Raw genomic sequence first — 57,671 nt, forward strand, 5'->3', positions numbered from 1 at the left:
CGCCGTAGCGACCGCCGAGCCCTCGCTGATCCGCACCAACTGCTCTCTCCCGGTTTAGCTCAATCGCCCGCACACCGGGCGCGCGATGATCGCGCGCGGCGGTAGGCATACAACGGACACAGCTGAATCCCTATCACAACCGGCCGTTTCACCGGAATTCACCGAACACCCCCGCGCGCGTGTCCCGCCCCTGGTCCGCGCCGCGGATCCCCCGCTCGCCACCGGCATCCGGGAGTCATCCGGTTGACAAGTGCGTGGGTCGTCACAACAGTGGATGCGGCGTTCGGACTCAGAGCGCCAATTCCACCGCAGCAGAACATAGAGGAATACATGAACGTTCGCCGGCTCACCGTCAGCGTCGCCGCCGCGGGACTGACCCTCCTCGCGGCCCCCACCGCGCTGGCCGTCCCCGCCCCCTCCGGTTCCGCAGGCACCGGTTCGTCCGCCGTCGACACCGGTTCGGCAGCCACCGGCTCGGCCGGAACCTCGCAGACCGGCTCGGCCGGTGGCGCCTTCGCCAACTGCGAGGACGTCAAGGCCGCGGGCCGGGCGCCGATCTTCCGTGGCGAACCCGGTTTCGGCCCGCACCTGGATCCGGATGGTGACGGATTCGCGTGCCCGACGGTCTGACACTCTCCACACAGACGAACACCCGGTGCGGCTGCTGCCGACCGGGTGTTCGTCTGTTCGCGGGCCCCGCGCTCAGCGGAAGATCTTGACCAGCACCAGTCCGGCGAGCAGCACCCCGGCACCGATGAGGGTGTACTTCACCTTGGGCTCGTTGACCTTGGCCACCACCAGCTGCTTGGTGTCGTCGGCGATCCGCTGCGGATCGGCCCGCACCGCGATCTCGTCCAGCGTGCTGGCCAGTCGCGTCCGCGCGGCCTCGATCTCCTGCTCGATCCGCTCGGTATCCCTTGCCACTTGGCGCCTCCTGTAGACAATTGCCGGGTTCGCGGGCTCCCGGGCCCGGCCGTCGTGCGCGGGCCGGTCCAGGGCTCGCCGACGAGTGTATCCGCGCTCGCTGTCGGCGCCTTCGGTTACGGTTCGGTGATGACCGACAACCGTCTCTCCCCCGGCGATCCCGCCCCCGATTTCACCCTGCCCGACGCCGACGGCAAGGACGTCTCCCTCGCCGACTACCGCGGCCGCAAGGTGATCGTGTACTTCTACCCGGCCGCGAGCACCCCCGGCTGCACCAAGCAGGCCTGCGATTTCCGCGACAACCTCGGCGAGCTGTCCGGTGCCGGCATCGATGTCATCGGCATCTCCCCCGACAAGCCGGCCAAGCTGGCGAAGTTCCGCGACAACGAGGGCCTGAACTTCCCGCTGCTGTCGGATCCCGAACGCAGTGTGCTCACCGCATGGGGCGCCTTCGGCGAGAAGACGATGTACGGCAAGAAGGTCACCGGCGTGATCCGCTCGACCTTCCTCGTCGACGAGGAAGGCAAGATCGAGGTGGCCCAGTACAACGTGCGCGCCACCGGCCATGTGGCGAAGCTGCGCCGCGATCTGTCGGTGTGAGGTGAGCTGTCGGTGTGATCAGCTGCCGTAGGCGTTGACGAAGCATTCGTAGCCGTCGAGCAGCCGCTCCATGCCGAACTCGAAATCGCCTTGCTCCCAATCGATGTCGTCGTCGTCGAAGGCGCGGTTGCTCAGCGCGGACAGCAGCGCCGGGAACTGCTGCGGATCGAGTAGCTGCCGCAGCGGTTCGGTGAAGTCGGCCTCGGACTCGAGGCTCGGGGCGATATCGCGGGCCGCGCGGCGGCGCCCGATCACATACAGCGACAGGTTCATCACGAGCTGGAGCTTGACCGCGTCGGGCACCGGCACCTCGCGCAAGGTGCCGAGTCCGGCCTCGAGCCAGGCCATATTGTTCGGGCCGAGCGGCGGTGAGCCGCCGAACGAAATGTCCAGCGCCCAGGGATGCCTGCCCAGCACCTCGTATTCGCTGCGCGCCCACTGCGCCAGGCCGGCGCGCCAGGAGGTGCCGGGCTCGATCTCCGGCGGCAGCCCGATGACGTGATCGAGCATCATCTCCATCAGGGTCGCCTTGCTGTCCACATAGCGGTACAGCGACATCGCCGTGAACCCGAGTTCGCGGGCGACGCGGTTCATCGACAGCGCCGCGAATCCCTCGGCATCACCGATCGCGATGGCGGCCTCGATGATCTGCTCGAGGCTGAGCCCGCGTTTGGGGCCGCGACCGCCCGGCTGTTCGAGCCCCCACATCAGCGCTACCGCCTTCGGTAGCTCGCCGGTACCGGACGTCATCGTCTGCCATCCTCCTTTGCTCGCGTCGACTCTATCCGTGTCCGCGACCGCCTTCCCTTGCGCCCATAAACTGTTTACTCTATAAACGCAGTATAGGTTATAAACAGTTTTGGATCGGAGATCCTGATGAGTTCCTCTCGCCCACCCGCGCTCACCCTCGCCCACTTGGGCAAGTCATTCGGAGAGCGCGTGGTGCTCGACGGCATCGACCTGAACATCGCTGCCGGAACAGTTTTCTCGCTGCTCGGACCCAACGGTGCGGGCAAGACGACGATGGTGCGCATCCTCGCCACGCTGAGCACGCCGGACCAGGGCCGGGCCCTGGTGTTCGGCCACGACGTCGTCGACGAGCCCGCGATCGTGCGCAGGCTCATCGGCGTCACCGGCCAGTACTCGGCCGTGGACGAGGTGCTGACCGGGGTGGAGAACCTGCACCTCACCGGCAAACTGCTGCACCTGGGCCGTGCCGAAACACGCCGCCGCACCGCCGAATTGCTCGAGCGGTTCGATCTGACCGAGGCCGCGAGCCGTCGGGCGGGCACCTACTCCGGCGGTATGCGCCGCCGCCTCGATCTGGCCATGAGCCTGATGAGCAGACCACGCATCCTGTTCCTCGATGAACCGACCACCGGTCTCGACCCGCGCAGCCGGCGCGATCTGTGGCAGGTGATCCAGGAGCTGGCCAACGACGGCACCACGGTCTTCCTGACCACGCAATACCTAGAGGAAGCCAACCAGCTCGCCGACCGGGTGGCCGTGCTCGACGGTGGCAAGCTGGTCGCCGACGGGACGCCCGAGGAACTCAAGCAGCTGGCCCCCGGCGGCCACATCAGGCTGCGCTTCGCCGACAGTGCTCTGCTGTCGGCCGCCGCCCGGGCGATCGATACACGAGTGGTGCCCGCGGGCGATCGCGTCCTCGCCGATACCGAGCAACTCACCTTGCAGGTGCCCTCCGACGGCAATGCCGGCGATGTGAAGCGGCTGTTGAACCGCTTCGACGAGCTCGATATCGCCGTCGACCAGCTGACCGTGCACCTGCCGGATCTCGACGACGTGTTCTTCGCCCTGACCGGCCACCCCACCTCCGCCGACACCGCAGCCTGACACCGCACCCCGAAACGAGATGACGATGACCACCCTGTCCCCCGCCGCGCGCACCGCGCGCGCCGCCGTCGATTCCGGCACCATGCTGGACCGCAATATCCGCCACACCCTGCGCAGTCCCGACACCATGATCATGACGATCGCGCTGCCGGTGATGATCCTGCTGATGTTCGTCTACGTCTTCGGTGGCGCGATGGATGTGGGTCCGGGCGCCTACATCGACTACGTGGTCCCCGGGATCATCTTGCTGTGCGCCGGTTTCGGCGCCGCGATGACGGCGCCGGCGCTGGCCACCGATATGCACAACGGCATCATCGACCGGTTCCGCACGATGGACATCGCCCGGTCGGCGGTGCTCACCGGGCATGTCGCCGAGAGCGTGATCCGCAATCTGATCACCACGGGCATCGTTATCGGTGTCGCGGTGGCGCTGGGCTTCCGGCCCACCACCGATCCGCTGCGCTGGCTGGGCGCCATCGCGGTGATCGCGATGTTCGTCCTCGCCCTGTCCTGGGTCGCGGCGGCGCTCGGCTTGCTGGCCCGCAACCCCGAGGCCGCCAATGGTTTCACCTTCGTGTTCATGTTCCTGCCGTACGTGAGCAGCGCTTTCGTGCCGACCGAGTCGATGCCGACCTGGCTGCATCCGTTCGCCGAACATCAGCCGGTGACGCCGGTGATCGAGACGATGCGTGGGCTGCTCATGGGCACCCCGATCGGCGATAGCGCGGTGCTGGCGATCGGCTGGTGCGCGGCGATCGCGCTGGCCGGCTATCTCGCGGCGCGCGTGCTGTTGCGGCGCCGCACCATGAACTGATCCACCCGGCCGCCGATCAGCTCGGCAGCACCTGCTCGGCGGCCCACTGGGCCAGCATGCGCACATGCTCGGTCCACCAGGCGTAGGACTCGGCGGTGAAGGCAGGCGGTGGCGGCGACTCGCCGGGAAACAGGAAACCGTGCGGTTCGCCGACCTTCACCTGCGGCGCCGGCACCACCGAATTGCGGCTCGGATCCCACGCGGCGGGCGCGGTTTCCGGTTCCGCTGGCACCAGCGGGATGCCCCGATCGACGCCGGGCCACGAATTCCGGTGGCCGGCAGCGTACTGCGGGCGCGGAGTGGTGTGCAGACTCTCGGTTTCCGGGACCGACGTCGCCGAACCCGGCTGGAATCCCATGGGTTCCGGCGCACGGGCCGGTGCGTGCGGCGGGTGCGCCCCGGTGCCGGGGCGGCCGGATTCGCTGCTGTCGGCGTCGACGGTATGCGAGTTCGCCGCTGACATCGCGTCGGTGGCGGAGGGCCCGGAGTGCCGGCTCTGCTGGGCCAGCAGATACACCCCGCCGCCGGCGAGGCCACTGGCCAGCACACCGGCGGCGGCCACCAGCGCGACCCCGCCACCGCGCTGGCGGCGCACCTGTTCGATCGGAACCACCGTGTCGATCAGATCGTCCATGGCGAACAGCGCGGCGCCGATGGCGGGCGCGGAAGCGGCGATCATGGACGGGAGCACGGGCGCACCGAATCCGGCGACGGCACCGGTGACGGCGGGCTGGTCGGCGCTCGAACCGATCAGCACCACCGCGTCGGGGCGGACCTCGGCGGCATCGAGCTGATCGCGGGCCACCGTAACCGCCGACCGCATGGTCTCCATGGTGACCGCGGCACCCGAATGGCCGGTGGCCGCCAGTACCCGGCTGCGGCCGGGATCGACAAGGGTGAAGGCCTGATAGCCGGGCACCACCTCGCAGATCAGCACGTTGTCGAATTCGTTGAGCCAGGTCATCGCCCCCGCGACGCTAAGATGCGCCGACTTGGTGGATACCAGCGAGGCGCTGCGCCACGGCCCCGAGGCCAGCCTGGTGACGATCGCGCGACGCTCGGCGGCGTCCCGGTAGGCCACCGCCACCCCGTCGATCTCACCGGTGGCGCCGATCTCGGCCGCGATCCGGTCCAGCGCGCGTGCCACCGTCTCGGCCAGCTCGGCCTTCCCGTCACCCTCGGTGGTGGCCACCCGGTGCAGCAGCACCCGTTCGGACAATTTCGCACCCTCCGCGCCGAGGGCCACCGCGTGTACCGCACCACGTTCGGTGGACACGCCGAGAGTGATCACGGATCGAGCCTGTTCGGACCAAGCTACCACAGTTCACGCCTTCCCTGTGCCGCTACCGGCTCACGGACGCATCGAAACCCATGAGCCTGGAGAGATTTCCCTGCATTTCCCCTGGATCCCTGCCCTGAACGCCCGCCGAAGGCACGTGCCCTTGGTATGTGTTCGATACCACGGCCGATGCGGATGGGTGGTGATAAATGACAGTTTCAGGTACCGGGAGTAGCGGCCGTGTGCCGCGGACCGCGCGCTACCGCTAGCCTGGACGTGTGGAAACGCGCACGGAGACCAGGTCGAAACGACGCCTGGACCCTGCGTTGGATCTCCAGGACGATCCGCAGGAGCTGATGCCGCGCAAGCGGCCCACCCAGGAACGCAGCAAACGCAAGTTCGACGCGCTGTTGCAGGCCTCGCGCGAACTGCTGGTCGAGGTCGGGTTCGAATCGTTCACCTGCGAAGAGGTGGCGGCGCGGGCCGAGGTGCCGATCGGCACGCTGTATCAGTTCTTCGCCAACAAGTACGTCATCGTCTGCGAGTTGAATCGGCAAGACCTGGTCGCGGTTTCCCAGGAGCTGGCCGACTTCCACGGCGAGGTGCCGTCACTGGACTGGTTGCGCCATATGAACCAGTTCGTCGATCACATGGCCAGGCTGTGGATGACCGACCCGTCGCGGCGCGAGGTGTGGCTGGCGATGCAGTCCACGCCGTCCACCCGGGCCACCGGCGCGATCCACGAGAAGGAGTTCGCCGAGGTCGTCTCGCAGATGCTGCGCCCGCTGACCCCGCGCACGCCGCGAGCCCGGCGCACGATGATGGCCGAGGTCCTGGTGCACGTGGTGTATTCGATGCTGAATTTCTCGGTGCAGGACGAGCAGAGCCACGCCGACGCCGTCGCCGAACTCAAGCGGCTGATGGTGGCCTATCTGCTGGTCGCCGAGAAGGAATCGCGCACGGCCAGCAAGACCTGAGCCCGGCGACCGCGCACCAGCGTCGTCGATCGCCTCGTAGCGATCAGCTCTCGGGCACCCGGCCCTCGATCAGGTCGGCCAGTTCACCCGGATCCTCCAGCACCACCATCGCCGCGGCGGTATCGCCGTCATGGGTCAGCGACAGGTGCACCCGCGCCCGGGGCAGGAATTCCGCGGCCAGGCCGTGCAGCTTGATGCTCGGCCTGCCCCAGGCGTCGTTGACCACCTCGATCAGCGGATACGGGTTGTCCCCGATCTGCGGGCGGCGCGCGAAGCGAGACGATGCCCAGGCTTTGAGCACCGCCTCCTTCGCCGCCCATCGCGCCGCGTAGCTGCGGGCCGGGTCGGTGCCTTTGCTCTGGCAGTAGCGCCGCTCACCGGCGGTGAAGCTCTCCCTGAGCATGGTCGTCCCGGACCGTTGCAGCTGTTCGGCGAACTCGGAGATGGTTACCAGGTCCAAGCCGATTCCGAGGATGGTCACAGTGGCGCAGCCTACGGCGTGGCGCGCCCCGCGGTGCCGGAACCGTCGACGAGTTGCCCGGTCTCACAACCACGTCCACCGATCCGGTACACACCGTCCGCGCCGAGCCTGGCCTCACCCGAGAGCAGCACGCCCGCTTCGAGCCCGCGCACCTGCGTCGCGGGAGTGCCGTCGCCGCCGAGCCGACGGTCGGCCGGCCGCTCGTAGAGCGGGGCGCCACCGCACATGGCCTCCACGAAGCGCTGACGTCCGGCGAGCTGACGCTGCTGTGCCCGGCGCTGGTAGTCCTCGCGCTGGTCCGGGTCGATCGCCTGGATGAACGCCTCCGGATGCACCACCGCGAGCAGCCCGGACACGTGCCCGAAGCCGAGCGAGGTCACCAGACCCGCCTTCAGCGGGAAACGCTCGCCGAAGCGCAGCGCCTCGCGCACCCACACCAGGTGCGGGTATTCGCGCATCTTCTCGTCGACGCAGTCCAGGCTCCGGTTCGGCGGCACCACACCGTTTTCCAGCACCTGGCACAGGCCGATCAGCTGGAACGCGGCCGCGCCGCCCTTGGCGTGCCCGGTCAGGCTCTTCTGCGAGATGACGAACAGCGGTGCGCCGTCGGAGCGGCCGATCGCCTCGGCGAGGCGTTCGTGCAGTTCCGATTCGTTCGGATCGTTGGCCGCGGTGGAGGTGTCGTGCTTGGAGATCACCGCGATGTCGTCCGCGCCGACGCCGAGCTTGCGCAGTTCGGCGGCGAACCGGGATTCCCGCCCGCCCCGGCCCGCGCCGAGCGCACCGAGTCCCGGCGCCGGGATGGAGGTGTGCACGCCGTCGGCGAAGGACTGCGCGTAGGCCACCACGCCGAGCACCGGAAGGCCGAGTTCGACCGCGATGTCGCCGCGCGCCAGCAGCACCGTGCCACCGCCCTGCGATTCCACGAAGCCGCCGCGGCGGCGGTCGTTGGCGCGGGAGAAGTAGCGGTCGCTGATGCCCTTGGCGCTCATGGCCGCCGAATCCGCGGTGGCCGACATGTCGCCGAAGCCGACGATGCCCTCGATACCGAGATCGTCGAAGCCGCCGGCCACGACCACCTCGGCCTTACCGAGCTTGATCTTGTCGACGCCTTCCTCCACCGACACCGCCGCGGTCGCGCACGCCGCCACCGGGTGCACCATCGCGCCATAGCTGCCGACGTAGGACTGCACCACATGTGCCAGCGCCACGTTCGGCAGCGCCTCTTGCAGGATGTCGTTCGGGCGCGGCTCGCCGAGCAGGTTGTCGACGTAGAGCGAGCGCATCGAGGACATGCCACCCATGCCGGTGCCCTGGGTGTTGGCCACCAGGCTCGGGTGCACCCAGCTCATCAGCTCGGCCGGGCTGAACCCGGAGCCGACGAACGCATCGACGGTGCAGGCGATGTTCCACAGCGCCACCCGGTCCACCGAGGACGCCATATCGGCGGAGATGCCCCAGACGGTCGGATCCCAGCCGGTGGGGATCTGGCCGCCGACGGTGCGCGAGAGCTTGGCCTTGCGCGGCACCCGGATCTCGGTGCCCGCCTTGCGGGTCACCGTCCAGTCGCCCGATTCGGCGACGGGGGTGATCACCGTGTGCTCGGGGTCGGCGGCGTGGAAGGCTCGGGCCTCGGCCTCGCTGCCGACGGTGAACGACAGGTCCTGATCGAGGAACACCGAGGTCATCAGCGGGCTGGTGTTGTCGATCATGGCGCCGTCGTCTTCGTAGCGGCGGATGCCGCAGCGCTCGACCACGGCGTCGTGATACTTCTCGGCCAGCTCGGATTCGGGCACGTAGTCACCGGTTTCGGTGTCGTACCAGCCGGGCTTGGGCTCGTTCTCCCAGGTCACCATGCCGGTGGTCCAGGCCAGCTCCAGCACGCCCGCCGCCGACAGCTCGTCGGAGACCTCCATCTCGAAGCGGGTGCGCGCGGAACCGTACGGTCCGAGCTCACCGGCGCCGACGATCACGACCATATCGGTGAGATCAGCCGTCACCTGTCCCCATTCGGGCACCGGAAGCGCGGAGGTCAGCGTCGGCGGTGCGGGCAGCGCCGGAATCAGCTGCGCCTGCTCGGCTTCCGCGTCGTCCGCGACGGCCTGCTCGGCTTCCGCGGCCTGCTTGGCCAGCGCGGGCAGGTCGAGCTTGGCGCGGGCGAGACCGCCGGTCAGGTCGATCTGCTGCGGACCGTCCGCGGTGACCGCGCGCGCCCGGGACGTGGCCCATTTGAGCAGCTCGTCGGCCATCTCGGCGGTAGACCAGGTCTGCACGCCCGCCTTCTCGACCGCCTCGACCATCGGGTCGTTGTGGCCCATCAGGCCGGTGCCGCGGACCCAGCCGATCAGCGCGTGCACCAGGGTGACCCGGCTCGACCACGACTTCTCCGCCCGCCACTTGGCGACCACCGCGTCCAGCGCGGCCTTGGCCTCGCCATAGGCGCCGTCGCCGCCGAACAGACCGCGGTTGGGCGAACCCGGAAGCACCACATGCAGTTTCGCGTCCACATCGTGGTCGGCGCCGAGCTTGGACAGCCCGCCGATCAACCGCTCCACCGACCACAGCAGCACCCGCATCTCCATTTCGGCGCGGGCGCCGGCATCGGAGAGATCGCCCGCCACGCGCGGGGCCGCGAACGGGAACAGCAGCGTCGGGGTGAGCGCGTCCTTCACCTTGATCTTGGCGCCGCCCGCGGTCTGCACCTGCTCGGTGCCGACCCATTCGATCAGCGCGTCGATATCGGTGTAGGAGGCCATGTTCGCAGGCACCACCCACAGGGCGGCGCCGTTGCGGGCGTTGGCGCGGTAGAGCTCGCGGTAGAAGGCGAGCCGGTTGTCGTCCAGGCCGGAGGTGGTGACCACGACCGTCGCGCCGCCACCGAGCAGGCGCCCGGTGACCGCGGCGGCGATGGAGCCCTTGCTCGCACCGGTGACCACGGCGACGTCGGCCGACCACAGGCCCGGCTCCTCCGTGCTCAGCGCGGCCGTCGCGATCCGCTCGTAGTGGCCGGCCAGCACCGAACGCGCTTCGTGCATGGCGCGCTGACGCCACCACTTCGCCTGGGCGGCAACGGCTTCCCCGGCGCCGGCGAAACCGTCCACCGGCTGCTTGGCGGTCTCGGAGTCCTCGGCCAGCCACAGCCGGGCCAGATCCTCGCGCGCGGTGGCCCAGCGGTCGTCGATCAGCACCGCCTTGCGGGCATCGAACGCGGGGGCGACCAGGCGCGGCCAATCCGAACCCAGCTCGGCCGACACCAGATCGACAAGGCCGTCCTCGGTGGCCTCCGGCGCGGAGATCTCCTCGCTGAGGCCGAGCTGCTCGAGCACCAGGCGCGCGGCCGAGGCCAGCACGCCGTCGCGGCCGGTGATCTGCTCGGTGAACTCGCCGAGCGCGGCGGCGTCCACCGTCGCGCCGCCGCCACCGCCGGTCGCGGGAAGCGCCACCGAGATGCCGCGGCGCGCGGCGACGGCCTGCACGGCGGCGTCGATGGCGGCGTCCACCGAGGCGGCGTCGGACAGCGCACCGGAGACCAATCCGCCGAGATCGCCGCCGCGCACGCTGGCGCCCTCGCGGGTGCCGAGCGAGACCTCGGCGGTGACGTGGCTGGCCCAGCCGTCACCGAGTTCCCAGACCTTCTTGACCCGCTCGGCGATGGCCGCCGGCCGCTTACCGGAGGGGCCGAACACCTTGCGCAGGTGATCGCCGATGGCGTCCGACAGCACCGAGCCGAACGGCTTGTAGGTGCGGGCGAGCCGGTCGACGGTGGCCGACAGTGCGCCCATATCGGCGTCCGCGGCACCGTCGATGGCACCGAGCGAGAGCTCAGCGCCGAGGTCGACCAGCAGCTGGTTGCGCCGGGAGGACACGCCGTCGCACAGGCCTTCGATGGTGTCGACCGGACCGATCTGGTCGATGCGCAGCTTGGTCCACAGTGCGATCAGCACGCGGGTGGCGTCGGCGGCGGTGAAGGCGATGTCGTCCGGGCGCGGTCCGCCCGAGGCGGCCGGTGCGGCGGCCGGAGCCGGAGCCGCAGCGGGTGCCGGTGCGGCGGAGGCGGTTTCGGCCGGTGCCTCTTCGGGCTCGTCGACCGGTGCGGGATCGGTGTCGGTGGAGTACACGATGCCGGCCTCGCGCTCGATATTGAGCACCTCGACGGTGGTGGTACCGAAGGCCGGCAGCTTCAGGGTCTGGCTCGCCAGGTTCGCCACCGTCGGCGTCGCGCCGAGGCCGATCTCCACGAACCGCTCCACTCCGAGTCCGCCGTGCGCGGTATCGGTGAACAGCAGGTCCTGGGTCTCGATCCAGCGCACCGGGCTGGCGAACTGCCAGGCCAGCAGCTCGATCAGCACCACGCGGCACAGTTCGGTCGGCCGCTGCGACCAGGAGTCGAAGTCGGCCAGCACCGCGGCCAGCGGCTCCGAGGGCACCAGATCGGCGATCTCGGCGATGAATTCGCGCTCCAGCGAGAACGGCTTGGGCACCAGGTTCGGGATGTAGCGCCCGACCAGCACCTCCGGATGCAGGTTCTCCGGCAGCAGCTGTTCGAGCTTGTGCCGGAACTCGGGCACACCCTCGCGCAGCACCGTGGAGTGGAACGGGACGTCGATGCCAGGCACCAGGATGAACGCGCGCTTGCCGCCGAATTCGGCGCGGCGACGGTCGATTTCGGCCTCGAGGTGCTCGAGCCCGGCCACCGTGCCCGCGATCGCGTACTGCGAGCCACGCAGGTTCAGGTTGACGACCTCGAGGAACTCACCCGTCTGCTCGGACATACCCGAGACGAACCCGACGACCTCGTCGTCCGGCAGCCCGAACTGCGAGGGCCGGATCGCGGCCATCCGGTAATCGCTGCGGCCCTTGGCATCACGCGGCACCAGCTCGTGCATGGCCGAACCGCGCTGGAACACCACCTCGAGCACGGCCTCCAGCGGCAGCACTCCGGCCACCGCGGCGAGCGCGTTGTACTCACCGACCGAATGCCCGGCCAGGTAGGCGCCCTCGACGAAGGCGCCGGCCTCACGCAGCTCGGCCACCTGCGCCACCCCGAGGGTGGCCATCGCGACCTGGGTGAACTGGGTCAGGTGCAGCACGCCGTCGGGGTGCCGGTGCTCGACGCCGCGTGCCTTCAGGTAGGTCGGGTTGTCCCGCACCACGGCCAGGATGGAGAAGCCGAGCGCGGCGCGGGTGTGCTTGTCGGCCCGATCCCAGATCTCCTTGGCGGCCTTGGACCGCGAGCGCGCGTCCAGGCCCATGCCCTTGCGCTGGATGCCCTGACCCGGGAAGGCGTAGACGGTCTTGGGGGCGGCGGTGCGGCCGGTCGCCGTCATCACCAGGTCGCCGCCGGTGCGGCAGGACACCTCGACGATCTCGCTGCCCTGATCCACCGCGACGCGTTCGACGCGCACGTCGATCTCCGCGCCGGGGCGAACCATGCCCAGGAACCGGGTGGTCCAGGCGGTCAGCGTGCGTGCGGGCACCGAACTCTGCGGATCGACTGCCGACACCGCGTGCTGGGCGGCGGCCGACAGCCACATCCCGTGCACGATCGGGCTGCCGAGTCCGGCCAGTTTGGCGGCGGCGTCGCTGGTGTGGATGGGGTTGTGATCGCCGGAGACGGCGGCGAACGCGGCCATGGTGCGCGGCGCGACGATGGTGACGTCACGGCGGCGGCGCCGTGGGGTGTCGGTGGCTTGTTCGGACAGCGTGCCCGCCGCGCGCGGCGGATCCGACAGCTCGCCGGAGCCGTTGCGGCCGCGGATGGCGAACCGCTCGGTCAGCTCGGCCAGCGGCACCACGTCGAGGCCCTGATCGCGCATCTCGCCGACGGTGACCCGCACCTCGACCACGCGACCCATATCGGTGTCGAGCACCGACGCCGATTCCGCGCGCACCACCAGAATGCTGGTGTCGCCTGGCAGTTCGCGCAGCAGCTCGATCTGGTGATCGAGGTGCACCAGGTCGAGCATGCCCTCGATCACCGAGTCCGCGGTATCGGTGCGGGTCGCGCCGAGCACCGCGAAGACCGCGGGCCAGCAGGCGCCGACCAGGACATCGGGCACGGTGCGGCCGAGCGTGCTGAGATCGGCCGGCAGCCCGGATCCGGTGACGCCGGCGTGGTCGGCGATGAGATCGGGGGTCCAGGCCAGGTTGACGTGGGCGACGCGGCCCTTCACCTCGGGCAGCGCCTGGCCCGCGGCGACCGCGAGCAGCGCGGACATGGCGGCGTCGGCGTCATCGGCGGTGACGACCGGCGCGCCGCCGTTGTACACCGAGACCGGCACGGTGATCCGGATGCGCACCACATTGCCCGCGTACAGCGGGACGGTGAGCTCGACGTAGCTGTTCTCGGCCACCGGACCGGTGGTCTCGACCAGCGTGGCGCCGGTCGGCGGGTGCACCGCGCCTTGTCCGTCGACGGTCCAGTCACCGAGATCGCCGAGCCGGTGTACCGGGTTGACGGTGCTGCGCCCGGACCATTCGACGTCCGGGGCGGCCAGCACCACGTCGATCGGGCCGGAGGTCACCGACGCGGTGCGGCGCGCGTCCACCGGGGCCGGGACGACGCCGGCGCGGACCAGCGAATACGCGGTGTCCTGTTCGAAGCGGTCGAGCAGTTCGCCCACCGGCTCGTCGACCCGGGTGATGCCCGCGACGGCCACCGTGCCGGGGATGATGCACACCTGATCGGCGGAGTAGCGCGGATCATGGGCCTGCCACAGCGAATCCGACCGCCACCAGCGCCGCACGTCGGCGTCGACGACGGGCACGAAGTTCACCGGCTTGCCGGGGGTCTTGCACAGCGAGATGAAGAACGGCACGTCGGCCGGGTGCAGCAGGGTCTCGGCGACGGCCGGGTACTGCTTGCGCAGCTCGCACAGGGCCGCGACCGGGCGCTCCAGATCCTCGTCGGTGAACAGCGTCGGGATCTCGCCGCGGTCGGCGGGGTTGAGCCGGGATTCGGTGCGGCGCAGCATTTCCGCGAAACGGTCGCGCCAGGTGATGTCCAGCCAGACCGAGCGGGTGGCGTCGAGGATGGCCTCGCCGAGGTCGCTGCCGCAGTCGAAGTCCTTGCGCCGGTCCAGGCCGACGGCGAGTTCGACGTAGCGCTCCAGCCATTCGGCGTAGGTCATGGTGGCCAGGTCGCCGAAGTACGGCTTGGCGGTGGCGTCGAGCGCGGCGATGATCTCCTCGCGGCGTGCGGCCACGGCCTCGGCGTCACCGGCGACCTCGTCGAGCAGGCGGCCGGTGCGTGAGGCGGCATTGTCGATCTCATGGATGTCGGCGCCGAGCTGGCTGCGGCCGGAGGCCATGCCGCCGCTGGCGGTGCCCGCGCCCACCCAGTCCGGGGTGCCGGGGGTGTCGACCAGCATCTGCTTGACCTCGGGGGCCGTGGTGGCCTCCAGGGTCGCCATGGCCGCGGTGCCGACGAGCACGCCGTCCAGCGGCATCACCGGGTAGCCGTGCGGGTGCGACCAGGTGCCGGTGAGGTATTCGGTGGCCCGCTCCGGGGTGCCGATGCCGCCGCCGACGCAGACCACCACGTTGTCCCGGGCACGCAGTTCGGCGTAGGTCTCGAGCAGCAGGTCGTCCAGGTCTTCCCAGGAGTGGTGCCCGCCCGCGCGACCGCCCTCGATGTGCATGATCACCGGGTAGCCGGGGATCTCGTCGGCGATCCGGAGCACCGCGCGGATCTGCGCCACGGTGCCCGGCTTGAACGCCACGTGGGTGATCCCGGCTTCGGTCAGTTCCTCGACCAGCGCGACGGCTTCCTCGAGCTCCGGGATGCCGGCGGTGACCACCACGCCGTCGAACGGAGCGCCCGCCGCGCGAGCCTTCTGCACCAGCCGCTTTCCACCGAGCTGGAGCTTCCACAGGTACGGATCCAGGAACAGCGAGTTGAACTGCACCGAGCGGCCCGGGTGCAGCAGCGTCTTCAGCTCGGCGACCCGGTCGGTGAAGATCTGCTCGGTGACCTGACCACCACCGGCCAGCTCGGCCCAGTGTCCGGCATTGGCGGCGGCGGCGACGATCTTGGCGTCCACCGTGGTCGGCGTCATGCCCGCGAGCAGGATCGGCGAACGGCCGGTCAACCGGGTGAACGCGGTCTCGACCACGATCCGGCCATTGGGCAGCCGCACCGGCTTCGGCGCGTACGCCGACCACGGCTGCGCCACCTCGGGAGCCGCGCCCGGAGTCAGCAGGCTGCGCTGGCCCGCGCGAGTCGCGACGGCGACGATGCCGACGCCGGTGCCCTTCAACGAACCGCCGGTCACCCGGGACAGCAGATCGCCGGGGCCGAGGTCCAGAATCCATTCCGCGCCATCGGCGACCACGGCGTCCACGGTCGCGACCCAGTCGATCGGGTCGACGAGGATCTCCTTGGCCAGCGAGCCGGCCAGTTCGGTGTCGAGACCGCACTGACCCGCCCAGCCGGCGACCAGGTCGACGGTGTCGGCCAGCGCCGGGTGGTGGAACGCGACGTCGACGTCGACGTCCTCGAAGACCGGCGCGAACACCGCACCGCCACGCACCTTCGCCTCGCGCTCGCGGGTCTGCTCGGCGTGGATCTGCTCGCACCGCAGCCGTACCCGCTCCAGCTGCGCCGGCGTGCCCGACAGCACCGCGCGCCTGCGACCGTTGCGGATCGAGACCACCGCGGCGGCCGCGGGATCCACGCCCTCGGACACCTCGGCCACGACCGCGCGCAGCTCATCGGGATCGACATTCGACACCGCCACCATCGGCGAACGCTGCCCCACCGGCATCAAGCCGCGCCGACGGGCCACCAGACCGGCTGCGGCGCCGATCAATTGGGCGATGGCGAGCAGTTCGGCGTCGCGGGCGCCGCCGGCTTCCACCGCCGAGGCCGCCAGCCTGCCCTGCGAATGCCCGACGATCGCGACCGGCGCGTGCTCGGCCGGGTCGAGCCCCTGCAACCGGAGCGCGCGCAGCGCGGCCAGCTGGCTCAGCATCACACCCGGCATCGACACCGTCGCCGAACGCAGTACCCGCTCCGACGGCGCCGCGGAGGTCTCGCCCTGATCGGCGTCGACCAGCTCGTCTTCCAGCATCCAGCCGATCGGGTCGAAGCCCATCGGCCGGACCACCAGCAACTGCGCGGCAACGGGCTCTAGCAGCGCCGCGGCCTCGTTCACCAGCGCGGTGAGCTCCGGTTCCAGCGCCGCGTCGCGGCCGATCTCCTCGAGCTCGCCCAGCCACCGGGCCCCCTGACCGCCGAACGCCAGCGCGTACGGCGCCCCGTTCAGCAGACGATCCAGCAAGGGCGATCGCGTTCCGTCGGCTTCGCCCCTACTCGTGTGTGCGCGAAATCCGGTCCCGGCCGTGGTGCTCTCGTTGATCGTCAAGACGCTTCGACTTCCTTCTCGTGGCGACGTGCCGTCCGGGGATGCCGCACGTCCTCGTGCGCGCACTCCTCACCCAACTGGCCCTGATAAGGCGAGGATCGCACAAAATCATGAGGGAACCCTCACGTTTGCTCCGCCGCCACCCGGCTACCGTTCAGTATTTCGGCACGGAAGTACCAGAACCTTCAGAAACATGACCCCTCCTCATGTTTGAACCCGCAGGTCCCCCCACTGTTTCCGTTGACGAAACATGAGTCCCCCTCATATTGCTCGTTATCCAATCGTTATAATCGCTGGTCGGGTTACTCACGAGTACGCCACACCCATCCAACGCTTCGCGATCCGCCCCGAGACCGGTAGAGTTTGCACGGTCGTACCATCAGCGCGAGTGGCGAAATTGGCAGACGCGCCAGATTTAGGTTCTGGTGTCCACGGACGTGGGGGTTCAAGTCCCCCCTCGCGCACCACAGGAATCCGGGCCGCACCCATCGGGCGGTCCGCACTCGTTTCAGGCTACGCAGATCCCGCAACGACCAGCGATGACACGTTCTCAGCGTTGGGAATCATGGGTGCGCCAGTCGACCGGTACACATCTGGCTACCGCTCTTCGAGCGGCCCGCGTGGCGACACCTCGGTGAATCCAGCCGTCGAGCGCTGGGAGCGATGCACCCCCACCGTCGCCGGATCCGCGACCGCGCCGCGAGGTATAGGCGGCAGGACTTCCCGGCCGACCCAGCCGTGCCGCTCGAAGCCATCCGCCGCGCCTGGTGCGCCCGCAGCGTGCGGGCTCCCGGCGGATACCTCGTCTCCCAGGCGAGCGGCCGGGGTGGGCTGCTGCGGCCGCACTCGGCCGATGAGCGTGGCCGGTCGGCAGGGCCTGGGCGACCGCAAGCGACCGGCTAGCGACCCGCGGCGAGTAACGCTGTGATCAGCGATCCGCGGTGCAGTGCAACAGAGTTGGCTTCGTCGGAGGCGTAGCTGGCGGTGGTGACGGTGAGCGAGTCCGGGTTGGGCCGGCCGAGGCAGTGCGGGGCGAGCCGGGTGAAGAACTCGCCGGGGGTGAACACCGCTTCCGGCGGATGGACGCCGGGCCGGTGCGGGCGCATCAAGGCGCCAACGGCCAGCGGGATTCCGGTCACTTCGGCCATCGTCAGCCCGGGTACCTGCCCCAGCGCGCAGGAGACCGTCGCCGGTTCGCCGTTCTTGTAGCCGCGGGCAAGGGCGAACAAGGGCGGCAGATCGGAATCGGCGAGCGCGCCGACCGAGCCCGAAGGCATCAGATTCTCGGCGACGGCCGCGATGGCGGCCGCGTGGGACCGTTGCAGGACCTTTCGGGTCACTCCCCTGCCCAGCAGATGCAGCACAGCGACCACGTGACGGGGCGCAAGCGCGACGTTGACGCTCTCGCGCAGATCGGGGTAGGTGCGGGCGAGCGTCACCGGCTCCGGATGCCCGAAGGTCCATCCCGCTGCCGCTCCGAGACCCGGGTAATCGATGACGGTCTTGTGCAGCGGCTTCTCCCACACCTGCCGGCCCGCACGGATCACCGGGATGGTGTTGCTGATCTGTTCGATCCCGTGGGTGATCGCGGCGCTGGGCCGCCAGGACCGCGTCTGCGGCTGCGCCATGGCCAGATTCCAGCCGGTCACCACCGATTCGGCCCGATCCAGGCCGTGGATACTCTGCACGGCAAGCAGATTCGCCAGCCCGGGGCTGGCGCCCACGCCGAGAACCGCGGTGATTCCGGCGGCCTCGGCCTCGGCGTTCATCTCCAGCATGGTCATGGTCGGCGCGGGGTCGTCGCAGACGTCGATGTAGTCGCGCCGCGCTTCGATGGCGGCGCGCAGCACGCCGGGACCGAACCGGAAGTAGGGCCCGACCGTGTTCACCACGATGTCGCAGTCGCGGATCGCGGCGACCAGACCAGGGTGGTCGGTGACGTCGATGGATCGCGCGGCACAGCGGTCACCCAGTTCGGCGGCCACCAGGCGGGCCCGCTCCTCCGACAGGTCCGCCACCACCAGCTGTTCGACCTCCGGCTCGGAGGCGAGGACTCGTGCCGCCGCCCGCCCGACTTCGCCCGCCCCGCCCAACACCATGACCCGCACCGGAAGCTCCCCTCACATCGACTGGTTACACCGCAACACTATCTGTGACTTTCGGTAACGGCTGGGGGTTTTCGGAATTCTCGGCAGATCGTTTCTGGAACGGCAGCCACCAGTTCCACGAATCGGCGACCGACATCAGAACGGGCACGAGGATCAGCCGCATGACGGTGATGTCGATGGCGATGGCGATGGCCAGGCCGAAGCCGATCTGTTTGAGCTCCAGCACATCCGCCACGGTGAGCGAGCCGAAGACGGCGATCATGATCAGGCCGGCGGCGGTGATCTGGGGTGCGGTGGCCGCCATCGCGCGCCGGACGGCTTCCCGGTTGTCACCGCAGCTCAGATACTCCTCGCGGACCCGCTGCACCATGAAGACCTCGTAATCCATGGACAACCCGAACAGCACCGCGAACATGGCCACGGGCAGGAACGCCTGGATCGTGCCGACGCTGTCGAATCCGAGCAGGGTTTCTCCGTACCCGTACTGGAACACCGCGACCGTGGCACCGAGCGAGGCCGCCGTAGCCAGGGCGTTCAGGATGATCGCCTTGATCGGGATCACCACGCTGCGCAGCGTCACGACCAGATAGATCAGGGAGACGGCGAGCACCAGCAGGACGACGGCGGGAAACATCCGGCCCGTTTCGGCGGCGATGTCGTGGTACAGGGCAGCCATCCCACCGACACCCACCGTGACGCCGAGCCGCGACAGCCGGCCGCCGTCCGTGCGCAGGGTCTCGACGAGTTCGATCGTCTCCGGTGCATCCACCGCATGCGCGGACTGCACCACACCGAGCAGGCAGTTCGGCGATGCCACGTTGTCGACGAGCACCCCGTTGACGGCAGCGCCCACCGGAGTACCCGCCAGGCCCCCGAGCCCGGCGTCGGCCGCCGAGCCGATGGGAGCATCGAATACCGATGCGGCAGAAGACACCCCGGCGGTGTGCCGCACATCCGCGAAGTGGGTGCGAATCGCGGCCACCTGATCGGCGTGCAGCGGACGGCCGCCATCGGCACAGGCCGTGACGTAGATCGGAGCCACCGCGGAGCCGCCGAAGGCCTGCGCTGCCGCGGCATAGCCCGCGCCGGCGGGGGTATCGGCCAGGGTCGGGATGCCGAGGTCGAGCCCGAGCCGCATGCCCGCGGCCGGGATCGCCGATACGACGAGCAGGATCGCCGCCGGGATGCCGAGCAGCACCGGCCGTCGCTGGACGAAAGCCACCCACCGGTACCACCGGCCGTCGCGTTCACCACCATCGCGCGGGGTGGCGATCCGCAGCCGCGACGCCGACAGCGCCAGCAGAGCAGGCAATCCCGTGATCGCGGCGAGCAGCGAGCACAGCACCACCAGCGCCGCGGCGACGGCGATATCGCGGAACACCGGGCCGTCGATGATCAGGATCGAACACAACGACACCATGACGATGACGCCGGAGACGATCACCGTATGCCCCGAGGTCTTCATGCAGACGCTCAACGCGGCGATCACCTGCTCCCGGCTCGGTTTGCCGTCCCCCGGCCCGGGAAGGTGTTCGCGGAAACGGCTGATCATGAACAGCGCGTAGTCCACCCCCACCGCCAGGCCGATGATGGTGGCCACGACGAGCGCGAATTGGGAGGTTTCAGCTATCCCCGAGATTCCCGCGATACCGATACTGCTCGCGGCCACCCCGAGCGCCGCCGAGGCGATCGCCACCACAGTGCCGAGGACCGATTTCAGCCCCCACAGCAGAAGTATCAGGGCCAGCGTCATTCCGACGATCTCGGCGCGGACTTGGTCACGCCGTTCCACATCGGCGAGTGCCTTGTTCAGCGGAGTCTCGCCGGTCAGCTCGGCGGAGGTCCCCTCGCTCATCTCGATGTGTTGCAGCGCGGCTTCGATCCGGTCGGTGGTGTCATCGCGCGCGGCCACCGTGCCGTGCAACGGGATCAGGATCATCGCGGTCCGCCGGTCGTCGGCGATGAGCTCCTGGCCGGCCTGTGGTGTTGTGGGATCGACGATTTCGCCGAGGCCGTCGATGTCCTGTAAGGCGGTGGTGATCGCGCGCACCGCCGTGACCGTTGAACCTGCGTCGGCAGCGGTGACGACGATCGCGGCCTGTTCGGCGCCGAGGCGCGGGAATCGTTCGCCGAGCACCTCCGCGGTGCGGGAGGATTCCGAACCGGTGATCGAATAGTCGGGTAACCGGAGATGTTCGTCCATGCGATCGAACTGGATCCCGCCCACCACGGCGATCAACAACCACACGGCCGCCAGCGGCCATCGGAATCGATAGCACATCCGTGCCCATGCGGCCGCTGTGCCGCGCTGGTGAGCGCCTGGATCGACCGTGGCGGCGGCCTGATCGTCGAGACCGGTTCTCATCGTTGTATCGCCTTCGTCTGTCTGGTGCGGGGATGCGTCGTGGTGCGGGCCCGAGCAGCGGAGGTCATGTCTGCCCGGCCCGCACCACGGCGGGATCTGGCGATCGTCAGTACACGAAGAAGTTGTGTCGCTTCATCTCACCGATGCTGGTGCCGAAGGCGTCAACGACGGTGTCGAGATCGCTGTAGGTGTGCGCGTTGTTGAGCAGGATCGTGTGCAACTCCGGTAGGTACACGTTGTTCAACCGCATGTAGTACGCCAGCGCCAGCGTGGCCTTCACATGGCTGCCCGCCGTCTGGTCGCGCGGTAGCGCGGGCTTGGAATAGTCGAAGCCGATGCTGAACAGGGTGTGCTTTCCGCTCACCCGGGCAGGAACGCCTTCGCGCTCGGCGACCTCCTGGAGTCCGTTGCGCAGGTAGTCGGTGCGGGCGTCGAGCTCGGTGTAGATGGCCGGGTTGTCCCGCAGGTGCCGCAGCACCGCGGCACCGGCCGCCGAGGAGACCGAGTTGCCGCTGGTGGTGCCGCCGCAGAAGGCGCGCGTCGCCCAGTCCTCGAACGGATCATTCGTGGTCCGGGCCGACCATATCGCCCGCGGATGCCCGACGACGGCGCCGCCGGGCAAACCACCGCCGACGATCTTGCCGAGGCAGGTGAGGTCCGGTTCGACGCCGGTCAGCGTCTGCACGCCGCCATAGGTCACCCGGAATCCGCTGACCACTTCATCGAAGATCAACATGACGCCGCACTCGTCGCACACCTGTCGCAGAGCCTGGAGGAATTCGATGTCGTAGTCGACGGCCATCGACGGCATCGGTTCGATCAGCACGGCGGCAAGGGAATCGGCGTTGCGGCGGATCCGCTCGATCGAGATCGGCGAGCCGTACTGCAAGACCAGGGTGTTCTCCACGACCTGACGTTGCGCGCCTGCCGAATTGCTGATCGGCTGTGGTTCGGTCGCGGTGCCGCTGTAGCGGAACCACGACGACACCATGCCCTGGTCGGACCAGCCGTGGTAGTGGCCCTCGAACTTGGCGATCCGGTCCTTGCGGGTGGCGGCGCGGGCGATCCGGGACGCGGTCAGCACCGATTCGGTACCGGAGTTGGTGAACACCACCCCCTTGTCGCCGCCGAACGCCGCGCTGATCAATTGGGCGAGATCCACTTCGGCGGTGTTGCCGATCGCGTTGACGGCGCCCTTCTCCATCGCGGCGGTGACGGCCTCGACGACCACCTTCGGCCGGTATCCGAGGATGTGCGGGCCGAAGCCGCTGGCCAGGTCGATGTAGGTGTTGCCGTCGATGTCGGTGATCGTGGCGCCCTCGGCGGATTCCACGATCAGCGGGTACTCGCTGGGCAGTACGTAGCGGTCCATATGCGTCTGCGCGATCAACGCGCGGTCGGCATCGTTCTTGATCGCCATCGACTTGGGCATATGCCCCGCGATCCGGGTATCGAACAGCTCCTTGAGGTCCTCGCTCATGAACGGGGAGAAGCGGTCGGTGAACCGGCGGGCATTGGACCAGATGTCGATCTCCGGATCGACGGCGCTGACCAATCCTTCTCCGGTGAGGAACGCCAGCCCGAGCAGAGTGAAATCAGTGGTCAGACGCCAGCCCGCGGCACGAAGTACCTTGGTGGCGTCGTCGAAGAAGCCCATCGTCGACCAGGCTTCGGCCTTCTCCTCGAAGTGGTACCTCAGCACCCCGATCAGGTCCTGCCGCTTGCGGGCGGGGAAGGTGGAGCCGGATTCCGGTGCCACCGTGAACGCTTCGATGAACCGGTCGACGGCGCGATCCCATTGCTTCTGGATGCAGCCGTAGTAGAAGGAGGCCAGCGCCCACTTACCATCCTCGGACAGCGTTCCGACCAACCCGTAGTCGAGCATGATGATCTCGCCGTCGTGGGTGAGCATCATGTTGCCCGGATGCGGGTCGACGTGGAACAGGCCGTGGAAGAAGGCCATGGTGTAGAAGGTGTCCTGCATCCGGCGGGCGAGCTCACCCTTGGGGAATTCGCAGGTGGCGAACTCGGTGCCGGGTACGGCGTCGATGAACTCCATCACCAGAACGTCTTCCGAGCACAGCTGCGGGTACACCCGGGGCACCCGGACGAACGGATGCGCGGCGAAGTTCTGCCCCACCTGCTCCTGTCGCTGCGCTTCCAGGCGCATATCGCACTGATCGACCAGGAACGGGCGCAGTTCGGCGAAGTGACTCAGCGCATCGTAGGAGCGTGCGGCCGGAACCAGCTTCTGCAATGTCGTGAGCATCGCCGAGGTCGCCGCGGTGCTCGCGGCAAGACGCTCCCGCACACCGGTTTTCACGATCTTGAGGGCGACCTTCTCGCCGGTGTCGAGTCGGCCCTGATGAACCTGCGCCACTGTGCCGGCCGCGAGGGCGACCGGCTCGAACGACGTCAGGCGGGTCAGCAGATCGGGGTGCGCCTTGTCGTGCAGCACCTGTTCCGATTCCCAGGCCGGCATCGCGGGCATATCGGCGAACAGGTCCCGGAACTCGGCGATGGCGTCGGCGTCGAAGAGCCCGGTCTGGGTCCCCAGGATCTGGCCCGCCTTGGTGTACATGGGCCCCATGCGAAGCAGGAAATCCCGCAGATTAACCGCGACCTGCTGCTTCGACCCGGTACGGCGGAAGTCCCGGTAACCACGGGTCCCGTAGTACGGCAACCATCGGGCGAGGCGCCCCACTTCGCGTACCGCACCGCGCTTCACGGACAACTCAACCACGAATTTCCTCCCGAAAGCATCACGCACGCAGCGCATTCGAATCGTCGTCGGCCCGAAGCACCCGCAGCGAATTATTGGTACTGCCGTACCAGAGCTGCATAGGAGCCGAGACAATTCCCAGGCTCGGGATCGCGATGTAATCGGACCCACTGCGATAGCGGATGCGCATTATTATCCGGCGCCGACCGGCGCCCTGGACCCCTTGGTAATAGCTCGAGTTACCTTGCTGTTCAACGTATTACGGAACACCCGAACGATGGCCGCACGGATGCTCGAACTGGTCGTCCGTCCGAGTCGATATGCGCTGCATCACTGCCGATCGGTACGCGAAGAGCGGCGCCCATGGGCGAGAGCGGTTGACATTCGGCCGACCTATGGGTGCCCCTGTCTACGAGAGTGACGTTTTACTCGGACGTCGATGAAACGCCCTCGAGCCATTGCGCGCATCGGCCGCGAGCCGTCGGGCCGGCTGCCGCGAACGCAACGGATACGCGTTCGCGCGGGATGGCCACCGAATCGGATGCTGGTGGATGGTGTGTGAGTTGGTCGCCGCTCAGTACCGGCTGAATGCTGCCGTCGACGGCCGATGTCGTTCGGAGTGGTGGCATTCGCGCCGACACGCCGCCGATAACCCCAGCCCGCCGAGCGAAGGTCTCTGCCCCGAAAGGCTGTTCACGACCATTCGGCTATTGCCCCCATGTGCTCGTGTTTTCATGAACCCCTGACGCCACTACGGTAGGTGATACTCACGGTGACACGCAAGTGCTCCGCTCGCAGCATGCGGCGACATCGATGGCCCGTCCACACCCAGCCGACCCCCGAAGGAGCGCGGCACCTGCCCGGCCACCGTCCGCGCGGTGGCGAAAATCGATTGCCAAGACAGCAGCCCGTGACGCACGGTTGACACTCGTGACGACTCCCGATACCGATCCCGCCGCTCGCCCTTCCGCACCGACTCCGGTGACGATCCGCCCCTACCGTCCCGAAGACGAGGACACCGTGGTGAGTCTCTGGAGCCGAGCCAGCCGAATCGCTCACCCCTTCATCGAGGGCGAAGGAACCGGCGAGCGCGAGCGCAAGCTTCGGGAGATCTATCTCGTCCACGCCGATAACTGGGTCGCCGAAGTCCCGCCCCACGGCGTCGTCGGACTGCTCGGCATGCTCGGCTCCGAGATCGGCGGCCTCTTCGTCGACCCAGAGGTCCAGAAACTGGGCATCGGAAGGCGCCTGGTCGAGCACGCGCTACACCTGCACGGCAAGGTCACCCTCGACGTCTTCGAGCTCAATTCCTCCGCCCGCGCCTTCTACGCCCATCTCGGCTTCCGCGAGATCGGCCGGCATCCCGAAGAGGACACCGGTTTCACCGCCATCACCCTCGAGCTCGGCGCCTGAGGCTCAGCGCATCGGTGACCGCCGCCGGTGACGCTTCAGAAGGCGGTCCGGCCAGGTGGTCACGATCCCGCCAGGCGTGAAAAGAGGACTTCGGCGCTGCCGCGATTGATCGCGCCGAGCTGTCCGGGACCGAAGCCGGCATAGCTGTCGAGCATCGCGTCGAGCATTCCGCCGGATTCCTCTGGGGCGAAGGGGAAATCGCTGCCATACAGGATGTGTCCTGGAGCCGCGAAGGCCAGCAGTGACGGCAGGGCCGTCGGCGTGGTGGACAACGCGGTGTCGAAGTAGAAACGCTGCAGATCGGCGAGGATACCCGCGGGCGTGGTTCCGGCGTTGAACTGCGCGCCACCGGTGAAGCGCCATGCGGCGAACGGCAGGAAGCCGCCCGCGTGGGACAGGATCACCTTGATCCGGGTATGCCGGCTCATCACGCCGTTGAGCGTCATATGCACCGCGGTGCGGGTGGTGTCGAACGGGAAGTCGAGCAGCGGTCCGGGCATACCGTCCAGCAAGGGAATCGGGGGCGTGGTCGGATGGATGAAAACCACAGCGGCACGCGCGTCGAGTTCGGCCCAGAGTGGCTCGAACTGCTTGTCGCCGAGGTAGCGGCCATGGGCATTCGACATCAGCACCACCCCGTCGGCATGCAACTCGTCGAGCGCGTATGCGGCCTCGGCGATCGCGCCGTCGACATCGGGGAGCGGAAGGCTCGCGAAATGGCCGAAGCGGTCGGGCCGGTCCTTCGTCAGCTCCGCTGCGAACTCGTTGACGCTGCGGGCGACGCCACGGGCTTCGGCGTCATCGCCGAAGTGAGTGCCGGGAGAACTGACCGACAGCATCCCTGTCGCGATGGACCGGCGGTCCATCATCGCGATCGCGCGGTCCGCGTTCCAGGCCGGTGTGGGCCAGCCGCCGGCGGACGCCCCGCGCCGGTCCATCACCTCCCGGTACGACGGCGGGATGAGGTGCTGGTGGACATCGATCCGAGCGGGGACTGTCATCCTTGAGCCTACTAACATTTAGGTTGCTAAATATTGTGCTGTTAGGCTAATCCGCATGGCACAAGGACGCAATACCCCGCCGACGCCAACCGTCGGCGAAGTGGATGCGGAGCAGATCGCGCAGACGGTCGACGCTCTGTTCGTCGCGATACGCCGCGCACGGTCGGCGGGTGCCCAACAGTTCGGTGGCCTCTCCTTACCGCAGGTGGCGCTGCTCGAGCCGCTGATGGACGAGGCCGATCTCCCGGTCGGGCAACTCGCGACCAGCGCGGATGTCAGCGTTCCCACCGCGACCCGAATGCTGCAACAACTGGAGGCCAAGGGGATCGTGGTACGCCGCCGGTCCGCCGAGGACGAGCGGCGCGTCCTGATCTCGCTGACCGACGCGGGGGCCGAGCGCGTGGCATCACTGCGAAAACGGCTGCGGGAGCGTCAGGCCCGCGCCTACGAGACATTCACATCGGACGAGCGGGTCCAGCTCGTCGACCTGCTACGCAGGCTCACCAGACTCGTGACCGAACCGATCGATGCGGAGTAGATCGGCACAGCCGTCCGACCCCCCAGCTTTCGGCGACACTGCCGGGTGCGCTCAGCGCGGTTGGAATTAGCGGCGCAGAGCATCGACAGTGGTCTCTGGAGAGGTGTCGAAACACAACCGGATGTCGGGCGAGCTCTCGATGAGCGCGTTCCCAGGCGCTCGAACAGCAGAGTGTGTTCAGGCGACATGCGCACCCTCGCACCGATCATCGCGACCCGGAATAACCCCTGCGACAAGCACTCTCGCAGTGTCGTCATAGCCACGTCGGGGTCGGCGGGCAGCTGGCAGGAGACGAGCCGACGCCGAGGCCGCCGATGCGGTCGACTGCGTGGGTTGCCTGCGCACTGTGCACGCGACATACCCGGACGATCCCGGTCTGGCCCGGCTGCTCACCGAACCGCGCACGGGCAGTTCGCGCTTCGATGAACTGTGGCGGGCCGCACGCGCCGGGCAACTGCGCAGCCGCACCGTCACGCTCGCGCACCCCGACCTCGGCGCCCTGGAACTCGACTGCGATGCCCTGCTAGCGCCTGAGGCCGACCAGACCGCTGTCGTCTACTCCACCTTCCCTGCCACGTCTGCCTCGGCACTTGGGCCTGCTTCGCACCACCGGAATCGAATGATTCGGTGTGCACTGATGCCGAGGTGATCGACATGGGTTTGATCGGCGCCAAGCGCAGGACACACCGATTCGATGCATGAACGATGCATTACTCGGATCGGGTGCGTAGATTCGAGGTATGAGCATCGAGTGTTCGGCTGTGGTCGCGGTCCCTCGATCCGACGTTTTCGCCTGGTTCGGGCGGCCGGGCGCGTTTGCCCGGCTGGCTCCGCCGTGGCAGCCGGTGACCCTGGTTCAGGAAGCGGGCTCGCTCGCCGACGGACGCGCGGTGCTCGCCCTGCCGGGCGGGCTTCGATGGGTGGCCGAGCACGAACCCGAGGCCTACGATCCGCCGTGTCGGTTCGCCGACCGGCTCTCGCGCGCCGGACTGGCCTCGGTTCCCCTGGCCACGGCGTTGACCTGGCGGCATGTCCATGAATTCGAGGAAGTCGATGCCACCCACACCCGCGTGATCGACCGCGTCGACACCCGGCTGCCCGCCGCTGCGCTGCGGCCCATGTTCGCCTACAGATACCGCCAGCTGACCCATGATCTGGCCGCGCACGAACGGGCGGAGGCCAACGGGCTCGGTCCGTCGACGATCGCGGTGACCGGTTCCTCGGGGCTGATCGGTTCCGCGCTGACGGCTTTTCTCAGCTCGGGCGGGCACACGGTCGTCCGGCTGGTGCGCCGCGAACCGCGCCACCCTGGTGAACGCCGGTGGGACCCGGATCGCCCGGACAAGGACCTGCTCACCGGAGTGGACGCCGTCATCCATCTGGCGGGTGCATCGATTGCGGGGCGATTCACTGAGGAGCACAAACGCTCGATCCGGGACAGCCGAATCGGGCCCACCCGCGCGCTGGCCGAACTCAGCGCCGACAGCGGCGTGCCCGCGTTCATCTGCGCCTCCGCGATCGGCTACTACGGCAATGACCGCGGCGACGAGGACCTGACCGAAAACAGCTCGCGCGGCGACGGTTTCCTGGCCGACGTCGTCACCGACTGGGAAGCGGCCGCCGCCGCGGCTGCCACCGCGACAACGCGCGTCGTGCACGTGCGCACCGGCATCGTGCTGTCCCCGCGCGGCGGCACCCTCCGGTTGCTGCGGCCGCTATTCGCCACCGGCCTCGGCGGGCGGATCGGCGATGGGCGCCAATGGATGTCGTGGATCGGCATCGACGATCTCCTCGACATCTATCACCGCGCGCTCTGGGATGGTGAACTGCGCGGACCCGTGAACGCGGTCGCCCCGCATCCGGTGCGCAATGCGGAGTTCACTCGCACACTGGGCCGGGTAACGCGCAGGCCCACGCCGATACCGGCCCCCGAGTTCGGGCCTGCCCTATTGCTCGGCCGCGAGGGCGCACACGAACTGGCCACGGCGAGCCAGCGTGTCGCGCCGCAGCGCTTGCTGCACGCCGAGCATCCCTTCCGGACACCCGATCTCGAATCGGCGTTGCGCCACGTCCTCGGGCGTAGCCGCTGACGATCCCGCTCGCAGGCAGTAGCGACTAGGTGCGCACCGGCAAACCACGGCAGCACCCGTCGGAACGCCGCATCCCGGTGCCCCGCCGATCATCAGCTGATGCGAACCGTCGGCTGCCCAGCATCGATCAGCCCAACGTGTAAGCGATCGCCCGCCCCATCGATCATCAGCTGATGCGTACCGCTCGGCGGCCCAGCGTCGATCAGCCCAGCGCCGAAGCGATCGCCCGCCCCGCCGCTCGCCCGGAGAAGATGCAGCCGCCCAGGAATGTGCCTTCGAGCGCGTTGTAGCCGTGCACCCCGCCGCCGCCGAACCCGGCGACCTCACCGGCGGCGTAGAGGCCGGGTAGCGGGTTGCCGTCGGGCCGCATGACCCGCGATTTCAGGTCGGTCTGCAAGCCGCCGAGGGTCTTGCGGGTGAGGATGTTCAGGCGGACCGCGATGAGCGGACCCGCCGCCGGGTCGAGGATGCGATGCGGTTTGGCGACCCGGCCCGCCTTGTCACCGAAGTACTGGCGGGCGTTGGTGATCGCCATCATCTGAGCGTCTTTGGAGTATTTGTTGGCGACTTCGCGGTCGCGGGCCACGATCTGGCGTTCGAGATCGTCGTGGTCGAGTTGCGGGCCACGCGCGATCTTGTTCATGCCATCGACGAGTTCGCGGAGGGTATCCGCGACGACGAAATCGACCCCATGCTGCTTGAAGGCCTCCACCGGGCCGGGCGCGCCCTTCGCGACCCGGCTCTTGAGCGTGAGCTTCATGTCCTTGCCGGTGATATCGGGATTCTGCTCCGAACCGGAGAGCGCGAACTCCTTTTCGATGATCGACTGGGTGAGCACGAACCAGGAGTAGTCGTGTCCGGTGGCCAGGATCGCCTTCATGGTGGTGTTGGTGTCGAAACCGGGGAAACACGGTGCGGGCAGGCGTTTTCCATTGGCATCGAACCACAGCGAGGACGGGCCGGGGATGATCCGGATGGCGTGATCGGGCCAGATGGGATCCCAGTTGATGATGCCCTCGGTGTAATGCCACATCCGGTCGCGGTTGACGATGGCGCCGCCCGCGGCCTCGCTGATGCCGAGCATGCGGCCGTCCACATGCGCGGGCACTCCGGAGATCATCGTCTTCGGGCACGGTCCGAGCCGGTCGGCGGGCCAGTTCTTGCGGATCAGATCATGGTTGTGGCCGATACCGCCGGAGGTCACGACCACCGCCTTCGCACGGAAATCGAAGTCGCCCACAGCGGTTCGCGAGGAAGCCTTGCCGCGCTCGAGGTCGGTCGGTTCGAGCACGCTGCCGCGTACGCCGGTGACCGTGTCTGCCTCGACCACGAGTTCATCCACCCGATGCCGGAACGCGAACCGCACCAAACCCTTTCGCTCGCCCTCGAGCACAGGTTCGGCGAACACGCGCACGACCTCGGGCCCGGTGCCCCAGGTGAGGTGGAATCGGGGCACGGAGTTGCCGTGCCCGTCGGCGGACGCCCCGCCCCGTTCGGCCCAGCCGACCAGCGGCGTGACCCGCAGCCCGAGCGCGTGCAGATAGTCCCGCTTCTCGGTGGCGGCGAATCGCACGTATTCGCGGGCCCACTGCCGCGCCCAGTGGTCTTCGTCCTCGCGGTCGAAGCCGGCCGACCCCATCCAGTCCTGCAGCGCCAGTTCGTAGGAATCCTTGATGCCGAGGCGACGCTGTTCGGGACTGCCGACGAAGAACAGCCCGCCCAGCGACCAGAAGGCCTGCCCGCCCAGGTTGTTGCGGTTCTCCTGATCCAGCACCAGCACCCGTCGGCCGGCCTTGACCAGCTCATAGGTCGCGACCAGCCCGGCCAGCCCCGCACCGACCACGATCACTTCGGCGTCGAACGCGGAATCAGGACTGTTGTGTGTCATGTTGTTCCTTCGAATAGTCGCATCGACAGCCGGCGGCCACCCGGACCGTCCCATCGCCTGCGTTCCAACCTAAGCATCGGCGAGTGCCCGAGTCGGCACATTCGCCGAGTCGATATGACCGGAGCGAACCGACCTCGCCCCCGCCGACGCAACGCGGCGCCCGACCCGGCCCTCACCGACTCGGACCGATCGGCATCACAGCATCCGACCGATTCACAGGCGATACACTATCGAATCAGATGCAATAATGCATTCGGTCGCCCATACCGCCGGAAGATAAGGACACGACGTGGCACCCTCCGACGACGTCGCCGCAGCCGCGACGACCGGGAAGCCCTCGACCGGCCGCCGAGTGACCAAGCGGCGCGCCGAAACTCGCCAGCGCCTGCTCGGCGCGGCCTACGAGGTCTTCGCCGAACAGGGTTTCGGCCGCACCAAACCCGACCACATCTGCGAACGCGCCGGCTACACCCGCGGCGCGTTCTATTCGCAGTTCACCAGCATGGACGAGCTGTTCCTGGCGATGTGGGAGCAGCAGTCGGCGCAGCTGCTCGCCAACGTGACGGCGGTGCTGCGGGAGGACCCGGTCACCGATGTCCGCAACGTGCGTGAGGTCGTCGAGCACGTGCTGCACGCGGTGCCAATGGACGACAAGTGGCAGCGCATCAGCCTCGAGGTGACCGCACACGCCCTGCGCAACCCCGGACTGCGCGACCTGATGGTCGCCAGGGAGGAGTCGATCAGCTCCGCACTGCTGCCGGTGGTGCAGACACTGCTGAACCGGATCGGCCGCACCGTCACCGACCCGAAGGCATTGGGACGCGCGCTGGTCGCGGTGCACGACGGCACCGCGGTGCAATGCCTGATGGAGCCCGGCAGCGACGAGGCGCGGGAACTGCGGGTGGATCTGATGCTGCGGGTGGTCATGTCCTACACCCGCGAACAGTAGGGCCGCACCGGCAGGCTCACTTCCCCGGATTGACCGGCGAACGTCGCAGGTATTCGACGTAGCGCTCCCGCATATGCGCCGCGGCGGCTTCGGGGGCGGGATCGCAATAATCGCCGGGGATGATCCACTGGCGGCTGTCGATGTGACGGCGCGCGGCGCGAAGACGCTGGCTCCAATGCCTGCCGCCCTGTTCACGCAGGGCCTGGCCGAGGGCCGAGACCAAGCCGGGTTCGATGCGGCGCAATTGCAGCGGGTCGAAGATGGCCAGCAGCGGTTCACCGCTGTAGGGCGGATCGGCGCAGATGCCGACGTGCCCGGCATGGGTCAGCAGCATGACCGATGCGGGGCCGTCGGCGGTCGCGAACTCGATGACGCGATCCCAGCCCTGTTCGCGATGCCAGGCCGCCATGCGCTCGGCCACGACGTTCGGCTCGGCGGTACCGAAGGAACGCACCAGCGAGGGCACCAGGCTCCAATAGGCTTCCTCGGCCTCGAGGATCGCCGAGCGCAGGGGCCCGAGTGCGTTCACCGCGAATTCCGCTGGGAAGACGACCGAGAACGGCAGGCCCACCGTGTCGGAGAAGCGCAGTGCGAGCGTTCCGTGCACGGTGACGATCTCGACCCGGTCGACGACGATATGCGGCCGCGAGCGCGCCGACCGTGCACGTACGCGCTGTCCGGATTTCCGGTTCTGGCTGATCGCAGGCTCCTTCGGTTGATCCTCGGGGTACACGGCGATGGCTTCGGGGCGGATCGGAGCCGACCCACCCCGAAGCCGGGACCTCACGGGTGCGGGGTCAGGGCAGCGCGGCGCAATTCGACGGCGCGGGCCTGCCCGCGAGCCGGTCGGTGATCCACTGCTGGGAGGCATCCAGCGCCGGGAAGAACGCCAGCACATGCGTGCCGGCCAAGCCGGTCATCGGCGGAATCGAGGAGTTCGCCTCCAATTGCACCGTCGCGCCGCCGCCGCACCAGTCGGCCGCGGTGGCATGGATCGGCGGGAACGGCGCGCCCTCATCGTTCTTCGCCGAGGCGATGAGCACCGGGGCCGAGGGGGTGAGCGAGCCGACGCGCTGTTCGGCGAAGACCGCCCGCAGCGCCGGATTCCGGTCGATCACCGCGGTCAGCGGCTGGCCGCTGCTGGTCCACTGCGCGGTGTGTGGATGGTTCTGTGCCATGCCGACGGGCATAGCGCACTTGCTTTCCGAATCCCGCAGGATCGCCTTGCCGGTGTCGTTGAGTTCGGCGTCGAGCACCGGCCGCACCTGCGGATAGGCGGCGGCCATGCCGTTGAGGATCCAGGCGTGGGTGGGCGCGGCGGCGGCGCGACCATCGTTGTAGCCGACGAAGTACTGGTCGTCGACGACCGGTCCGCCGACGTAGGCGCCGCGCACATTGAGATCGGGGGCGTAGCTCGGATGCAGTTCGGCCGCACCGGCGGAGGCCATACCGCCCTGGGAGTAGCCGTAGAGGATCACCGGGGAATCCGGGGCCAGGCCAGTGCCCGGCAGCCGCAGCGCCGCGCGAGCGGAATCGAGCACGGCGTGGGCCTGCTCTTTACGGTTGAGGAATCCGTGCACGGCCGGCGTGCCGAGACCCTGATAGTCGGTCATCACCACCGCCATGCCGCGCGACAGCAGCGAATACAGCGCCACCACGTCATATTCGAAGATCAGGTTGACCGGCGGCTCGAAATGGATGAACTGGGCGAGCAGTTTCGAGGGCGCGCACTGATCACCCTGGCCCTTCGTTCCGCCCGCGTAGGCGACCAACGGCCGCGGTCCCGGGCCGGTCCATGGCATCGCGGGCATCAGAAAGGTACCCACCGCCGCGGCCGGAGCGCCGTGGGTGTCGCTGCTGGTGTACATCACCCGCGTCGCCGACGCCGGCATCGCGCCCATCGACAGCGCCAAGTGGGATGGCTCGGCGCGCACGATGGCGCCGGGGCCACCGGGTAATGGGGCCGGGGGTACATAGAATTCGGCGCCGGCGACCTCCGTGACCGGCTGGGTCCAGGCCTGCGGGGCACTGATCGCACCGGCCCCGACAGCGAGGGCACACGCCACCGCCGCGGTGAAGCTACGTGCTCGGCTCCTCACGATTCGATCCTTCCGACGATTGGGAAAAGCCCAGGACATCGAGAAAGCGAATACAGCATCGAGATGGATACAGCATCGAGGATCGGGTACCGAGGATAGACCCGTGGCCTGCCGGCCGGTACCACCGCCGGGCGAAAATGCTCGCGGGCGCGGCCCGAGGTCGCCGGAGCTCGGGACCGGTCCGTCCACGTGTGGCCGAGCCGACTACCCGACGGTGGGCCGTGGCGAGGCGGCTCAGGCCGGCTGGCGAGCCTCGACTCCGGGATTCCCCGGCCCGTTCACGCGGGCGATCAGGGCCGAGCGCAGATACCAGAGGCCTTCGGTGGGCGACAGATCCAGGCCGGTGAGCTGCCCGATCCGGCGCAGCCGATAGTCGACGGTATTGGGATGCACGTGCAGGATGCGCGCGGTGCGCTGCCGGTTGAGGTCCATGGCGAAGAACACCCGCAGGGTCTCCATCAGTTCGGGGTGATCGTCCAGCGGCGCCAGCCGGGCGTGCAGGATGTCGCGGCCGATGCCGGGACGGGTGAGCTGATAGTGCAGCGCCAGCTCGGCGAATCGGTACAGGCCGGGGGCGCGCCCGAGCTGATGCACGGTGTCGAGGAGATCATGGGCGCGGTCGGCGGCCGAGGCGACGTCAGCGGCGGCGGCGGTGAGCACAGTGGCGCGGATCGGCACCAGCGCGGCCGCGGAGAGCTTGCGCACCATCTCGTCGAGGTCGGATTCGGCGCAGGCGCTCGCAGGCACCAGGATGGTGCCGCCGTCCACCGACAGCAACGACAGCGCGGTATCGCCGAACTGATCGGCCAGCGCGGCCTGCACCCGGCGCAGCTTGCGCCGCGCGACGACGTGCGGGTCCAGCCGCGGATGGCTCTCGTCCGGATGGGCGGGCAGCGATACCGCGAGCACGTAGTACTCGGCCGCGATCTGGATACCGCACTCGCGCGCCATCTTCGAGGTGGCATGGCCGCCGAGCAGGGCCGAGGTCAGCGTATGCACCGCGGTGTGGTGTTCGGCGACACCGGCGCGATGTTCGCGCACGTAGGCCTTGCTCACCGTCGAGGTGATGAGGTTCAGCAATTCCAGTGCGGCGGTGGTGCCCTCGACGATGTCGCCGCTTCCGTTCGGCTCGGTGCGCGCGAACAACAGGTCGAGGCCGGCTTTGAATCCGGCGTGCACGGCGTGCAATACGGTGTCGATGGGGACGCCGTCTTTGGCCCACTTGGTCGCGGCGGCATTGATGCGTTCGGTGGGCACGGGCTGGTCGTCGCCGTTCATCCGCTGGATGGACCACTCCACGCAGACCCGGACCAGGGCCGCCACGTCTCCGGCCATCACCTCGGTCCCCATGGTGGTGAACGGCGGCACCGAGGCGGCCAGATGGTCGACCAGCCGGCCCGTCAACCGGCGGACATCACGCACGGGCGGTGAGATGGACCGTCCAGGGGTCTGGCATCCGGGGCGAATCGCGTTCTCGATCGTCACGTGTGACCTCCTCGTCACCTGTACTACGCAACGAACATTAATGCGAGCTCGCGCTCACCTTCCACTCCGCTTTGCTCGAGTTGTCCACCACCCCAACGAACCAGGTCTACCAGGCATTATGCCGAAAACGCCGAGCAAATACGGCAACCGAGCGCGACGGAACCTGGGGAACCGCTCACTTTTTGCGACCTACCCGGGCCGGCTGCTTCCCGTTGCGTTTGCCCAGCCCGGTGAAGCGGGACTCGCGCAGCCCGCGAGCTGCGGCTTCGGCCTCGAACCAGGCACCGAGCATGCGCGCGGTCATCGCGATGGCCTCCTGCCGTTCCTCGATCCCGACCTCCAGGGCAGAGGCGCGCAGTACGGCGGCGAAACCGGTGTTGAGCACCACGAACGTCATCAGGTCGTATTCGTGATCGTCACCGGGGCCGAGCACTTGGATGAGCATCACCTTCACCAGCAGCCGCAGCCGTGGTTCGAACTCCGGAATCCCACTGTTGTAGAATTGAACTCCGGCGACGAGCGCGCGCACCAGTGCGGCGTTGGCCACCAGTTCCTCGGTGATCACCTCGAGCACATTGATGGTCAGGTCCTCGACCGAGTTCTCCGACAGATCGAAAACCTGCTGGGTGAAGCGTCTTTCGATGTCCTCGAGCAACCGGCCGAGCAATTCCTCCACGATGACGGTGCGGTCGGAGAAGTAGCGGTAGACCGTGCCGATGCTCAGCCCGGCTTCCGTGGCGATCCGGTTGGTCGAGGTGTTGGCGATGCCGCGCTCACCGAACAAGCGGGCCGCGGTATCGAGAATGTGCTCCCTGGTCGCCTTCGCGCGCTCCTGGCTGGGACGTCGACGCTGTCCGACTGTCTTCGAGGGCATGGCGCTCCCCTGCCGTTCTCGCTGAAAATGAGTTCGCGCTCACCTTAGCGACTACGCCACCGCGCCGTGGTAAGTCCGATCTCGGTGACGGGAGGTTCGCCGTAGAGCCACTCGCGCGCGATGCGATGCCAGTTGTTGGTCGAGCCCAGCTGGCCGAGCGCGGCATAGGTGAACAGGTCGGCGCGGCGGGAGAACACATGCTCCGGCGGCAGCAGCTGATGACGCATACCGCGGAACTCCGAGGCCCGCGGGTCGACGGCGAGCACAACGGCCCCGGTCGCCAGCTCGGGGGTGATGGTGATCCGCTCGTCGAGCAGATGCCAGCCCGCCGCCGCCCACACGTATTCCAAGCATTCCTGTGGACTCACCCCGGCGGCCGGGTCGATGATGCCGCGCCCCACCCAGGCGTCGTAGAGCTCCTTGGCCCGCTGTTCGCCGGCGAATCGCAGGCAGTCACGCTCGAAGTCGGCATCCACCGGGTCCATGCGGTTGTAGACCCCGAAATCGACGAAACCGACCCGGCCGTCGTCGGCGAGCAGGATGTTCCCCGGATGCGGATCGCCGCAGAATTCGTAGTCGACGAACAGCGAGCTCACGTAGAACCGATAGATCAACTCGCCGATCCGATCGCGATCGGCCTCTGGCAACTCCCGGATCTGCTGGAACTGCCTGCCTTCCACCAGTTCGGTCACCAGCACGTGACGCGCGCACAGCTCTTCGACGCTGTCGGGCACCACGATGAACGGATGATCGCGATAGCGTGCGGCCACCCGATGCTGGGTGCGGGCCTCACGCGGATAGTCCAGTTCGCGTTCCAGATTGCGGGTGATCTCCTCGAGCACCGCGGCGTCGGCGGCACTGGGCAGAATGGATTTCCACAGCCTGCTGAAGAACTCCAGGTTGCGCATGTCGGCGGCGATGGCCTCGTCGACGCCCGGATATTGGACCTTGACCGCCACCGCGCGGCCATCGTGCAGGCGAGCCCGATACACCTGGCCGATGGAGGCAGCGGCAATCGGCGTCTCGTCGAAATCGGCGAACGCCCTCGACAGCGGGCCGAGATCGTCCTCGATGACCTTGCGCATCTGAGCGAACGACACCGCCGGCGCCTGATCGCGCAGCTCGGCGAGCTTGACCCGGAACAGTTCCCGATGCGATTCCGGGACCATGTCGATATCGAGCACCGACAGCATCTGGCCCAGCTTCATCGCCGCGCCCTTCATCCCGCCGAGCACGGTGACGATCTGCTGCGCGGTCTGCAAGGCCGAGCGTTCGGCGAGCACCTGCCTGGCCTGCTCGGTGCGCCCGACCATCGACAGCCGGGTGCCCACCCCGCGCACCGCCTGCCCCGCGGCCAGCCGGCCGAGCCTGCTCCCCCGCGCGAAACGGCTCTTCGGCACGCGACCGGCCACGATCTCCCACCTCCTCGGCCCGCGCACCGTATGACGGGCGTCACGATCCTCTCGCGCCCTGGACGATCTTGTCGACCACTCTGCCGAAGTCTGTGCTCGATCACTGCCACGGTGACGGCGAGCGTCTGTCCCGAATCGGGCGAACCTCGCCGGACCCCTATCCCGCAGCGCACCCGAGTGCTTGACTGAGACGAGTGCCGACCGGGTTCGGACGGTCGGTCATCCGACTCGAATGCCAGGGAGGTTCAGCTGATGCCGACTCGCGACAACGCCTGGCCGGAAGGAACACCCTGCTGGGTGGACTGCCAGGTCGATGATGTGACCAAGGCGCGCACGTTCTACGCCGACCTGTTCGGCTGGGAGATCATCGACAGCCCGCACGAGGCGGGCGGCTATCTGATCGCGCTGCGCAACGGGCAACCGGCGGCGGGGATCGGACCCAAACCCGCCGGTATGCCGATGCCCTCGGTGTGGACCACCTACCTCGCCGCCGACGATGCCGACGCGGTCGCCGCGCGGGTCGGCGCCGCGGGCGGCACCGTGATGATGCCGCCGTTCGATGTGCTCGACGTGGGCCGCATGTTCGTCGCGGCCGATCCGACCGGCGGAGTGTTCGGGGTGTGGCAGGCCAAAGCGCACCGCGGCGCCGGGATCTACAACGAGCACGGCGCCTACTGCTGGAACGAGCTGCACACCGGTGATTACCGCCGGGCGCAACAGTTCTACGCCGAGGTCTTCGGCTGGACATACACCGAGATCGGCGACGGAACGAACTTCGTCTACTCGACCTTCGGCCAGGGCGGCGACGACCACCCGCTCGGCGGAATCAACGACGTGACGAAGATGCCCGGCGATGACCAGTCCTATTGGCTGGCCTGGTTCCAGGTCCAGGACACCGACGCCGCGCTCACCCGGGCGACCGAGCTCGGCGCGACGGTGATCAGCGGTCCCGAGGACAGCCCGTTCGGACGGCAAGGCATCGTGCGCGCGCCGCAGGGCGAGACGTTCGCCGTCATCGACCCGACTCGCACGGTCGGCGCACCGCCCACCGGCCAGCCGGCCTGAGACAGCGGGCGCTCGAGGTGGTCCCGCGAGCGCCCGTGGCTCAATCGCAGACCGCGCCGGACGAGGCCGAACCCACGAGCTTGGAATACTTCGCCAGCACCCCGCGGGTGTAGCGGGGCGGCAGCGGAGCCCACCCCTCGCGCCTGTCGGCGAGTTCCTCCTCGTCGACGAGCAGATCCAGGGTGCCCGCGGCGACATCCAGCCGGATCCGGTCGCCGTCGCGGACGAACGCGATCGGCCCGCCGTCGACGGCCTCCGGCGCCACATGTCCGACGCAGAGTCCGGTGGTGCCACCGGAGAACCGGCCGTCGGTCAGCAGCAGCACGTCCTTGCCCAGCCTCGCGCCCTTGATCGCGGCGGTGATCGCCAGCATCTCCCGCATACCTGGGCCGCCCTTCGGCCCCTCGTACCGGATGACGACCACATCGCCCGCGGTGATGGTGCCGTCTTCGAGCGCGTCCATGGCCGCCCGCTCGCGGTCGAACACCCTGGCGGTGCCGAGGAATACATCGGAATCGAAGCCCGCCGACTTGACCACGGCCCCACCGGGAGCCAGCGAACCGCGCAGGATGGTGATCCCACCGGTCGGATGGATCGGCTCGGCCAGCGCGCGCACCACCTTGCCGTCCGGGTCGGGCGGGGCAATGGCGGCCAAATTCTCGGCGACGGTGCGGCCGGTGACCGTCAGGCAGTCGCCGTGCAGCAGACCGGCATCGAGCAGGGCCTTCATCATCACCGGCACGCCTCCGATGCGGTCCACATCGGTCATCACATGCCTGCCGAACGGTTTGACGTCGGCCAGATGCGGCACCCGGCGGCCGACCCTGGCGAAATCGTCCAGGGTCAGATCGACGTTCGCCTCGTGCGCGATGGCCAGCAGATGCAGCACCGCGTTGGTCGAACCGCCGAAGGCCATCACGACCGCGATCGCGTTCTCGAAGGCTTCCTTGGTGAGGATGTCGGAGGTGGTGATGCCGCGCCGGATCAACTCGATCACGGCCTGGCCGCTGCGCCGGGCATAACCGTCGCGCCTGCGGTCGGTCGCGGGCGGTGCGGCGCTGCCAGGCAACGACATACCGAGCGCTTCGGCGGCGCTGGCCATCGTGTTCGCGGTGTACATGCCGCCGCACGCACCTTCGCCGGGGCAGATCGCCCGCTCGATGGCGTCGACGTCTTCGCGGCTCATCAGCCCGCGCGAACACGCGCCGACGGCCTCGAACGCATCGATGATCGTCACCTCGCGTTCGCTGCCGTCGGACAGCTTCGCGATGCCGGGCAGGATCGAGCCGGCGTAGAGGAAGACGCTGGCCAGGTTCAGCCGGGCCGCCGCCATCATCATGCCGGGCAGTGACTTGTCACAGCCGGCGAGCAGGACCGACCCGTCGAGTCGCTCGGCCTGCATGACCGTCTCGACGCTGTCGGCGATCACCTCCCGCGAGACCAGCGAGAAGTGCATGCCCTCGTGTCCCATGGAAATGCCGTCCGACACCGAGATGGTGCCGAACTGCATCGGAAAGCCGCCCGCGGCGAACACGCCGTCCTTGCAGCCCTGGGCCAGCCGGTCCAGGGAGAGGTTGCACGGGGTGATCTCGTTCCACGAGGAGGCCACGCCGATCTGCGGTTTGGCGAAATCGTCGTCGTCCATGCCGACCGCGCGCAGCATGCCGCGCGCGGCGGTTTTCTCCAGGCCGTCGGTGACGTCGCGGCTACGGGGTTTGATATCGGGTGTCTCGGTTCGGTCGGCCACGACCGCCATCATCCTCGCCCCGCCCCGATTACGGCAGTCACCCACGCCGATCGCCGGGCATGGCGCGAATTCAGTAGGCGCTTCCGGTCGGCGGGAGCACGATCACCGGCCACAGGTAGTAGCCGCCGTAATTGGGGTAGCTGTATCCGCCGTAGCCGTAGCCGCCGTACCCGCCATACCCCGGGTAGCCGTAGCCGCCGTACCCGTAACCGCCGTATCCCCCGTAGCCGTAGCCGTAGTACACCGCGTCGGCCGACGCGTCCGGTGCCGCGTGCTCGGCGGATTCGATCGGTTCGAGGATGAGCGGCTCGGCGACGGCGGGCGCGACCATCACAGCGGCCGGCGCGAGGGCGATCGCGGCGACGGCGGCCGCGCGCGCGAGACCGCGCCGGGTACGGGCGAGGACGGTGGTTCGATTCATCGGAACTCCTGGTTCGGATCGCACCGCCGCGGTCTTCGGCGATGCCTGGTCGCGGTCCGCTGATGGCGGGCGGCGCTTTGCTGATCGCCAATTAATGTACCGTTAAACAACGGCACGTTCAACAGGTTTCACGTTCCTGATCGCGGTCGGCACATCTGGGTGCTGCCCACCTCTGATGTGTGGCAGACTCGGCCCGATCACCCGAGCCGGCCGATAGGCGACCGGATACGGAAGGTGATGCGGGAGTTGGGATCGCGATGGATCTGAGCGCCGTCGAGCGCCGGGTGGCCACGGATCGACGTGCTGCCATGGACCGTTCGGCCGAATCCGAACTGCAATTGGCGAACTCGCTGTGCGAGCTGGCCACGGCACTGGCCGCCACCAAGAACGATCCCACCGCGCGCGACCGCTCCGCCGCCGCCCTCGAGCCCGCTCAGGAAGCGGTACTGATCCGGTTGCGCTGGCTCACCAACGGCCATGTCTCGGCTCAATTCGCCGGCCAGGTCCAGGACGCGCTGCGCATCCTGGAACAGGCCGCCCGCGCGATCGGCCATCGGGAACTGGCCACGGCCACCATCCGCGATGCCTGCAACGCCTACCGTCAGGTCGCCGCCACCCATCCGAATGCCGCTGGCGTGTGCGCCGACGGTTTGTCGAAATGCGGTGTGTGGCTGTGCCGTCTGGATCCCGGCGCCGCGGTAGCGGCCACCGAGGAGGCGGTGCGCATCCGGGCCCGGTTGTTCGCCGCCGACCCCGATCAGGCGAGCAAGTACCTCGCCAGTCTGAACACACTGCTGCGGACCCTGATGGTCGGCAGGCAGCGCAAACAGGCCGTCGCCATGTACCGCGAGCGCTATGCCGCGCTCACCTCGCCCGCGATGACGGCGACCATGCGCGAAACCAAGATCGGCGAGATCGGCTTCACCAGTAAGACTCTCGGTGCGCTGAAGAAGCTGGACTGCCCCACCCTGGAACGCGCCGGACGGTTGACCCAGCAGCAGATCCTGTACCAGAGCGCCGGCGATCTCTCCACCATCGAGGAGATCAACTGGAATCTGGCGCTGGTCGGCTTGAAGCCGCTGGCCGCGGGCGCGCTGCCGGATCCACCGTCCAAACCGGTGGATATCGCCACCTCGTTCGGTGCGCTGGCGGTGCGGTGCTCGTCGGCCGACGCGGTGGCGCAGATCCGCGCCGCCGTCATCGCCGCCTACGCGGCCGACGGCGCCGAGCAGGTCGCCATCTCCGCATTTCAGGGCGTGGACCGGACGCATTGGAGCACACCGGATCCCGAACTGAACACCGCGACCGCCCTCGGTGACGATCTGGTGCTGATCGAACGATTGTCGGGTAGCTGGGTAGCGGTGCAGAGCCTGAATTGGGAGATCACACCCGTCGGCAGACATCCGCTCGCGCTGCGGCTGTCGCAGCGCTGGCCGGTGGTCAGCGTGACCACCGTTGAGCAGCTGTCCTACGAATTGTGCTGGTACGAGCAGGGCGTACCGACCCAGTACGCCGCGCTCGGCCGCCCCGCCGAACCGACGCCGCTGGATACGCCGCTGGCGCCGTTGAACTTCGGGGTGCTGGCCGATTACGGCGCCGATTACGCCTCGGAGACGCAGGTGCGGGCGGCGTTCGGCAATACGCCGATGTTCGCCAAGCTGACGCAACTGCCCGCCAGCGGCATTCGGCAGGCGGTGGAGTCGCGGCCGCTCACCGACTACGGCGAGCACGTGCTGTCGTTCCGGGGTGGGCGGTCGAGCTAGCCCGGTTCGGGTAGCGCCGCACGGCCGGGGCCGACGGTCAGAACAAGGTCATCGGTTCGGCCGAGGCCGGCTCCGGCAGCGGCTCCAGTCGCGGCACCTGGGCGCGCACTTCGTCGTGGAAGCGGCGGGCCAGCTCCGGTGCGGCGGCATTGTCGGGGGTGTGCAGGAACACCGTGGGCGAGCGGCCTTCCCGTAGCCATTGCGCGACCGTCACGACCCACGGCTGCCAGCCCGCCACAGTGGGCTCGGTCGCGTCGCGACCGTGATAGCGCACGATCGGGAACTCGGTCAGGGCCCGCATTCGGCGCGGCAGGCGCGGCTTCTTCCCCCATGCCTCGCGTTCACCGTCGCTGGCCGCGGGAGCGGCGAACAGCGTTGTGGTGTCGAACGGTATCCACTCCGCGTCGACCCGTGCCAGCACGCGTTCCAACTGCCGCGCGGTGCCCTCGTCGGTGAAAAACGCGCTGTGGCGGACCTCCACCGCGACGCGATAGCCGCCGGGCAGTCCGCGCAGGAAACCGGCGAGCACGCCGAGGTCGGTGGGGCCGAAGGAGCCGGGCAGTTGGACCCACAGGGCATGCGTGCGCGGGCCGAGCGGTTCGATCGCGTCGAGGAAGGCGCGCAGTTCGGCGTCGGCGCCGTTGAGCCTGCGGTCGTGGGTGATGGTGCGCGGCAACTTGGCGACGAAACGGAAATCCGGCGCGGTCTGCGCGGCCCAGGTCCGCACGGTCTGCGGTGACGGGGTGGCGTAGAAGGTGGTGTTGCCCTCGACCGCGTTGCACCGGGCCGCGTACCACTCCAACCGCTGCCCGGCGGGCAGCTGCCGCTGCTGCCAGTGCGGATGCTGCCACATCGCACATCCCACATGAAGCCGCATGCCCCGACGCTAGCGCACCCGCCCGACAGGACTTAATCGGTACATGTAGTATCCCCTTCATGCGGATGGGCGAGGGCGTCGAATGGGGCATCCACTGCTGCCTCACCATTGCGTGGCTCGAGGATCAGGGACCGATCCCCACCACCCGGCTCGCGCAATGGTTCGACCTGCCGCAGCAGTATCTGAAGAAGCGGCTCCAAGATCTGGTGCGCGCACAGATCCTGACATCGATCCCCGGCGCGCGCGGCGGTTTCGAACTCGCGCGCCGCCCCGAGCGGATCACCCTGATGGATGTGGTGAGCGCGATCGAAGGGCCGGACGAGGCCTTCCGGTGCACCGAGATCCGCCGGCACGGCGCGGGTAGCACGGCACCCGCGTCGCGTTTCGCCCGCCCCTGCGGCGTTGCCACCGCCATGCGCAGGGCCGAACTGGCCTGGCGGCGCGAACTCGCCGCGACGACCATCGCCGATCTGATGGCACAGACGCCCGCGAGCACCGCCGAATGGACCCGGCGCACATATGCGCAGATGAACTAGCACGCAGCCGCCCAGGCAGCGGGTGCACACGTGAGGAGAATGGGGATGTCAGATATCCCGATAACGCACCATGGAAGCACGGATGCTGTTCCCGGTAGCGCCCCGGGCAGACTCGGCTCGAACGGATCCGTCGCGAGTTGGCCGGGCGCGAGCCGGACCGGCGCGAGTGATGCTGGCGCGGGTGGGACCGGGCGGGTGGGACCGGGGCGGGTGGTGCCGTCGCGAGCGGGACCGACGCGGGTGGCGCCGGCCCGCATGAGCTCGGCGACGAGCGCAGCATGAGCGGACGCGATACGAGCGAAACCGGCACGAGCGAACGCAGCTCGGGTGGGCTCGGGGCGGTGTGGATGCTCGGGCTCGGGACCTTCGCCGTCGGTACCGATGCGTTCGTGGTGGCCGGGTTTCTGCCGGATATGGCCGCATCCCTCGCGGTGTCCACGGCGACGGCGGGGCTGTCGATCACGGTGTTCGCGGTCGCGTACGCGCTGACCGCGCCGCTGCTGGCGACACTGACCGCGCGGATTCCGCGCAGAGCGCTACTGGTGGCGGCGCTGATCGTGCTCGCGGTGGCCAATCTCGGCTCGGCGATGGCGCCGGGGATCGCGTTCCTGCTGGGCGCCCGGGTGCTCGCGGCGCTCGGGGCCGCGGTCTACACCCCGAATGCGGGCGCGGTGAGTGCGGCGCTGGTGTCGCCGCGACTGCGGGCGCGGGCACTGGCCATCGTCGTCGGTGGGTTGACGGTCGCCACTGCCCTCGGTGTGCCGCTGGGCAATGTGGCGGTGCAGTGGCTCGATTGGCGGGCCGCGCTGGGGATCGTCGCGGCGCTGTGTGCGCTGGTGGCGCTCTGCCTGTTGCGGCTGCTCCCACCGCTGCCGGGGAATCCGCGGGTTCCGGTGCGGGCGCGGCTGGCGGTGCTGGCGAAACCGGCGGTCGCGGCGATCCTGCCATTGACGGTGATCGGAATGGCGGCCGGTTACGTGGCCTACGCGTACACCGTGCCCGCGCTGGCGAGCGTCGGTGTCTCGGGCCATGCGCTGATGCTGTTCCTGTACGGCGCAGGTGCGGTGGCGGGCAATCTGGCTTCGGGCTACGCGACCGATCGCTGGGGCGCGACTCGGGTACTGGCGATCGGGTACACGAGCATGGCCCTCGCCCTGGCGGCGCTGATGGGGGTCGCGATGTCCGATCTGCGTGTGCCCGCACTGGTCGGACTGCTGGTGCTGGTGTGGGGCGCGGGCACCTGGTGTCAGACGCCCGCCCAGCAACATCGCCTGATCGACGCGGCTCCCGCGGAAGCGCCGCTGGTGGTGTCGCTGAACGCCTCGGCGATCTATACCGGGATCGGTCTCGGCACCGTGCTCGGCGGCGCGGCGGTGACGGCGCAGCGCGGCCTCATCTTCGGTCTCGGCGCGTCGATTGCCGTGTCGGCGTTGATTTTTCTGCTGGTCAGCGGCGCTCCTCGGAATCGCCGGTAAGAGCCGGTACGTGGTGAACGTGGACCGTCACGCACCAACCGAAACATCAGCGGCGTAAGCCGTGTGAGCGGGCCACGACCTTCTCGATCACCGTCCCTGGAAGCAGTCTGCGCAACAGGAAGACCAGCGGCGCTCGGCTCCCGGTGGCGTACAACGGCTTCGGTGTGCCCGCTTCGATGGCGCGCAAGATCAGGGCCGCGACCTGTTCGGGTGGAATGCCGGCACGTTCGTTGCGGTCGAGCCGGTCGATCATGGTGTGGAAATCGGCCAGGTAGGGCGAATCCTCGCCGATGTATTTGGTGCGGCGCTCGCCGATGCCGGTGCTGATCGAGCCGGGCTCTACCGTGCTGATCCACACCCCGAACGGCGAGGTCTCCAACCGGGCCGCGTCGGCGAAACCCTTGAGCGCCGCCTTGGCCGCCACATACGAGGACCGGTAGGCCAGCGGGAAACTCGCCAGCATCGAGCCGACCATGATGATGCGCCCGTAACCGCGCGCCCGCATACCGGGCAACACCAGCTGCGCCAGCCGGACCTGACCGAAGACATTGACCTGGAAGACCCGCTCGATCGCGTCCAGGGGCAGCTCTTCGATCGGCCCGGATTGGCTCTCCCCCGCATTGTTCACCAGCACGTCGACGGGGCCGAGGCCGGCGCCGAACGCCTCGATCGACGCGGGATCGGTCAGGTCGAGCGCGCGGTACTCCACGCCCGCGATCCGATCATGTTCGGCGATCGTGTCGGGGTTGCGGCTGGTGCCGATCACCCGATAGCCGCGCTCGGCCAGCAGTCGCGCGGTCGCGCGCCCGATACCCGACGACGCGCCGGTCACCACCGCGGTTTTCGTCATGCTCGCCCCGATCCTCGACCGCCGGTGGCACCGGCGATCTCGCGCCTACGCATCGTTCGATACAGGAATGTATCGGATATGGCCGAGCCGCGAAAGCGCGGCCGTGATCGCCGCTCGACCGCGCACCCGGTGCCGCGGTCCGCGCGCTCGGCACGGCCGGATCGGAGCCACGGCGCGCCATGGGGCGTGACCGATCCGGCACGTACGGGTAGGCCGGCGGCTCGTACCGCGGAATCGGCGTGAGCCATGGACGTCGTTCTTCCATCCCCATCTCCCCCTGCTCTCGGATCGCACCGGCGACCGACTGCCCCATCATGACGGCAACGGTGCGCCTCGGTATCGGCTTCGGACAGTTCCGGATTCGCCCGCACCGTCATGACGGCGAGTTCGGTGCGGCCGGGCGTTTCCCGCGATGGCACACATCGAATGCCTTCCCGCTCGGGCAAGGATCCGCAGGTAGTCGCGCGGAAACCGACTTGTCGGTGCGTGTTGCTAAGTTGTTCGGGCACATGACGGTCCACCGGTTGGGGGGAACAGCACAGCATGCTCGGGCACTCGCATGCCACCAGCGGGGCGCTGGCCTTCGCAGCCACGGCGACCATGGCGCCGGTCGCCGTCCTGGAATTGGTGCAGGGCCCGGTGCGGGTGAGCGCGATGGAGCTGGTGCTCGGCACCATCATCACCGCGGGCGCGGCGCTGCTGCCCGATATCGACCATCCGAAGGGCACCATCTCGCATTCGCTCGGTCCGGTGAGTCACCTGGTGTCCCAAGGGGTTTCCGCGGTGTCCGGCGGGCATCGGCATGGCACGCACAGTCTGCTGTTCGTGCTACTGGCGGGCTGGGCCACCTGGGCAGGGCAGCATGTGTGGGGCAAGTACTTCACCTTCGGGCTGATCTTCTTCATGCTGGCGCTCGGCGCGCGCGCCCTGCATCTGTGCCCGTCCGGTGATTCGCTGAAGGCCTATGGCCCGTGCGTTCTCCTGGCCGGCGGCGGCACGCTGCTCATGGCGCGCTGGCTGCCCGACGTGCCGCCCTGGTTACCGTTCGCCATCGGGCTCGGTGTGCTGATCCACATCATCGGCGACTGCCTCACCGATAAGGGCTGTCCGCTGTTGTGGCCGGTGGGCACGCGCATCGGCGTCCCGCTGATCTCGCGCACCGGCAACAAGATCGAGACCTGGCTGCTCACGCCGGCGATGACGCTGGCCACCGTCGCCCTGCTCTACCTGCACACCGTGCCGTAACCGCGCGCGACGACTACTGTGCCCGCGATCGTGACGGCTTGTTCCGGTACATCGCGGTATCGGCCGCGTGCATGGTTTCGTCCACGGCCGCGGGCGGTTCCTCGAGGTACACGGTGCCGATGCTGGCGCCGATGGTGATGGGCCGGTGCCCGATCATCATCGGGCGCGTCAGCGCGGCGAGCAGGTCCGTACGCAACGCGGTGAGCTGGTCTTCGCCGGTGCACTGTTCGACCATGACGATGAATTCGTCGCCGCCGATGCGCGCCGCGAGCCCACCGACCGCGGCCACCCCCTCCTGGAGACGTTCGCCGACCACGCGCAGCACCTTGTCGCCGATGGTGTGCCCCCACTCATCGTTGACTTCCTTGAACCCGTCCAGATCCAGATAGCAGACGCCGACGGGTGGGGTGGCGCAGGCGAGCCGGTCGAAGAACAGACCGCGATTGGGCAGTCCGGTGAGACCGTCGTGGTTGGCGTCGTACCAGAGCTGGTCGGCCAGCATTTTACGATCGGTGACGTCGACCGCGACGCCGATCAGGAACCGCACCCGGCCGGTATGGTCGCGCACCGCGGACATCGACAGATCGAGGCACGCGATGGTGCCATCGCTGCGCAGGTGATCGGTTTCCAGCCGGAACCGGTCGATGGTGCCCTCGAGCAGTTGTTTCATCTGGGCGTAGGCCTGCCCGATATTCGCCTCGCCCACCAGCTCGGCCACCGGACGCCCCGGCATGGATTCCGCCGACAGGCCGAGCATCTCGGCCAGTGCCGCGTTCACATCGAGGACTCGCCCGTTGACGTCGACGGTGCCGATGCCGACCGACGCACCGGCGAACACCGCGGCGAAGCGGGCCTCCGACAACTCGCGCCGGGATTCGGCCGTGCGCGCCGCCCCGAGCGCCGCGGCCAGCGTGGCTTCCTGCTCGGTCAGCGCCACCGAGCGCAAGGCGGCGGTGAATCCGGTGGCGAATTCGGCCGCGACCAGCACGGCACGTTCACGCACCGCTTCCGCAGCGCCATCGGCTCGGCCGACGTGCTCGGCCATCGCACCGAAGATCACCGGGATGGTTCGCCCCACCACCTGCGGGTCGCGATAGTTCGCGGCGACGAGGGCCGCTGCCGTCTCCCGCACCGCGTGCGGTTCGGTCTGCGCCCGCAGCGCCGCGACGAGTTGCCCGGCCAACTCGGCCAGCAGTTCCTCGATCCGGTCGCGGGTGAGCGCCGGCGCCACCGCACCGTCGAGCGCATCGGCCCACACCACCGCGAGCTCACCGGCACCCACGCTCACACCCCCTGCCACATCCCCTGCCGCCCTGGTTCAGGCCTTGCGCGCGAGCCCCGCCAAGCCGAGCGAGCGGCCGGGTGCTTCGTGCTGATCGCGCTCGGATTCGGGCCGCCAGGCAGGCAGCTCCACCACACCCGGCTCGACCAGGTCCCATCCTTCGAACATAGCCTCGATGGCGTCGCGGGAGCGGAAGTGGATGCCCACCCGGTTGTCGTTGGCGGCCGAGGCGCCGAGCTGGGCGGCGTCGTCGGGGCGCAGCGCCGAGGTCAGATGCGAGATCGCGACGTAGCTGCCGGCCGGGACTGCGGCGCGGAGTTCGGCGACCTTGCCCGCCGGGTCGTCGGCATCGGCGACCAGGTGCAACACCGCCACCAGCAGGACCGCAACCGGGCGGTCGACATCGATGAGCCCGGTGTCGTGGACCGCCGCCAGCAGATCGGCGGGCTTGCGCAGATCACCTTCGATGGCCGCCGCCTGCTCGGCATCGCCGAGGATGGCCCGGGAGTGAGCCACGGCGACCGGGTCGATATCGACGTAGAGCACCCGGCTGCTCGGGTCGAGCTCCGTGGCGATCTCGTGCACATTGCCGGCCGTCGGGATGCCGGAGCCGATATCGAGAAATTGCGTGACCCCGGCCTGCACCAGATAGCGCACGGCCCGGCGCAGGAAGGCCCGGTTGCTCAAGGCCAACCGTGGTAGGTCGGGCACCAGCTTGGTGCCCATCTCCGCCGCGCGCCGGTCGACCTCGAAGTTGTGCGAGCCGCCGAGTAGGGCGTCGTACATCCGTGCCGGGCTCGCCTGCTGCATATCCACGCCCTCGGGCGCCCACGCCGGCCTGTCCATCGATACCCCTCTGCCTCGACGATCGCGGCTCGCCCCGCGCCGAGCGCGGCACGACCTGTGTGCCCGTTCAACCCGAACGAACCAAGCGCATGATAGCCCGCCCCACCGACAACCCTCCGCGGACCGGGCCGCGAGGCCGAGGTCGTTTCGGATTCAATCATTGTGCGCTGGTTGACTTTTCATGCCGGCGGGCGTGTCGCGGCAGCGCCCGGGTCAGCGGGCCGGGACGTCGACCGGGGTCCGCACCGCCGAACGCGGCGTCGGCGCGAGCGTCTTGCCGAGGTCGGTGCGCATCGTGGTGGCGGAGTCGAGCAGATAGTTCTGCCGCACCTTCCACGGATGCCGATCGCCCTGGCGCGGGAACTCGCCGATGGAGCGCTGGATGTAGCCCGAGGCCAGATCCAGCAGCGGACGCTCGTCGAGCCGGCCATCCGGGCGCGGCACCACGGCCGCGTAACCATTGCGGTCCATGTAATTGATGACCTTGCAGATCAGCCGCGAGGTCAGGTCGGCGCGCAGGGTCCAGGAGGCGTTGGTGTAGCCGATGCAGACGGCGAAATTCGGTACGCCGGTGAGCATCGCGCCCTGCCATACGAACTGCTGCGACAGTTGCACCCGGCGTCCGTCCACCACGGGTGTGATGCCGCCGAAGGCCAGCAGTTGCAGGCCGGTCGCGGTGATCACCACGTCCGCAGGCAGGACGCGCCCGGACGTCAGCCGGATCCCCTCCGGGACGAAGGTGTCGATCCGGTCGGTGACGACCTCGGCCTTACCCTTGCGGATGGCCTTGAAGAAATCGGCGTCCGGCGCCGCACACAGCCGCTGATCCCACGGGTCGTAGCTCGGCGTGAAGTGTTCGGCGACGGCCTGCTCGTCCTTCAGAATCCGGGCGGTCAGGCCGGTGAGCAGCTTGCGCGCGGCCTCCGGACGCCGACGGCAGTACTGATAGAAACCGACGTTGAACAGGATGTTCTTGGTCCGGATGAGCCGGTGCGCGAGATTCGGCGGCAGCGTGGCCCTGATCCGGTCGGCCACCTTGTCGCGGCCGGGCACCGGGCTGATCCAGGTGGGTGAGCGTTGCAGCATGGTGACCAGTTCGGCCTGCTCGGCCATCGACGGCACCAGCGTGACGGCGGTGGCGCCGCTGCCGATGACGACCACCCGCTTGCCCGTGTAATCCAGTTCCTCCGGCCAGAACTGCGGATGCACCACGGTGCCGGCGAAACTCTCGATGCCGGGGAATTCCGGCGCGTGGGGCTGGTCGTAGTTGTAGTAGCCGGCGCAGGCGTAGAGGAATTCGCAGGTCAGCTCGCGCTGTTCGACCGCGCCGTGCTCGTCGCGCTGTTCCAGGGTGAGGGTCCAGCGCGCGGTATCGCTGGACCATTCGGCGCCGACGACCTTGGTCCGGTAGCGGATATTGCGGTCGATGCCGTTCTCGGCGGCGGTCTCGGTGATGTAGCGCAGGATCGAGGGGCCGTCGGCGATGGACTTGGCATCGCGCCATGGCTTGAACGGATAGCCGAGCGTGAACATGTCCGAGTCGGAGCGGATACCCGGGTAACGGAACAGGTCCCAGGTGCCGCCCATGGCGTCGCGGGCCTCGAGCACGGCGTAGGACTTGCCGGGGCATTCGGTCTGCAACCGGTAGGCGGCGCCGATGCCGGACAGGCCGGCGCCGACGATCACCACATCCAGGTGTTCCGGAGCAACAACGGTCTCGGTCATGGACTCCAGTGTGCGGGGCTCGGGTCCGCTCCACTTGACTTCACGCGACAAGTATTTGATTCTGAGCGACATGTCGGTGATTCGTTCCGCCGGTCTGCGCGGCTTCCGGGCCACGGTCGCCGAGCTCGGCGGCGACGCCGAGGAGCTGGCCACCGCGTGCGGGCTGCCGGTCGCCGCCCTGGACACCGACGACCTACTGGTCTCCGATCAGGCGGTGGCGGCGGTGCTGGAACTGGCCGCGCACCGGCTCGACTGCCCCGACCTGGGCTTACGCATGTCGGCGCGCCAGGATCTGGCCATGCTCGGTCCGCTGGCGCTGGCCATCCGCAGTTCGCCCACCCTGGCCGACGTCCTCGAATGCGGTTCCCGGTACCTGTTCGTGCACGCGCGGTCGCTGAGCCTGTCGCTCGACCCCGACCCGTACGGGGAACGCGGCGTGATGGCGTTGCGCTATGGCGTGCGAGCCGCCACGGCGACACCGGTTCAGGGCACCGATCTCGGCCTCGCCTTCATGCACCGCACGATCCAGCGGTTGACCGGCGATCGCTACGGCCTGCGCTCGGTGGAATTGCCGTATCGGCCACCCGCACCGCTGTCGGTGTACGAGGCCTTCTTCGGCGCGCCGGTGCGGGCCGGGCGCCGCGATGCGCTGCTGCGCGTGCCGAGCAGCCTTGCCGCACGCCAGCTCAGCGGTGGTGACGAGAACCTGCACCGGCTGGCCATGGAGTTCCTGGCCCAGCAGAACGCCGCCACCGGCAGCTCGGTGGTGCCGACGGTGCGCGCCGCCGTCAAACAGCTGCTCGGCACCACACCACCGGAAATCGCCGTGGTGGCCGGGCTGCTGACGATGCATCCGCGCACTCTGCAACGCAGGCTCAGTGCCGAGGGCACCACCTTCGCCGCCGTGCTCGACGATGTGCGCCGCAGCGAAACCCGCCGCTACCTCACCACCACCGATATCTCCATGAGTCAGATCGCCTCCCTCGTCGGCCTCACCGAACAGGCCACGCTCACCCGCTGCTGCCGCCGCTGGTGGGGCAGGCCGCCGACGGCGATCCGCAACGATCCCGGCCTGGCCCGTGAACAGGGCGCCCCGGCGCCGGCCGCCCGGGCATAGGCTGCGGCTATGGACCCATCGAGCGAGATCGACGGCGCGGCGCAGCACCGCGGTGAACCGCACACCGCGACCTTGGCGACGCGGTTGAACTGGTTGCGCGCCGGCGTGCTCGGCGCGAACGACGGCATCGTCTCGACGGCCGGGCTCGTGGTCGGTGTTGCCGCCGCGAACACCGCCACCAGCACCATTTTCACCGCTGGCATCGCCGGATTGAGTGCGGGAGCGATTTCGATGGCGGTCGGCGAGTACGTCTCGGTGAGCACCCAACGCGATTCCGAGAAGGCGCTACTGGCCAAGGAGCGCCGGGAGTTGCGCGAGGAACCGGAATCCGAGCTCGCCGAGTTGACCGCGATCTACCGGGCCAAGGGATTGTCACCGGAGACCGCCCGCCGAGTCGCCGAGGAACTCACCGCACACGATGCCTTCACCGCGCACGCCGAAGCCGAATTGGGTTTGAACCCCGAAGAACTCACCAACCCGTGGCATGCGGCGTTCTCCTCGGCCGTCGCCTTCACCGTCGGCGCGCTACTGCCACTGCTGGCAATACTGTTGCCGCCCACGCATCTACGCATCCCGGTGACGTTCGCGGCGGTGCTCGTCGCGCTCGCCCTCACCGGGTCGATCAGCGCCCGGCTCGGTGGCAGCCACCGCGGCCGGGCGGTGCTGCGGGTGGTGCTCGGTGGGGCCTTGGCCATGGCGATCACCTACGGAGTCGGCCAGCTCGCGGACGTCTCCGGCATCTGAGGGGTTGATTTCGGCGCAGTGCCCGGGCATGCCGGGGCGGTTGGTGCTGTACTTGGCGGGTGAGTTCAGTGTTCGCCGTATTGCCCGCCGCCGGAACAGATTCGCCGGAACAGGCTTTCGGGCAGTACCGGGCGATCCTGGACCGGCCGGAATCCACCGCACCGTTGCCGGTGGTCGGCATCGTGGCCGCGCAGCTGCGGCGTCGGCCGGCGCCACTGACGATCGTGCAACCGCCCGACGGGCGTGGGCTGCTGCTGCGTGCCGGATCCGGCGATCTGCTCACCGATCTGTGCGCCGCGCTGCGCCTGACCGCCACCCGTGACCTGGCCGTCTTCGAGGTCGATGCCCGGCGCCTGCACCATCCGCGCGCCGCGGCGCGGGTGCCCGTCAAAGCCGGACCGCATGCGTTCCCGACCGTGACAGAACCGCTGGTAGACCTGCTGATCCCGGAGCGCCGCAGCCTGGACCATCCAGCGCTGACGCTGGCCCGCAACCACGATGTCCAGCTCCGTATCAGACAGTTGCCCGACGGCATCCTCGAACTGACCCACCGCACCGGCGGTCTGCACTTCCGGCTGCTCACCGACGACGCGCCGCTCGCGCGCAAGGTCACCTGGTCGTGGGCCCGCCGGGACGGCTGGTGGCAGGAAGCCATCTCCTGGCAGCCCTGCGAGCCATCGAACGACCAGATGCCCGTCACCGACGATGCCGCCGCCCTGCTGGCCGAGCTCGACGTGCTGCGCGCCGAGGTCGACGACCTGGAGGCACTCGATGCCGGTGCGGCCATGCATCAGTTGGATGAATTGACCCGATCCGTCCTCGATATCGAGATCCCGACGTTCGACGACTGACGGCCGGATCGTCGACTCGATCGACGCCGCAGGTCTTGCCGGACCGTTATTCGGGTCTGGGCCGAATGCCGTCGCCCGGCTCTTTCCAGCACATGCCGGAAAGTCCCGCGAAAAGGTAGCGGTCAACACGTACGCTTGCTACTGTCTCAGACAATTCGCTTCGCCGCCGTAGGAATGGTGGCGGGGCACGGGGGTCGAGGCGCTCTACCTAGCCAAAGGCGGCTGCATGATCAGTACCGGGGAACTTGCCGATCCGACGGACCGGGAACGAGTAATCAGGTTCGGGCTCGATTACTGGCGCGACCATCCGCAGCGTTCGGTGGAGACGGCCGGGCGTCAGGTCACCATGACCGGCCGGGCCTTCGCCGAGCTGTTCACTTCGCTTGCGCGACGGCGCTTTCCAGGGCGGGAATTCGTGCAGCAGGCCGCCTTCATGGCCAATGTGTCGGCGGCGCCGACGCTGCTCATCGCGATTCCCATCGCGGTGGTGGTGTCGATTCAGGTCGGCTCGCTGGTCAGCCAGGTCGGCGCGACCACCTTCATCGGGGCGGTCAATGGTCTCGGCATCATTCGGCAGGGGGCGCCGCTGGTGGCGTCGCTGATGATCGCGGGTGCGGTCGGCTCGGCGATGTGCGCGGATCTGGGTTCACGCACCATTCGCGAGGAAATCGATGCGATGCGGGTGATGGGGGTCGACCCGGTTCGCCGGTTGGTGGCGCCGCGGCTGCTGGCGGCGGTGCTGATCAGCATGCTGCTGTGCGGGTTCGTCGTCTTCGTCGGCTTCGCCACCGGCTACGTGTTCAACGTCTACATCCAGTCCGGGACGCCCGGTTCCTACGTCAGTACCTTCGCCTCGTTCGCGGTGGCCGCCGACCTCGTCGTCGCGATCGTGAAGGCGGCGATCTTCGGGGCGCTCACCGCCGTCATCGCCTGCGATACCGGGCTCAATGCCAAGGGCGGTCCGGCCGGGGTGGCGAACGCGGTCAACTCCGCGGTGGTCACCTCGGCGATCGTGCTGTTCGCCACCAATATCGTCATCACCCAGATCTACAACACGCTGTTCCCGGCGAAGGTGCTCTGAGATGAGCTCCTACACACCGCCGTTGCTGCGCCCCGCCCGGGCACTCGCTGTCGCTGTCGCCGGACCGGCACGGGCCAGTGTCCGGCTCGGGCATATCGGTCTGGTCCTGGTGCAGTCGATGGCCGCCATGCCGTTCGTGCTGCGCCACTACCGCAAGGAACTTCTGCGCCTGATCACCGATGTGACCTGGGGAAACGGATCGCTCGTCGTCGGCGGCGGCACGGCGGGCGTTGTGCTGATCCTGTGCGGCTTCGGCGGCATCACCGTCGGCATGGAATCGCACACCGCACTCGAGCTGCTCACCATGGCCCCGTTGACCGGCGCGGTCTCCGGGTTCGCCACCACACGGGAGCTGGCTCCGCTGCTGGCGACGTTGGCCTTCGCCGCGCAGGCCGGCTGCCGGTTCACCGCGCAGCTCGGCTCGATGCGGATCTCGGAGGAGGTCGACGCCCTGGAATCCATCGCGATCCGGCCGCTGCCGTATCTGATCAGCACCCGGATGCTGGCGGCGATGGTGGCGATCGTGCCGCTCTACAGCATCGGCTTGGCGATCGCATACCTCACCACCGAACTGTCGATCCTGTTCCTCGGCGGCACCACCCTCGGCACCTTCGACCACTACTTCCATCAGTTCCTCAACCCGGTGGACATCGCGTACTCGGTGCTCAAGGTCGTGGTCTTCGTGCTGCTGGCGACGTTCATCCAGTGCTACTACGGGTTCGTCGCCTCGGGTGGACCAGAGGGCGTCGGCGTGGCGGCCGGTAAGGCGATCAAGGCCACCATCATCGTGGCCGTCTTCGCGAATCTGCTGCTCACACTGGCGATCTGGGGTATCGACCCGGGTCTGCGGATCTCCGGATAGGGGCGGGCGATGATCATCGATCCGAGTGGGCGCGGGCCGTCACACCGCACGTTGGGCCTGGCGGGAACGGCCATGCTGGCCGTGATCGCCGCGGTGGTCGCGCTGCTGGGTCTGCGCTATACCGGCGCGTTCGACGATCGGGTGGCCGTCGTCGCGATGCTGACCAGCAGCGGCGACGGGCTGCCCGAGCGCGCGGACGTGAAGTTTCGCGGGATGCTCGTCGGTTCCGTCGCGGGCGTCGACATCGTCGCGAAGGGTGAGCGGCAGCGGGTCGAGATCGATCTGTTGCCCGAGGCTGCCGGCGACATTCCCGGCACTGTCACCGCGCGGGTGGTGCCGGCCAATATCTTCGGCGTCACGGCCGTCGAACTCGTCGACAACGGGCCTGCCGCACGCGGGCTACGCGCGGGCATGACCATCGAACAGGACACCAGCCGGGCGACCACCGAACTACAGACCACCCTCACCACCCTGCGGACCGTGCTCGACCATATCCAGCCGGAGAAGCTCGGCCGGGTGCTCGGTACCCTGGCCGACGCCCTCGATCCCGCCGCCCGGGTGCCGGGCTCGACCATCGAACGCCTGGACACCTGGACCACGCAGGTCCGCGCGATCCCCGAAATCGGCGACCTGCTCGGCGATCTGGGCGCGGCGACAACAGCCATCAGCGCGTCGGCCCCCGAGCTGATCGACGTACTGGCCGCGTCGGTGACCTCGGCGCGCACCATCACCGAACGCCGCGCCGGCGTCCTCGCCCTGCTCACCGGTGCGAGCAGCACCATCGACGCCACCAACGCGCTGTTCGCCCGCAACCCGGACGCCGGAAAGGAATTGGTCGCCGGCCTCGACGAGACCTTCGGCGCCCTCGCCGCCGACCCCGACGCCCTCCCGGTGTCGGTCGCCAACCTCAACGCCGCGCTCGGCGAGCTCGCCACGGTATTCAACTGGGGTCCGAGCAAGCAGATGAGCTGGGCCATCGACGTCACCTTCACACCGTTCCAGCAGTACACGGCGCAGGACTGTCCGCGATACGGGGATGTGGCAGGTCCGCGCTGCTCCGATGGTTCGGTGCCGAACACCGCACCGGCACAGCGGTTCCCACCGACACTGATCCCGCGTCATCTGGATTCGGCCGGGCCCGCACCGGTCGTTCCCGGAGCGTTCGGGCTGCCCGGTGCTCCGGGAGCCCCGGGGGCGCCCGGTACTACCGGAGTGCCCGCGACGCCGCTGGCGCCGGGCCTGCCCGGATTCCCGCTCATCCCGGGTTTACCCCCGCTGCCCTTCCTCGTCCCCGGCGGACCGATTCCGCCGGCTCCCGCAACTTCGCCAGAATCTGCGCCTCCGGCACCCGCTGGGCCAGGAACACCGCGATCGGGACTTCCAGGTAGTTCATCGCCCGACAGCTCCCCCGCCGCCCACCCGGATCGGACAGCCGTACCCGGATCTCGACGGGCCGGCGCCGGAGCCGCCGAAGCCGGGCAGTCGGCGTCCGCCAGGCCGCTCCGTGGGCGCGCCGCCGTCGCCGCCCTCGTCGGCGGTGAACCCAACGCCGCGCAGCTGCTGCTGCTCGGCCCGGTCCTCGCGGGCGGTTCGCTCACCGTCCGCGACACGACGGGCGTGCAGGACGGGGGCCGTTGACGTGCACCGTATTTCCCCGCCGCACCACGGCGTCCCACGTTTCACCCCGCGATTCGGGCGCGCCCCGGCAGGCGCCGGATTCGCCTGCGAACCACCACCAACCGACCAGGGGGACCGACGATGAATTCCCGCAGCGCAATAGCCGGGCTCGCCATCTTCGTGGCGCTCGCTCTCGGCGCCACGTACACGATCTGGTCGACCCTGCAACGCTCGGTGCCGGGCGACACCACCGGCTACTCCGCCACATTCACCGATGTGCTCGGCCTGCGGGTCGGTGACGACGTGCGGATGGCCGGGGTGCGGGTGGG

At 68.7% G+C, this 57,671-nt stretch carries 45 protein-coding genes and 1 tRNA gene (2 of these 46 cut by a window edge); 23 read left to right on the forward strand and 23 right to left on the reverse strand.

Annotation, left to right across the window (positions count from 1 at the left end; translation table 11 throughout):
- A protein-coding gene (locus AC5W7N_RS20905) for an acyltransferase family protein (RefSeq protein WP_195021435.1) crosses the window boundary here: on the reverse strand, nt 1-39 show its 5' end (the start). The gene continues 2,082 nt to the left of window position 1, outside the view; the window shows 39 of its 2,121 coding nt (coding positions 1-39); it begins with the start codon at nt 37-39; its stop codon lies off the left edge, out of view.
- Between the two features lie 291 nt (nt 40-330).
- On the opposite strand from AC5W7N_RS20905, the gene AC5W7N_RS20910 reads away from it, so the two are divergent.
- The gene (locus AC5W7N_RS20910) at nt 331-630 is read left to right on the forward strand and encodes an excalibur calcium-binding domain-containing protein (protein ID WP_014349542.1); all 300 of its coding nucleotides are present in this window, start codon (nt 331-333) and stop codon (nt 628-630) included.
- Between the two features lie 72 nt (nt 631-702).
- Here AC5W7N_RS20910 and AC5W7N_RS20915 read toward each other — a convergent pair whose 3' ends face one another.
- Nucleotides 703-924, reverse strand: coding sequence for a DUF3618 domain-containing protein (locus tag AC5W7N_RS20915; protein ID WP_014349541.1), 222 nt, complete (start codon nt 922-924; stop codon nt 703-705).
- 129 nt (nt 925-1,053) lie between these two features.
- Between AC5W7N_RS20915 and bcp the strand changes: the two genes are divergently transcribed.
- A complete protein-coding gene (gene bcp, locus AC5W7N_RS20920; RefSeq protein WP_163816356.1) occupies nt 1,054-1,524 on the forward strand; it encodes a thioredoxin-dependent thiol peroxidase in 471 nt (156 codons plus the stop codon).
- Between the two features lie 18 nt (nt 1,525-1,542).
- Here bcp and AC5W7N_RS20925 read toward each other — a convergent pair whose 3' ends face one another.
- On the reverse strand, nt 1,543-2,274 hold the full coding sequence (locus AC5W7N_RS20925; RefSeq protein ID WP_194990396.1) for a TetR/AcrR family transcriptional regulator: 732 nt from the start codon (nt 2,272-2,274) through the stop codon (nt 1,543-1,545).
- Between the two features lie 126 nt (nt 2,275-2,400).
- Here AC5W7N_RS20925 and AC5W7N_RS20930 point away from each other — a divergent pair, with 126 nt between their 5' ends.
- The gene (locus tag AC5W7N_RS20930) at nt 2,401-3,378 is read left to right on the forward strand and encodes an ATP-binding cassette domain-containing protein (RefSeq protein ID WP_194990397.1); all 978 of its coding nucleotides are present in this window, start codon (nt 2,401-2,403) and stop codon (nt 3,376-3,378) included.
- A 25-nt stretch (nt 3,379-3,403) separates the two neighbouring features.
- Nucleotides 3,404-4,192, forward strand: coding sequence for an ABC transporter permease (locus tag AC5W7N_RS20935; protein ID WP_195021437.1), 789 nt, complete (start codon nt 3,404-3,406; stop codon nt 4,190-4,192).
- A gap of 16 nt (nt 4,193-4,208) precedes the next feature.
- Here AC5W7N_RS20935 and AC5W7N_RS20940 read toward each other — a convergent pair whose 3' ends face one another.
- Nucleotides 4,209-5,483 carry a DUF7159 family protein gene (locus AC5W7N_RS20940; protein WP_195021438.1) on the reverse strand — a complete coding sequence of 425 codons (1,275 nt, stop codon included), beginning with the start codon at nt 5,481-5,483 and terminating at the stop codon, nt 4,209-4,211.
- A 344-nt stretch (nt 5,484-5,827) separates the two neighbouring features.
- On the opposite strand from AC5W7N_RS20940, the gene AC5W7N_RS20945 reads away from it, so the two are divergent.
- Nucleotides 5,828-6,448 carry a TetR/AcrR family transcriptional regulator gene (locus AC5W7N_RS20945; protein ID WP_370012378.1) on the forward strand — a complete coding sequence of 207 codons (621 nt, stop codon included), beginning with the start codon at nt 5,828-5,830 and terminating at the stop codon, nt 6,446-6,448.
- 43 nt (nt 6,449-6,491) lie between these two features.
- Here the strand turns inward: AC5W7N_RS20945 and acpS are convergent, their stop codons facing one another.
- On the reverse strand, nt 6,492-6,929 hold the full coding sequence (acpS, locus tag AC5W7N_RS20950; protein WP_014349534.1) for a holo-ACP synthase AcpS: 438 nt from the start codon (nt 6,927-6,929) through the stop codon (nt 6,492-6,494).
- Nucleotides 6,930-6,940: 11 nt separating this feature from the next.
- Nucleotides 6,941-16,294: a type I polyketide synthase gene (locus AC5W7N_RS20955; protein WP_195021439.1), complete on the reverse strand. Its 9,354-nt coding sequence runs from the start codon at nt 16,292-16,294 to the stop codon at nt 6,941-6,943.
- A 382-nt stretch (nt 16,295-16,676) separates the two neighbouring features.
- On the opposite strand from AC5W7N_RS20955, the gene AC5W7N_RS20960 reads away from it, so the two are divergent.
- Nucleotides 16,677-16,761, forward strand: a tRNA-Leu gene (locus AC5W7N_RS20960).
- Nucleotides 16,762-17,193: 432 nt separating this feature from the next.
- Here AC5W7N_RS20960 and AC5W7N_RS20965 read toward each other — a convergent pair.
- The 3 genes from AC5W7N_RS20965 to AC5W7N_RS20975 all read right to left on the reverse strand — a co-directional run bounded on the left by AC5W7N_RS20965 (nt 17,194) and on the right by AC5W7N_RS20975 (nt 23,510).
- Nucleotides 17,194-18,393, reverse strand: coding sequence for a saccharopine dehydrogenase family protein (locus AC5W7N_RS20965; RefSeq protein ID WP_195021557.1), 1,200 nt, complete (start codon nt 18,391-18,393; stop codon nt 17,194-17,196).
- 34 nt (nt 18,394-18,427) lie between these two features.
- Nucleotides 18,428-20,767: an MMPL family transporter gene (locus tag AC5W7N_RS20970; RefSeq protein WP_195021440.1), complete on the reverse strand. Its 2,340-nt coding sequence runs from the start codon at nt 20,765-20,767 to the stop codon at nt 18,428-18,430.
- Nucleotides 20,768-20,873: 106 nt separating this feature from the next.
- Nucleotides 20,874-23,510, reverse strand: a complete 2,637-nt coding sequence (locus tag AC5W7N_RS20975; RefSeq protein ID WP_195021441.1) for an aminotransferase class III-fold pyridoxal phosphate-dependent enzyme — start codon at nt 23,508-23,510, stop codon at nt 20,874-20,876.
- Between the two features lie 909 nt (nt 23,511-24,419).
- Here AC5W7N_RS20975 and AC5W7N_RS20980 point away from each other — a divergent pair.
- Complete coding sequence (locus tag AC5W7N_RS20980) at nt 24,420-24,902, forward strand: GNAT family N-acetyltransferase (protein WP_280498754.1); 483 nt, start codon at nt 24,420-24,422, stop codon at nt 24,900-24,902.
- Nucleotides 24,903-24,961: 59 nt separating this feature from the next.
- Here AC5W7N_RS20980 and AC5W7N_RS20985 read toward each other — a convergent pair whose 3' ends face one another.
- Nucleotides 24,962-25,903, reverse strand: a complete 942-nt coding sequence (locus AC5W7N_RS20985) for an amidohydrolase family protein (protein WP_195021443.1) — start codon at nt 25,901-25,903, stop codon at nt 24,962-24,964.
- A 55-nt stretch (nt 25,904-25,958) separates the two neighbouring features.
- Between AC5W7N_RS20985 and AC5W7N_RS20990 the strand changes: the two genes are divergently transcribed.
- The 3 genes from AC5W7N_RS20990 to AC5W7N_RS21000 all read left to right on the forward strand — a co-directional run bounded on the left by AC5W7N_RS20990 (nt 25,959) and on the right by AC5W7N_RS21000 (nt 28,531).
- Complete coding sequence (locus AC5W7N_RS20990) at nt 25,959-26,441, forward strand: MarR family winged helix-turn-helix transcriptional regulator (RefSeq protein ID WP_195021444.1); 483 nt, start codon at nt 25,959-25,961, stop codon at nt 26,439-26,441.
- Nucleotides 26,442-26,769: 328 nt separating this feature from the next.
- Nucleotides 26,770-27,090, forward strand: a complete 321-nt coding sequence (locus tag AC5W7N_RS20995) for an MmyB family transcriptional regulator (protein ID WP_195021558.1) — start codon at nt 26,770-26,772, stop codon at nt 27,088-27,090.
- 91 nt (nt 27,091-27,181) lie between these two features.
- Nucleotides 27,182-28,531, forward strand: a complete 1,350-nt coding sequence (locus AC5W7N_RS21000; RefSeq protein ID WP_195021445.1) for a TIGR01777 family oxidoreductase — start codon at nt 27,182-27,184, stop codon at nt 28,529-28,531.
- A gap of 202 nt (nt 28,532-28,733) precedes the next feature.
- Here the strand turns inward: AC5W7N_RS21000 and AC5W7N_RS21005 are convergent, their stop codons facing one another.
- Nucleotides 28,734-30,419, reverse strand: a complete 1,686-nt coding sequence (locus tag AC5W7N_RS21005; protein WP_495922029.1) for an FAD-binding dehydrogenase — start codon at nt 30,417-30,419, stop codon at nt 28,734-28,736.
- Between the two features lie 289 nt (nt 30,420-30,708).
- Between AC5W7N_RS21005 and AC5W7N_RS21010 the strand changes: the two genes are divergently transcribed.
- Nucleotides 30,709-31,368: a TetR/AcrR family transcriptional regulator gene (locus AC5W7N_RS21010; RefSeq protein ID WP_490725343.1), complete on the forward strand. Its 660-nt coding sequence runs from the start codon at nt 30,709-30,711 to the stop codon at nt 31,366-31,368.
- 16 nt (nt 31,369-31,384) lie between these two features.
- Here AC5W7N_RS21010 and AC5W7N_RS21015 read toward each other — a convergent pair whose 3' ends face one another.
- From AC5W7N_RS21015 to AC5W7N_RS21035, 5 genes are all read right to left on the reverse strand, one after another.
- Nucleotides 31,385-32,155, reverse strand: coding sequence for a hypothetical protein (locus AC5W7N_RS21015; protein WP_339384711.1), 771 nt, complete (start codon nt 32,153-32,155; stop codon nt 31,385-31,387).
- A 10-nt stretch (nt 32,156-32,165) separates the two neighbouring features.
- Complete coding sequence (locus AC5W7N_RS21020) at nt 32,166-33,467, reverse strand: lipase family protein (RefSeq protein ID WP_490725342.1); 1,302 nt, start codon at nt 33,465-33,467, stop codon at nt 32,166-32,168.
- A 234-nt stretch (nt 33,468-33,701) separates the two neighbouring features.
- Complete coding sequence (locus AC5W7N_RS21025; RefSeq protein WP_175585994.1) at nt 33,702-34,952, reverse strand: PucR family transcriptional regulator; 1,251 nt, start codon at nt 34,950-34,952, stop codon at nt 33,702-33,704.
- A gap of 175 nt (nt 34,953-35,127) precedes the next feature.
- Nucleotides 35,128-35,826, reverse strand: a complete 699-nt coding sequence (locus AC5W7N_RS21030) for a TetR/AcrR family transcriptional regulator (RefSeq protein WP_490725341.1) — start codon at nt 35,824-35,826, stop codon at nt 35,128-35,130.
- 44 nt (nt 35,827-35,870) lie between these two features.
- On the reverse strand, nt 35,871-37,238 hold the full coding sequence (locus AC5W7N_RS21035) for an ABC1 kinase family protein (protein WP_495922030.1): 1,368 nt from the start codon (nt 37,236-37,238) through the stop codon (nt 35,871-35,873).
- A gap of 252 nt (nt 37,239-37,490) precedes the next feature.
- Here AC5W7N_RS21035 and AC5W7N_RS21040 point away from each other — a divergent pair, with 252 nt between their 5' ends.
- On the forward strand, nt 37,491-38,303 hold the full coding sequence (locus AC5W7N_RS21040; RefSeq protein ID WP_163816321.1) for a VOC family protein: 813 nt from the start codon (nt 37,491-37,493) through the stop codon (nt 38,301-38,303).
- A 40-nt stretch (nt 38,304-38,343) separates the two neighbouring features.
- Here AC5W7N_RS21040 and ilvD read toward each other — a convergent pair whose 3' ends face one another.
- Both ilvD and AC5W7N_RS21050 read right to left on the reverse strand, forming a co-directional pair.
- Complete coding sequence (gene ilvD / locus AC5W7N_RS21045; protein WP_495922031.1) at nt 38,344-40,050, reverse strand: dihydroxy-acid dehydratase; 1,707 nt, start codon at nt 40,048-40,050, stop codon at nt 38,344-38,346.
- A gap of 70 nt (nt 40,051-40,120) precedes the next feature.
- Nucleotides 40,121-40,471 carry a hypothetical protein gene (locus tag AC5W7N_RS21050; RefSeq protein WP_175585993.1) on the reverse strand — a complete coding sequence of 117 codons (351 nt, stop codon included), beginning with the start codon at nt 40,469-40,471 and terminating at the stop codon, nt 40,121-40,123.
- A gap of 257 nt (nt 40,472-40,728) precedes the next feature.
- On the opposite strand from AC5W7N_RS21050, the gene AC5W7N_RS21055 reads away from it, so the two are divergent.
- Complete coding sequence (locus AC5W7N_RS21055; RefSeq protein ID WP_495922032.1) at nt 40,729-42,234, forward strand: hypothetical protein; 1,506 nt, start codon at nt 40,729-40,731, stop codon at nt 42,232-42,234.
- 37 nt (nt 42,235-42,271) lie between these two features.
- On the opposite strand, the gene AC5W7N_RS21060 is transcribed toward AC5W7N_RS21055, so the two are convergent.
- Nucleotides 42,272-43,111 (reverse strand): DUF72 domain-containing protein, encoded by an 840-nt coding sequence (locus tag AC5W7N_RS21060; RefSeq protein WP_280211931.1) that lies wholly within the window; start codon nt 43,109-43,111, stop codon nt 42,272-42,274.
- A gap of 59 nt (nt 43,112-43,170) precedes the next feature.
- On the opposite strand from AC5W7N_RS21060, the gene AC5W7N_RS21065 reads away from it, so the two are divergent.
- Nucleotides 43,171-43,647 (forward strand): RrF2 family transcriptional regulator, encoded by a 477-nt coding sequence (locus AC5W7N_RS21065; RefSeq protein WP_495922033.1) that lies wholly within the window; start codon nt 43,171-43,173, stop codon nt 43,645-43,647.
- A gap of 278 nt (nt 43,648-43,925) precedes the next feature.
- Nucleotides 43,926-45,122: an MFS transporter gene (locus AC5W7N_RS21070; protein ID WP_495922034.1), complete on the forward strand. Its 1,197-nt coding sequence runs from the start codon at nt 43,926-43,928 to the stop codon at nt 45,120-45,122.
- A 46-nt stretch (nt 45,123-45,168) separates the two neighbouring features.
- Here AC5W7N_RS21070 and AC5W7N_RS21075 read toward each other — a convergent pair whose 3' ends face one another.
- On the reverse strand, nt 45,169-45,972 hold the full coding sequence (locus tag AC5W7N_RS21075) for an SDR family oxidoreductase (RefSeq protein WP_163815868.1): 804 nt from the start codon (nt 45,970-45,972) through the stop codon (nt 45,169-45,171).
- Nucleotides 45,973-46,515: 543 nt separating this feature from the next.
- On the opposite strand from AC5W7N_RS21075, the gene AC5W7N_RS21080 reads away from it, so the two are divergent.
- Nucleotides 46,516-47,217 (forward strand): metal-dependent hydrolase, encoded by a 702-nt coding sequence (locus AC5W7N_RS21080; RefSeq protein ID WP_490725335.1) that lies wholly within the window; start codon nt 46,516-46,518, stop codon nt 47,215-47,217.
- Between the two features lie 13 nt (nt 47,218-47,230).
- On the opposite strand, the gene AC5W7N_RS21085 is transcribed toward AC5W7N_RS21080, so the two are convergent.
- The 3 genes from AC5W7N_RS21085 to AC5W7N_RS21095 all read right to left on the reverse strand — a co-directional run bounded on the left by AC5W7N_RS21085 (nt 47,231) and on the right by AC5W7N_RS21095 (nt 51,070).
- Entirely contained in the window at nt 47,231-48,499 is a 1,269-nt protein-coding gene (locus tag AC5W7N_RS21085) for a diguanylate cyclase domain-containing protein (RefSeq protein ID WP_195021453.1), read from the reverse strand.
- Nucleotides 48,500-48,535: 36 nt separating this feature from the next.
- Nucleotides 48,536-49,345, reverse strand: a complete 810-nt coding sequence (locus AC5W7N_RS21090) for an SAM-dependent methyltransferase (protein WP_163815874.1) — start codon at nt 49,343-49,345, stop codon at nt 48,536-48,538.
- A 213-nt stretch (nt 49,346-49,558) separates the two neighbouring features.
- Entirely contained in the window at nt 49,559-51,070 is a 1,512-nt protein-coding gene (locus AC5W7N_RS21095) for a flavin-containing monooxygenase (RefSeq protein WP_495922035.1), read from the reverse strand.
- 70 nt (nt 51,071-51,140) lie between these two features.
- Between AC5W7N_RS21095 and AC5W7N_RS21100 the strand changes: the two genes are divergently transcribed.
- The 7 genes from AC5W7N_RS21100 to AC5W7N_RS21130 form a co-directional block, all read left to right on the forward strand.
- The gene (locus AC5W7N_RS21100; RefSeq protein WP_195021456.1) at nt 51,141-52,187 is read left to right on the forward strand and encodes an AraC family transcriptional regulator; all 1,047 of its coding nucleotides are present in this window, start codon (nt 51,141-51,143) and stop codon (nt 52,185-52,187) included.
- A 9-nt stretch (nt 52,188-52,196) separates the two neighbouring features.
- Nucleotides 52,197-52,931: a VIT1/CCC1 transporter family protein gene (locus AC5W7N_RS21105; RefSeq protein ID WP_163815881.1), complete on the forward strand. Its 735-nt coding sequence runs from the start codon at nt 52,197-52,199 to the stop codon at nt 52,929-52,931.
- Nucleotides 52,932-52,990: 59 nt separating this feature from the next.
- Nucleotides 52,991-53,782 carry a hypothetical protein gene (locus tag AC5W7N_RS21110; RefSeq protein ID WP_495922036.1) on the forward strand — a complete coding sequence of 264 codons (792 nt, stop codon included), beginning with the start codon at nt 52,991-52,993 and terminating at the stop codon, nt 53,780-53,782.
- 226 nt (nt 53,783-54,008) lie between these two features.
- On the forward strand, nt 54,009-54,863 hold the full coding sequence (locus AC5W7N_RS21115) for an MlaE family ABC transporter permease (protein ID WP_495922037.1): 855 nt from the start codon (nt 54,009-54,011) through the stop codon (nt 54,861-54,863).
- Between the two features lies 1 nt (nt 54,864).
- Complete coding sequence (locus tag AC5W7N_RS21120) at nt 54,865-55,725, forward strand: ABC transporter permease (protein WP_495922038.1); 861 nt, start codon at nt 54,865-54,867, stop codon at nt 55,723-55,725.
- 9 nt (nt 55,726-55,734) lie between these two features.
- Entirely contained in the window at nt 55,735-57,363 is a 1,629-nt protein-coding gene (locus tag AC5W7N_RS21125) for an MlaD family protein (protein WP_495922039.1), read from the forward strand.
- 120 nt (nt 57,364-57,483) lie between these two features.
- Nucleotides 57,484-57,671, forward strand: the beginning of a protein-coding gene (locus AC5W7N_RS21130; protein WP_163815892.1) for an MCE family protein. 835 nt of this gene lie beyond the right edge of the window; 188 of the gene's 1,023 nt are visible here — the first part of the coding sequence; it begins with the start codon at nt 57,484-57,486; its stop codon lies beyond the right edge, outside the window.

Source organism: Nocardia sp. CDC519 (assembly GCF_059509835.1).

Coding starts and splice junctions, on each gene's coding strand:
- AC5W7N_RS21115 (WP_495922037.1), top strand. CDS start 54,009: ATGATCAGTACCGGGGAACTTGCCGATCCGACGGACCGGGAACGAGTA.
- AC5W7N_RS21070 (WP_495922034.1), top strand. CDS start 43,926: ATGAGCGGACGCGATACGAGCGAAACCGGCACGAGCGAACGCAGCTCG.
- AC5W7N_RS21060 (WP_280211931.1), bottom strand. CDS start 43,111: ATGCGGCTTCATGTGGGATGTGCGATGTGGCAGCATCCGCACTGGCAG.
- AC5W7N_RS21030 (WP_490725341.1), bottom strand. CDS start 35,826: ATGCCCTCGAAGACAGTCGGACAGCGTCGACGTCCCAGCCAGGAGCGC.
- bcp (WP_163816356.1), top strand. CDS start 1,054: ATGACCGACAACCGTCTCTCCCCCGGCGATCCCGCCCCCGATTTCACC.
- AC5W7N_RS20985 (WP_195021443.1), bottom strand. CDS start 25,903: ATGACAGTCCCCGCTCGGATCGATGTCCACCAGCACCTCATCCCGCCG.
- AC5W7N_RS20970 (WP_195021440.1), bottom strand. CDS start 20,767: ATGAGAACCGGTCTCGACGATCAGGCCGCCGCCACGGTCGATCCAGGC.
- AC5W7N_RS21065 (WP_495922033.1), top strand. CDS start 43,171: ATGCGGATGGGCGAGGGCGTCGAATGGGGCATCCACTGCTGCCTCACC.
- AC5W7N_RS21000 (WP_195021445.1), top strand. CDS start 27,182: ATGAGCATCGAGTGTTCGGCTGTGGTCGCGGTCCCTCGATCCGACGTT.
- AC5W7N_RS20925 (WP_194990396.1), bottom strand. CDS start 2,274: ATGACGTCCGGTACCGGCGAGCTACCGAAGGCGGTAGCGCTGATGTGG.
- AC5W7N_RS21050 (WP_175585993.1), bottom strand. CDS start 40,471: ATGAATCGAACCACCGTCCTCGCCCGTACCCGGCGCGGTCTCGCGCGC.
- AC5W7N_RS20910 (WP_014349542.1), top strand. CDS start 331: ATGAACGTTCGCCGGCTCACCGTCAGCGTCGCCGCCGCGGGACTGACC.
- AC5W7N_RS21095 (WP_495922035.1), bottom strand. CDS start 51,070: ATGACCGAGACCGTTGTTGCTCCGGAACACCTGGATGTGGTGATCGTC.
- AC5W7N_RS20990 (WP_195021444.1), top strand. CDS start 25,959: ATGGCACAAGGACGCAATACCCCGCCGACGCCAACCGTCGGCGAAGTG.
- AC5W7N_RS21040 (WP_163816321.1), top strand. CDS start 37,491: ATGCCGACTCGCGACAACGCCTGGCCGGAAGGAACACCCTGCTGGGTG.
- AC5W7N_RS21080 (WP_490725335.1), top strand. CDS start 46,516: ATGCTCGGGCACTCGCATGCCACCAGCGGGGCGCTGGCCTTCGCAGCC.
- AC5W7N_RS21005 (WP_495922029.1), bottom strand. CDS start 30,419: ATGACACACAACAGTCCTGATTCCGCGTTCGACGCCGAAGTGATCGTG.
- AC5W7N_RS21105 (WP_163815881.1), top strand. CDS start 52,197: ATGGACCCATCGAGCGAGATCGACGGCGCGGCGCAGCACCGCGGTGAA.
- AC5W7N_RS20945 (WP_370012378.1), top strand. CDS start 5,828: ATGCCGCGCAAGCGGCCCACCCAGGAACGCAGCAAACGCAAGTTCGAC.
- AC5W7N_RS21125 (WP_495922039.1), top strand. CDS start 55,735: ATGATCATCGATCCGAGTGGGCGCGGGCCGTCACACCGCACGTTGGGC.
- AC5W7N_RS21120 (WP_495922038.1), top strand. CDS start 54,865: ATGAGCTCCTACACACCGCCGTTGCTGCGCCCCGCCCGGGCACTCGCT.
- AC5W7N_RS21075 (WP_163815868.1), bottom strand. CDS start 45,972: ATGACGAAAACCGCGGTGGTGACCGGCGCGTCGTCGGGTATCGGGCGC.
- AC5W7N_RS20935 (WP_195021437.1), top strand. CDS start 3,404: ATGACCACCCTGTCCCCCGCCGCGCGCACCGCGCGCGCCGCCGTCGAT.
- AC5W7N_RS21100 (WP_195021456.1), top strand. CDS start 51,141: ATGTCGGTGATTCGTTCCGCCGGTCTGCGCGGCTTCCGGGCCACGGTC.
- AC5W7N_RS20965 (WP_195021557.1), bottom strand. CDS start 18,393: ATGGTGTTGGGCGGGGCGGGCGAAGTCGGGCGGGCGGCGGCACGAGTC.
- AC5W7N_RS21055 (WP_495922032.1), top strand. CDS start 40,729: ATGGATCTGAGCGCCGTCGAGCGCCGGGTGGCCACGGATCGACGTGCT.
- AC5W7N_RS20930 (WP_194990397.1), top strand. CDS start 2,401: ATGAGTTCCTCTCGCCCACCCGCGCTCACCCTCGCCCACTTGGGCAAG.
- AC5W7N_RS21090 (WP_163815874.1), bottom strand. CDS start 49,345: ATGGACAGGCCGGCGTGGGCGCCCGAGGGCGTGGATATGCAGCAGGCG.